The 45,905-nt window shown below is 61.9% G+C and carries 47 protein-coding genes; 32 read left to right on the forward strand and 15 right to left on the reverse strand.

Going from position 1 to position 45,905, the window contains the following annotated elements; all coding sequences use genetic code 11:
- Positions 1 to 488 (reverse strand): TasA family protein (locus A477_RS0118345; protein WP_017200352.1); only part of this gene is annotated, 488 nt, incomplete at its 3' end.
- A 181-nt stretch (positions 489 to 669) separates the two neighbouring features.
- On the opposite strand from A477_RS0118345, the gene arr reads away from it, so the two are divergent.
- From arr to A477_RS0118380, 7 genes are all read left to right on the forward strand, one after another.
- Positions 670 to 1,080, forward strand: a complete 411-nt coding sequence (gene arr / locus A477_RS0118350) for an NAD(+)--rifampin ADP-ribosyltransferase (protein WP_017200353.1) — start codon at positions 670 to 672, stop codon at positions 1,078 to 1,080.
- A gap of 308 nt (positions 1,081 to 1,388) precedes the next feature.
- Positions 1,389 to 1,925 (forward strand): PadR family transcriptional regulator, encoded by a 537-nt coding sequence (locus A477_RS0118355; RefSeq protein WP_026005748.1) that lies wholly within the window; start codon positions 1,389 to 1,391, stop codon positions 1,923 to 1,925.
- Positions 1,926 to 1,929: 4 nt separating this feature from the next.
- Positions 1,930 to 3,633 (forward strand): ABC1 kinase family protein, encoded by a 1,704-nt coding sequence (locus A477_RS0118360; protein WP_017200355.1) that lies wholly within the window; start codon positions 1,930 to 1,932, stop codon positions 3,631 to 3,633.
- 29 nt (positions 3,634 to 3,662) lie between these two features.
- On the forward strand, positions 3,663 to 4,184 hold the full coding sequence (locus tag A477_RS0118365) for a universal stress protein (RefSeq protein ID WP_017200356.1): 522 nt from the start codon (positions 3,663 to 3,665) through the stop codon (positions 4,182 to 4,184).
- Positions 4,171 to 4,614, forward strand: a complete 444-nt coding sequence (locus A477_RS0118370) for a fluoride efflux transporter FluC (RefSeq protein ID WP_083848069.1) — start codon at positions 4,171 to 4,173, stop codon at positions 4,612 to 4,614. Before A477_RS0118365 ends, A477_RS0118370 begins: the two co-directional genes overlap by 14 nt.
- Positions 4,611 to 4,982, forward strand: coding sequence for a fluoride efflux transporter CrcB (gene crcB, locus A477_RS0118375; protein WP_017200358.1), 372 nt, complete (start codon positions 4,611 to 4,613; stop codon positions 4,980 to 4,982). Before A477_RS0118370 ends, crcB begins: the two co-directional genes overlap by 4 nt.
- A 71-nt stretch (positions 4,983 to 5,053) precedes the next feature.
- Complete coding sequence (locus tag A477_RS0118380; RefSeq protein ID WP_017200359.1) at positions 5,054 to 5,584, forward strand: ferritin; 531 nt, start codon at positions 5,054 to 5,056, stop codon at positions 5,582 to 5,584.
- A 41-nt stretch (positions 5,585 to 5,625) separates the two neighbouring features.
- Here the strand turns inward: A477_RS0118380 and zapE are convergent, their stop codons facing one another.
- From zapE to A477_RS0118400, 4 genes are read right to left on the reverse strand one after another with little or no spacing between them, the layout of a single operon-like run.
- Positions 5,626 to 6,729, reverse strand: coding sequence for a cell division protein ZapE (zapE, locus tag A477_RS0118385; protein ID WP_017200360.1), 1,104 nt, complete (start codon positions 6,727 to 6,729; stop codon positions 5,626 to 5,628).
- Positions 6,730 to 6,770: 41 nt separating this feature from the next.
- Positions 6,771 to 7,766, reverse strand: a complete 996-nt coding sequence (corA, locus tag A477_RS0118390; protein ID WP_017200361.1) for a magnesium/cobalt transporter CorA — start codon at positions 7,764 to 7,766, stop codon at positions 6,771 to 6,773.
- Between the two features lie 10 nt (positions 7,767 to 7,776).
- Complete coding sequence (locus A477_RS0118395) at positions 7,777 to 8,202, reverse strand: DUF1761 domain-containing protein (RefSeq protein WP_017200362.1); 426 nt, start codon at positions 8,200 to 8,202, stop codon at positions 7,777 to 7,779.
- Between the two features lie 19 nt (positions 8,203 to 8,221).
- Entirely contained in the window at positions 8,222 to 8,737 is a 516-nt protein-coding gene (locus A477_RS0118400; protein WP_017200363.1) for an Lrp/AsnC family transcriptional regulator, read from the reverse strand.
- A gap of 174 nt (positions 8,738 to 8,911) precedes the next feature.
- On the opposite strand from A477_RS0118400, the gene A477_RS0118405 reads away from it, so the two are divergent.
- Positions 8,912 to 10,147, forward strand: coding sequence for an MFS transporter (locus tag A477_RS0118405; RefSeq protein WP_026005751.1), 1,236 nt, complete (start codon positions 8,912 to 8,914; stop codon positions 10,145 to 10,147).
- 48 nt (positions 10,148 to 10,195) lie between these two features.
- Here the strand turns inward: A477_RS0118405 and A477_RS0118410 are convergent, their stop codons facing one another.
- From A477_RS0118410 to A477_RS0118420, 3 genes are read right to left on the reverse strand one after another with little or no spacing between them, the layout of a single operon-like run.
- Entirely contained in the window at positions 10,196 to 10,702 is a 507-nt protein-coding gene (locus A477_RS0118410; protein WP_011775479.1) for an Lrp/AsnC family transcriptional regulator, read from the reverse strand.
- 54 nt (positions 10,703 to 10,756) lie between these two features.
- Positions 10,757 to 11,398 (reverse strand): TMEM175 family protein, encoded by a 642-nt coding sequence (locus A477_RS0118415; RefSeq protein ID WP_017200365.1) that lies wholly within the window; start codon positions 11,396 to 11,398, stop codon positions 10,757 to 10,759.
- A gap of 31 nt (positions 11,399 to 11,429) precedes the next feature.
- Positions 11,430 to 12,659 carry an MFS transporter gene (locus A477_RS0118420; protein WP_017200366.1) on the reverse strand — a complete coding sequence of 410 codons (1,230 nt, stop codon included), beginning with the start codon at positions 12,657 to 12,659 and terminating at the stop codon, positions 11,430 to 11,432.
- A gap of 100 nt (positions 12,660 to 12,759) precedes the next feature.
- Here A477_RS0118420 and A477_RS0118425 point away from each other — a divergent pair, with 100 nt between their 5' ends.
- Positions 12,760 to 13,734: a LysR family transcriptional regulator gene (locus tag A477_RS0118425; RefSeq protein ID WP_026005752.1), complete on the forward strand. Its 975-nt coding sequence runs from the start codon at positions 12,760 to 12,762 to the stop codon at positions 13,732 to 13,734.
- Here the strand turns inward: A477_RS0118425 and A477_RS0118430 are convergent.
- Positions 13,709 to 14,740, reverse strand: a complete 1,032-nt coding sequence (locus A477_RS0118430; RefSeq protein ID WP_192812025.1) for a nitronate monooxygenase — start codon at positions 14,738 to 14,740, stop codon at positions 13,709 to 13,711. The genes A477_RS0118425 and A477_RS0118430 overlap by 26 nt on opposite strands.
- A 41-nt stretch (positions 14,741 to 14,781) precedes the next feature.
- On the opposite strand from A477_RS0118430, the gene A477_RS0118435 reads away from it, so the two are divergent.
- Complete coding sequence (locus A477_RS0118435) at positions 14,782 to 15,717, forward strand: N-acetylglucosamine kinase (protein ID WP_017200368.1); 936 nt, start codon at positions 14,782 to 14,784, stop codon at positions 15,715 to 15,717.
- A gap of 13 nt (positions 15,718 to 15,730) precedes the next feature.
- Here A477_RS0118435 and A477_RS0118440 read toward each other — a convergent pair whose 3' ends face one another.
- Positions 15,731 to 16,762 (reverse strand): pirin family protein, encoded by a 1,032-nt coding sequence (locus tag A477_RS0118440; RefSeq protein WP_017200369.1) that lies wholly within the window; start codon positions 16,760 to 16,762, stop codon positions 15,731 to 15,733.
- 50 nt (positions 16,763 to 16,812) lie between these two features.
- Here A477_RS0118440 and A477_RS0118445 point away from each other — a divergent pair, with 50 nt between their 5' ends.
- The 10 genes from A477_RS0118445 (at position 16,813) to A477_RS0118490 (ending at position 26,456) form a co-directional block, all read left to right on the forward strand.
- On the forward strand, positions 16,813 to 18,609 hold the full coding sequence (locus tag A477_RS0118445) for a glycoside hydrolase family 35 protein (RefSeq protein ID WP_017200370.1): 1,797 nt from the start codon (positions 16,813 to 16,815) through the stop codon (positions 18,607 to 18,609).
- A 29-nt stretch (positions 18,610 to 18,638) separates the two neighbouring features.
- A complete protein-coding gene (locus tag A477_RS0118450; RefSeq protein WP_017200371.1) occupies positions 18,639 to 19,091 on the forward strand; it encodes an NUDIX hydrolase in 453 nt (150 codons plus the stop codon).
- A 43-nt stretch (positions 19,092 to 19,134) separates the two neighbouring features.
- Positions 19,135 to 19,296, forward strand: a complete 162-nt coding sequence (locus tag A477_RS23545; protein ID WP_017200372.1) for a hypothetical protein — start codon at positions 19,135 to 19,137, stop codon at positions 19,294 to 19,296.
- Between the two features lie 28 nt (positions 19,297 to 19,324).
- A complete protein-coding gene (rsgA, locus tag A477_RS0118460) occupies positions 19,325 to 20,527 on the forward strand; it encodes a ribosome small subunit-dependent GTPase A (RefSeq protein ID WP_017200373.1) in 1,203 nt (400 codons plus the stop codon).
- A 154-nt stretch (positions 20,528 to 20,681) separates the two neighbouring features.
- Complete coding sequence (locus tag A477_RS0118465; RefSeq protein ID WP_017200374.1) at positions 20,682 to 21,776, forward strand: ABC transporter ATP-binding protein; 1,095 nt, start codon at positions 20,682 to 20,684, stop codon at positions 21,774 to 21,776.
- Positions 21,776 to 22,516 (forward strand): ABC transporter permease, encoded by a 741-nt coding sequence (locus tag A477_RS0118470; RefSeq protein WP_017200375.1) that lies wholly within the window; start codon positions 21,776 to 21,778, stop codon positions 22,514 to 22,516. Before A477_RS0118465 ends, A477_RS0118470 begins: the two co-directional genes overlap by 1 nt.
- On the forward strand, positions 22,513 to 23,256 hold the full coding sequence (locus tag A477_RS0118475) for an ABC transporter permease (RefSeq protein WP_017200376.1): 744 nt from the start codon (positions 22,513 to 22,515) through the stop codon (positions 23,254 to 23,256). The genes A477_RS0118470 and A477_RS0118475 overlap by 4 nt, the downstream gene beginning before the upstream one ends.
- Entirely contained in the window at positions 23,253 to 24,209 is a 957-nt protein-coding gene (locus A477_RS0118480; RefSeq protein WP_017200377.1) for an ABC transporter substrate-binding protein, read from the forward strand. The genes A477_RS0118475 and A477_RS0118480 overlap by 4 nt, the downstream gene beginning before the upstream one ends.
- A 118-nt stretch (positions 24,210 to 24,327) precedes the next feature.
- Positions 24,328 to 25,548, forward strand: a complete 1,221-nt coding sequence (locus A477_RS0118485) for a pyridoxal phosphate-dependent aminotransferase (RefSeq protein ID WP_017200378.1) — start codon at positions 24,328 to 24,330, stop codon at positions 25,546 to 25,548.
- A 53-nt stretch (positions 25,549 to 25,601) separates the two neighbouring features.
- Entirely contained in the window at positions 25,602 to 26,456 is an 855-nt protein-coding gene (locus tag A477_RS0118490; protein ID WP_017200379.1) for a polyphosphate kinase 2 family protein, read from the forward strand.
- Here the strand turns inward: A477_RS0118490 and A477_RS0118495 are convergent.
- On the reverse strand, positions 26,453 to 26,713 hold the full coding sequence (locus tag A477_RS0118495; RefSeq protein WP_017200380.1) for an exodeoxyribonuclease VII small subunit: 261 nt from the start codon (positions 26,711 to 26,713) through the stop codon (positions 26,453 to 26,455). The genes A477_RS0118490 and A477_RS0118495 overlap by 4 nt on opposite strands.
- Before the next feature lie 40 nt (positions 26,714 to 26,753).
- The gene (gene xseA / locus A477_RS0118500; protein ID WP_017200381.1) at positions 26,754 to 28,031 is read right to left on the reverse strand and encodes an exodeoxyribonuclease VII large subunit; all 1,278 of its coding nucleotides are present in this window, start codon (positions 28,029 to 28,031) and stop codon (positions 26,754 to 26,756) included.
- 183 nt (positions 28,032 to 28,214) lie between these two features.
- Between xseA and A477_RS0118505 the strand changes: the two genes are divergently transcribed.
- Positions 28,215 to 29,078: a hypothetical protein gene (locus A477_RS0118505; RefSeq protein WP_017200382.1), complete on the forward strand. Its 864-nt coding sequence runs from the start codon at positions 28,215 to 28,217 to the stop codon at positions 29,076 to 29,078.
- 50 nt (positions 29,079 to 29,128) lie between these two features.
- Positions 29,129 to 30,214: a 4-hydroxy-3-methylbut-2-enyl diphosphate reductase gene (locus A477_RS0118510; RefSeq protein ID WP_017200383.1), complete on the forward strand. Its 1,086-nt coding sequence runs from the start codon at positions 29,129 to 29,131 to the stop codon at positions 30,212 to 30,214.
- Positions 30,215 to 30,305: 91 nt separating this feature from the next.
- On the opposite strand, the gene A477_RS0118515 is transcribed toward A477_RS0118510, so the two are convergent.
- Entirely contained in the window at positions 30,306 to 31,580 is a 1,275-nt protein-coding gene (locus A477_RS0118515) for a DNA recombination protein RmuC (RefSeq protein WP_017200384.1), read from the reverse strand.
- 111 nt (positions 31,581 to 31,691) lie between these two features.
- On the opposite strand from A477_RS0118515, the gene ychF reads away from it, so the two are divergent.
- The 5 genes from ychF (at position 31,692) to A477_RS0118540 (ending at position 38,473) form a co-directional block, all read left to right on the forward strand.
- The gene (gene ychF / locus A477_RS0118520; RefSeq protein ID WP_026005753.1) at positions 31,692 to 32,777 is read left to right on the forward strand and encodes a redox-regulated ATPase YchF; all 1,086 of its coding nucleotides are present in this window, start codon (positions 31,692 to 31,694) and stop codon (positions 32,775 to 32,777) included.
- A gap of 305 nt (positions 32,778 to 33,082) precedes the next feature.
- Positions 33,083 to 34,765: a peptide ABC transporter substrate-binding protein gene (locus tag A477_RS0118525; RefSeq protein ID WP_017200385.1), complete on the forward strand. Its 1,683-nt coding sequence runs from the start codon at positions 33,083 to 33,085 to the stop codon at positions 34,763 to 34,765.
- Between the two features lie 124 nt (positions 34,766 to 34,889).
- Positions 34,890 to 35,819, forward strand: coding sequence for an ABC transporter permease (locus tag A477_RS0118530; protein WP_017200386.1), 930 nt, complete (start codon positions 34,890 to 34,892; stop codon positions 35,817 to 35,819).
- Positions 35,809 to 36,753 (forward strand): ABC transporter permease, encoded by a 945-nt coding sequence (locus tag A477_RS0118535; RefSeq protein ID WP_017200387.1) that lies wholly within the window; start codon positions 35,809 to 35,811, stop codon positions 36,751 to 36,753. The genes A477_RS0118530 and A477_RS0118535 overlap by 11 nt, the downstream gene beginning before the upstream one ends.
- Before the next feature lie 10 nt (positions 36,754 to 36,763).
- A complete protein-coding gene (locus A477_RS0118540; RefSeq protein WP_017200388.1) occupies positions 36,764 to 38,473 on the forward strand; it encodes a dipeptide ABC transporter ATP-binding protein in 1,710 nt (569 codons plus the stop codon).
- A gap of 519 nt (positions 38,474 to 38,992) precedes the next feature.
- Here the strand turns inward: A477_RS0118540 and A477_RS0118545 are convergent.
- Positions 38,993 to 39,853, reverse strand: a complete 861-nt coding sequence (locus A477_RS0118545; RefSeq protein WP_502685506.1) for an SGNH/GDSL hydrolase family protein — start codon at positions 39,851 to 39,853, stop codon at positions 38,993 to 38,995.
- A gap of 283 nt (positions 39,854 to 40,136) precedes the next feature.
- Here A477_RS0118545 and typA point away from each other — a divergent pair, with 283 nt between their 5' ends.
- Together typA and A477_RS0118555 are read left to right on the forward strand one after the other, a co-directional pair.
- On the forward strand, positions 40,137 to 42,053 hold the full coding sequence (typA, locus tag A477_RS0118550) for a translational GTPase TypA (protein WP_017200390.1): 1,917 nt from the start codon (positions 40,137 to 40,139) through the stop codon (positions 42,051 to 42,053).
- A 40-nt stretch (positions 42,054 to 42,093) separates the two neighbouring features.
- Positions 42,094 to 42,525, forward strand: a complete 432-nt coding sequence (locus A477_RS0118555; RefSeq protein ID WP_017200391.1) for a hypothetical protein — start codon at positions 42,094 to 42,096, stop codon at positions 42,523 to 42,525.
- On the opposite strand, the gene A477_RS24085 is transcribed toward A477_RS0118555, so the two are convergent.
- Entirely contained in the window at positions 42,458 to 42,709 is a 252-nt protein-coding gene (locus A477_RS24085) for a putative acetyltransferase (protein WP_502685507.1), read from the reverse strand. The two genes, A477_RS0118555 and A477_RS24085, sit on opposite strands and share 68 nt — an antisense overlap.
- A gap of 135 nt (positions 42,710 to 42,844) precedes the next feature.
- Here A477_RS24085 and fdxA point away from each other — a divergent pair, with 135 nt between their 5' ends.
- The 3 genes from fdxA to A477_RS0118570 all read left to right on the forward strand — a co-directional run bounded on the left by fdxA (position 42,845) and on the right by A477_RS0118570 (position 45,848).
- Positions 42,845 to 43,171, forward strand: coding sequence for a ferredoxin (fdxA, locus tag A477_RS0118560; protein WP_017200392.1), 327 nt, complete (start codon positions 42,845 to 42,847; stop codon positions 43,169 to 43,171).
- A gap of 12 nt (positions 43,172 to 43,183) precedes the next feature.
- Positions 43,184 to 44,332, forward strand: a complete 1,149-nt coding sequence (gene dapC / locus A477_RS0118565) for a succinyldiaminopimelate transaminase (RefSeq protein WP_017200393.1) — start codon at positions 43,184 to 43,186, stop codon at positions 44,330 to 44,332.
- Between the two features lie 232 nt (positions 44,333 to 44,564).
- Entirely contained in the window at positions 44,565 to 45,848 is a 1,284-nt protein-coding gene (locus A477_RS0118570; RefSeq protein WP_026005754.1) for a citrate synthase, read from the forward strand.
- Positions 45,849 to 45,905 lie beyond the last annotated feature (57 nt).

Raw genomic sequence — 45,905 nt, forward strand, 5'->3', positions numbered from 1 at the left:
TTGGCCGAGGTCAGGGAGGTGAGGTTGGTCAGGACTTTGTTCGCTGCGATCACCGGTGAGGACGCGACCACGGTGGTTTTGGTGCCCGTGCAGCTGTAGGGGGCTGCGGCGCCGGTCCAGGCTACGGAGCAGTTTTCGATGGTCAGTTGCAGGCCGTTGGTGGCATCGGTGGTGAGCAGCGATGCGGTGGCGCCGGCGGAGGTGGTGAGGGTGACGTTGTTCAGGTCCGAGTTGCCGGTGTTGGCCAGGGTGACGAGTTTTTCGACCTTGTCGCCGGGGAGCAGGCCTGCGACGGGGACGTTGAGGGTGTTGGCCGGGCCGGGTGCGCCGAGTGCGATGGTGACGGTCCCGGCGGTGACTGCCTGGGAGGCGGAGGTGGAGGAGGTGAACGCGCCGTAGGTGCCCATGCCGGCCACTGCGGCTGCGGTGCCGACCAGTGCGACGGACGCGAGGATTTTGCCGGAGGTGGTCTTGAGGCTGATGGCCATCTGAGTATGGTCCTTTCGGGAGGCCGCCGTGGGTCTGGCCGGCTGTTCATTTCAGCCTCTCTGGCTGACAAGAACTACTGTGCCGGGCCCGGATCAAGAACAAATCCTGTGTTCGGTCAACAGTTCCTCAAGAAAGCCTCAATACTCCTGCGGGCTCGGTGTCTGGACGTAGGCTGTACCTGTGAGTCAACCGCTGGACGAGGGTCCGTTCTTTCACGGCACCAAAGCCCATCTTCGGGAAGGTGATCTCCTGAGGCCAGGTTTCAGGTCGAACTACCGACCTGAAGTTGTCATGAACCATATCTACTTCACGGCTCTTCGGGACGGTGCGGGGCTGGCTGCCGAGCTGGCGGCCGGCGACGGGGAGCCGCGCGTCTATGCCGTTGAACCCACAGGAGCGTTCGAGGACGACCCGAACGTGACCGACAAGAAATTCCCGGGAAACCCCACCCGATCGTTCCGCAGCAGCGCCCCTCTTAAGGTCATTGGTGAAGTGACCGACTGGACTCGCCTGACTCCCCAAGCACTGCAAGACTGGCGGGAACGGCTGATGGCAATCGTCGCGGACGAACGCTGCCAAATCATCAACTAGCAGGCTTTGCGCGAATCCAGCGCTCAGGCTAGGTAGTGGACCCTCCGGAAACAGCAAAAAGACGAGTACCAACTACTCGTGTGCTGGCTTGGCGGCTCGTCTTTACTGGACCCAGCGGATCCCCGCAACGGCCAGTGACCCCCCTCGTTGGCCGGGGCTGCCCAAGGGTCCGCGGCAGGGGCCGGACGGCATCACCCAGAAGTGCTGTCCGGCCCTGCGCACAGTGCCCTGCCATTGTTTTCAGGGGCCCAGCATGTATATCGTTAACTATCGTTCAGTATCGTTCGCGACATACCGAGGTGAGCCTGATGCACAATTCATTCCCTGCAAACGGATTTATGGGAAACAATCTGGACGGCATGTGGCAGGCCGTGGAGGAGTTCCGCTCGCGCTTTGAGAAGCGCTCAGGTACCAGGGCCGGGCGTGGCGAGTTGAGGACAGCCATTCTGGCCCTCCTCGCTGAGCGTCCAATGCACGGTTATCAGATCATCCGTGAAATCGAAGAGCGGAGCGGTGGAAGCTGGAAGCCGAGCGCCGGCTCCGTTTATCCGACCCTTCAGTTGCTGGCAGATGAGGGTTTCGTCAGCACTGAGGAATCAAATGGCCGCAAAATCTACTCCCTCACTGAAGCCGGACGCGAGGACGTTGCAAATGCCGAAACAGCAGCGCCTTGGGAGTCCGCTGGCAACACTCCTGGTTTCGGCGCGCTGCCCAAGGCAGGCGTTGAGCTTGCTCAGGCGGCGGCCCAGGTGGGTCGCACGGGTACGCCTAAGCAGGTGCAGGAAGCTGTGACGGTGTTGGAAGACGCACGCCGTCGGCTGTACTCGATCCTCGCCCGGGACTGAAGGGGTGACGTCGGTTCGACGCGACTGGACGGACCCCTTGGCCGGTGAAGCCCGGACCCGTTACCGTCGAATCCTGCGGTTTGCCGCATGGCATTTGCTGGTCACTTGGTGGTTCGAGCTGTTCCTGCCTCGAGTCGGGCTGCGCCGACTTACTGAACGCAGCCGGGCGCGAAGGATGCGGCGCTTCGCGCAGCGCTTCCATGGTCTTGCGGTGGAGCTTGGCGGTTTGATGATCAAAGTGGGCCAGTTCATGTCTTCCAGGCTCGATGTGCTCCCGCCGGAGATCACTGCCGAGCTGGAGGGACTTCAGGACGAAGTTCCGCCGGTCCCCTTCCCGGCCATTCGCGCGCTTGCTGAGGCCGAACTGGGTGCGCCCTTGGAAGCAGTGTTCGCTTCGATCGACGAAACACCGATCGCAGCCGCGTCACTCGGGCAGGCCCACCGGGCGAAATTGCTCCCCGGCAACGCTGAAGACACTGGCCTCAGCAGCGTGGTTTTCAAAGTGCAGAGACCGGGCATCGATAAGATCGTGGACGTCGATCTCGCTGCCCTGAGGAGAGTGGGTGGCTGGCTTAGCCGCATTCGTATCGTCTCAAACCGCGCCGATGTGCCCGCCCTCATCAAAGAGTTCGCCCAGACCAGCCTCGAGGAAATCGATTACCTGAATGAGGCAGCAAATTCAGAGCGCTTTGCTGCTGACTTCGTCGACGACGCCCGGGTGACGGTGCCGGGGGTGGTCTGGGAACGGACCACACGCCGCGTGCTCACCTTGGAAGATGTCACAGCCATCAAGATCACGGATGCGGAGTCGCTGCGCATGGCGGGGATCGACCCTGCCTCCGTTGCCCCTGTTTTCGCTTCAGTGATGTTTGATCAGTTGTTCACCAACGGTTTCTTCCACGCCGATCCGCACCCCGGCAATATCTTTGTTACACCCAATGCCGGATCAGCGGCGCATCCATGGAAACTGACGTTTATCGATTTCGGGATGATGGGCGAGGTTCCCGCGAAGACCAGGAGCGGACTGCGTAAACTCCTGATCGCGGCTGCCTCGCGGGATGGAAAGGGTCTCGTCGCCGCCATCAGCGACGTCGGCGTCTTGATGCCCTCGGCTGATACTGCCGAGTTGGAGCGGGCCATGACGCAGCTGTTCGCACGTTTTGGCGGGATGGGTTTCGCTGAACTTCGCGATGTGGATCCGCGGGAATTCCGTGATTTTGGCGCGGAGTTCGGCAATGTGATCAGGTCGCTTCCGTTTCAGTTGCCGGAGAATTTCCTGCTCATCATCCGTGCAATGTCGCTTACATCGGGGGTGTGCAGTTCGCTGGACGTCCGTTTCAATCTGTGGGATTCGGTGGAACCGTATGCGGCACAGTTGCTGCGCGATGAGCGCGGCAATCTCGTCAACGACGTCGCTGCACAGGCGTTCGACGCCGCCGCGCTGGCCTTGCGCCTGCCGAAGCGACTCGACGGGTTGGTCACCAAACTGGAAGACGGTGCGCTGCAGGTATCCAACCGGCGCCTGGAACGACAAATTGCCCGCATTATCGCCTTGCTCAAGCGAGCAGTGGGTGCGCTGGTCTTCGGAGCGATCCTGGTGGCTGGATCCGTGATCCGGGCGGAGGACTTAGTGCTCGGCAACGTGCTGATGTTCGGGTCGGTGGTTCCGCTGCTCTACGGTTTGTGGTCCGGCCGGGGTCATCTGTAAGCAAACCTTCGTCGTCGTAGAATTGCCCTGTGACTCAGACCCCCGCCCCACGTCCCGAGGCCTCCGGCAACATGTCCGGCCCCATCCTGGTGGGGGTGATGCCGGGGCAACATGCCATCGTCGTGGAGCAGGCAGCGCAGGTGGCCGCCCGCGCGGGCCTGCCACTGGTCTGCGCCTATGCGGATGTCACGGTGTATCCCGTGGACGGAACAACCGGCGGGCCGGCCGCCCCGATTGATCCGGATGGCCTCGATGAAACCCAAAGAATTCCCGAATCGTTGATGGCGAACATCGCCGAACAACTGGCCGGCCGGAACGTCGAGTGGTCCATCGTTCCGCTGGCGGGCGAGCCTGCACGAGCCTTGGCTCGCGAGGCCGGGGACATCGGTGCCTCCATGATCGTGGTGGGTACGCGGGAGCACAACCTAACGGCTGCACTCAAAGAGCTGACGGCGGGTTCCGTAGCCCGGCATCTGGTCCATCGCCAAGACTTGCCTGTGCTCGTTGTCCCCGTGAACCCGCGAGTCCCGGACGACGATGACGACGACTGAGGCAAAAAGACCAATTCATCTTCATTGGGGTTTCATCGGCATAGTAGCGGCAGGAGGGGTGTTCGGAGCGCTCGCTCGATACGGACTGGGGCCCATCATCCCCGTGCCGGGTGCCTGGCCACTCCCCACCTTGGTCATTAATCTCTCCGGTGCGCTGGCACTGGGCGCCCTACTGGAAGGGCTCTCCCGCAGAGGGCCCGACGTCGGCAGTCGCCGTGTCTTGCGGCTTGCCTTGGGTACGGGCTTCCTAGGCGCTTTCACGACGTACAGCACCCTCGCTTTGGATGCAGTCCATCTGTTGACGGCGGATGAAATAGCGGGAGTTGCCGGGTATCTTGCTACCAGCCTGCTCGGCGGAGCGGCGGCCACTACCGCAGGCATCTGGTTGGGAGCTTGGCATCACAGGCGTTCCATGGGACAGCACTCGTGACAGTCCTCTTCCTCGCCTTGGCTGGAGGCATCGGCGCAGCTACCAGGTTCATGGTGGACGGTTTGATCAGGCATCGGCTGAAGACGGCCCTCCCGTGGGGAACCATCCTGATCAACGTCTCAGGTTCCTTGGCGCTCGGGTTCCTTGCCGGACTGCTGATGCGGGGCCAAACACCTGAGTCCCTGTTCTTAATCGTGGGAACAGGCTTCCTGGGTGGATACACCACGTTCAGTACGGCAAGCCTGGAGACCATCCGGCTGATCCAAAGTGGCAGGACGGGTTTGGCGCTCATTAACGGCCTGGGATCCATGGCGGCAAGCGTTCTTGCTGCAGCGGCAGGAGTGGGGATTGGCCTGTTGCCCGCTTGAGCAGGTTGATGGCTTCAGCAGTGGCGAACCTCACCCACAAAAGTGTCATGGCCCGGCTGTAGGATCGAGCCATGGCTAAGAAGACTTTCAATGAGCTGTTGTCCGCCCAGGTCGCCAATGAGTTTGCGGCCTCCCAGCAATACATCGCAGTAGCTGTGTATTTTGATGGCGAAGACTTGCCGCAGCTGGCCCGTCACTTCTATCGCCAGGCCCTCGAAGAGCGCAACCACGCCATGATGATGGTCCAATACATGCTGGACCGTAACGTGCACGTGGAGATCCCGGGTATCGCCCCGGTGCGCAACAACTTCAGCAACGCCAAGGAGCCCATCGCCCTCGCCTTGGAGCAGGAAAAGGAAGTCACCAGGAGCATTGAGGAGATGTTCCGCGTTGCCCGTGCAGAGGGCGACGCTTTGGGTGAGCAGTTCATGCTGTGGTTCCTCAAGGAACAGGTCGAGGAAGTTGCCTCAATGACCACATTGCTGAACATCACGGAACGTGCAGAGAACCTCTTCGACATCGAGAACTACGTCGCGCGCGAAACCGTAGGCGACGGCGGACACGACACCAGCGCGCCATCGGCCGCCGGCGGGGTCATCTAGTTACCCGCCTCGGGTAGGTACCTCAAGGGGCCGCTGGATGCTTAGCTTCCGGCGGCCTCTTCGCTGTCCATGTTCTTGTCCGGATGGGACCGGCTCAACAAGGACAAACGGCTGGCGATGCGCGCAAAGTCCACCGGCAGGGTGTTGCCGCTGGGCTCAACGTCCCAGTCGAGAGGTCCATCGCCCACCAGGAACAGCGTGATGTCCTGGTCGTAAAGGACATCCACCACGTTGCCGAACCGCTGCCAGGCTGAAGCGGACGCAGCATCATCCGCCGGCGAGGGAACGTCGTCGATGACCCATGTCCTGAATGTTTCAGCCAAGGCGAGAAAGTCCGACGTCGAGGTCAACCCTCCGCACAGTTCCTCAAATCCAACCCACAGGAGATCCGGATCGGAGTTCTTGACCACGATCGGTTGGGTGGTGGGGGTCAACACGCGGCTTTGCGGGGGCGTTGGCCGGAAGAGGCCCAGGCGCCCCAGTTGTAGGGGTGTGCCGGGGGAAATAATGCGGCCTGAGCGAAACGCACCAATACCGGTAGCAGGGTCGGTTCCAACAACCGGATGGCGACGAAAATCCGAGGCGCCACTGATTTCCACGGTATCCATCATCTCCTTGATCGCCTCGATGGTGGGCAGGAAATGGTCGTGCCATAGGGGATTGGGCAGCAAGTCGTCCGGGGCGTAATTGGATGTCACCACAAGGGGAACCCGACGCTGCGCCGCCGCCCGGAGCAAGCGGGAAATGAACATGCCGTCGCCGATGTCGTGGACGTGGAACTCGTCAAAGAACAGAACCTCAACGTTGTCCAGCAGCGCGTCCACTGACTGCTGGATTGCTGGTCCATTACCGGACTCCAAGCCAAGCATGCCGCTATGGAGCTTACGAAAAAAATCGTGGAAGTGGACACGCCGCTTCCGCGCCTCGAGCCGTCCATAGAAGCTATCCATCAGCCACGTCTTACCGCGGCCAACAGGTCCGTGGAGGTAAAGGCTTCGGGGCGGTTTCCCGGGAAGCGCCCGACGGCGGCGAGTTACCTGGGCGCCGAAGGCTGCCAATCGCTCGGCTGCTTGCCGCTGGCTGGATTCGAGCTCAAAACCCGACCGCGCGGCGTCGTGCGCCATGCCCTCAACCAAACTCCCCATGACGTCGCGCCGAGTGCGCGGATCAGGCCTCAACGGCGGCGTCACAACCAGCCTTTGCGTTTGAAGATGACATACATGAGCAATGCGGCGCCGAACATGAGCCCAACTGCCAGAGGGTAGCCGAAGTCCCAATGCAGCTCGGGCATATGGTCGAAGTTCATTCCGTAGACGCCCGCCACGAAGGATGGAGCAAAGAGGATAGCTGCCCAGGAGGAGATCTTCTTGACCTGCTCGTTTTGGGCTGCGCTGGCCTCGTTTTGGCGGTTGGCGGTCAGCGTTCCGTCAAGGGTGAGCGCGTTCTGAAGGAGATCCCGGAATGAGTTGGCCCTGGAGATCACGCGTTGGACGTGGTCCTCGACGTCCCGGAGCGAGCGCTGCAGCTCGATGTCCACGCCGTACTTCTCGAAGCCCTTCTCCAGCAGCACCATCATGTTCGGAAGGGGATGAATGGCACGCTGGAACTGGATCACTTCGCGGGCGAGCTCATAGATGCGGCGTGAAACGGCGCTATCACCGCTGAAGAGCTGATCTTCAATCTCGTCGATGTCATTTTCCAGGCCCGCAACCACCGGGGCGTAATCATCCACCACTTGGTCCAGGAGGGCGTACAGGACCGCCTCGGGGCCGTGGCGGAGGAGGTCCGGGCGCTCCTCAAGCCGCTTACGCACACGGGCCACGCCACCGGTTTCGGCATGCCGGATGGTCACCACAAAGTTCGGTCCCGTGAAGACGTGGAGCTCGCCGAACTCCACAGTTTCGGTTTCGTCCAGGTAGCGGGCCGGCCGCAGTACCGTAAACAGGTTGTGGTCGTAGCGCTCAAGCTTTGGCCGCTGGTGCGCCGAGACGGCGTCTTCCACTGCGAGCTCGTGAAGCCCGAACTCTTGGGCGACGGCGGCCATCTCCTCTTGCGTGGGACGGTACAGGCCAATCCAAGCCATGCCGCCATGTTCCGCCAACGTCTCAAAGGTCTGTTCGAGGGTGCGGGGGGTGGCTGTGCGGACGCCGTCCACGTATACGGCGTTGTCGATAATGGTCACTGGTTGAACGCTACTGCATGGCTCCGATGATGGCGCCCGCGATGGTCATCGCCACGATGTCGTGACCGGAGTCGATGACGGTTACTGCCGTTGGGCGCCCGGCGAAGCCGTTATGAATGACATGGCCGCCGGCACGGAACACCAAGGCAAGGATCAGCGCGAAGAAACCGCCGGCAAGGAAGGTGTTGAGCTCCAGGGCACTGATGAGGATGGCAAGGAGAATGCTGGTCACGGCCGCTGCCACCATCATGGGAACCCAAATGCCTGCGCCGCCTTCAATGTTCTTGAGGTCGTCCTCGGTCTTGCCGATTGCCTGCATCCACTTCCGGCCAAGTACAGCCGGCATGTACCAGACGAAGCCGATCACCATGCTTGAAACGAAGGCCAGCAGTACGGCGAGCCAGTTGATCTGGGAGATGTGTGAGAGCCAATCCATGCCTAAGAGCCTAGTGCGTTCAGGCCTCTGAGCTTGCGCTCCGGCCTTCTTGCCTGGACCGTGTTGGTGTTGCAGCCATTCGCCCGATGAGTGGCTCTGTGCGGTACGGGATATGGGTGTGCAGGGCAAGTACTGTTTCGGTCCTGATGACTCCCTTGGTGCGAAGCACTGACCGCAAAGCTGACTGCAGGTTGTGTGTATCCGTTGCCACCACGCGGCACCACAGATCGCCGCGGCCGGAGATTTCATGGACCTCCAACACTTGGGGGATCAGGCGCAAGGCGCCGATGACGCCGTCGAGTTCCCGGTGGGTCACTTCAATCGTGACGAAGGCGACGACGTCGTACCCCACCTTTTCAAGGTCCACCTCCCGCCCAGCGGCCTGCAGCACGCCGGAACGAAGAAGGCGCTTTACCCTGCTGTGGGCAGTGTTGCGCGCTATGCCCAGTTCATCGCTTAACTCGGCGATCTGGATGCGGGGGTCCTTGATCAGTTCCAAGAGGATCTTCAGATCCAGGGGGTCAAGGGTGTTCAAATGTTCACTCCAGCTCACTTGGCTACTACTACTTTGAGTGTTTTGCTCAATTCTTGCCTTCTGATGGTTCTCCAAGATCAGTGCTACTGCATTCTATTGCCATCACTACATAGCAGGGCTGCGACTCTCACAAGGAAGCGAACAGCCCCGCCACCGAGTCCGAAGGCATGGAAAATGACTGTCTTGAGCGAACTCCGCATGCGTCCGGCTACCGCCGAACGCTGGGGATGGGATGCCTCCACAACTGCCAGGTTGGTCCTGGCCGGGGTTGTGATTTTTACGCTGCTGGTTGGCGCTAACCTGGCCACGCCTTTGTACCCTTTGCTGCAAGCCAGGCTCGGCATGTCTTCGTTCGGCGTGACGGTTGCGTTCTCCAGCTACGTCCTCGCACTCGTAGCAGTTCTCATGGTGGCGGGCCATTGGTCGGACCACATCGGGCGGAGGGCAGCGCTGGTGCTCGCTGTCCTCGTCGGTTTGGCCGGAGGCATGATCTTTGCGAATGCGGACACTCTCATCACGTTGTCCCTGGGGCGGGCGCTTCAAGGCGTGGCAGTTGGTCTCGCTACGGGAGCTAGTTCGGCTGCCCTGCGCGATCTGCTGCCCACACGGCCCGACTGGGCGTCCCGCTTTACGCTGCTTTCCTCCGCCGGAGGCGTGGCCGCAGGTCCTGCAATCGGTGGTCTCTTGTCGCTCCTGCCGGACCCCACACGCACTCCGTACTACGTGCACTCCGCGGTATTGGTAGCTGCCCTTATTCCCCTGTGGCTGCTGAAGGCCAGGCCAGCCATCGCGCCGGCGGATGGGCCGAAGCCACTCAAGGTACTGGCCCCACGGAGGCCGTCCATTTCCCATGATGCCCGCGGAGCATTCTGGATGGCTGCGGCTACCGGGTTCCTGAGTTTCGCAGTTTTCGGCTTCTGCCTTTCCTTGGCGCCTGGATATTTCGCAAGCGTTGTCCACGCCGATTCCAGGCCGCTGATCGGACTGCTTGCCGGCGTCACTTTGGGCGCTTCAGCCCTGAGCCAACTGCTGGGTGCGCGCGGAGCCTTCGTTGTCCCCGTGGCGCTTGCCGTGCTGGGGGTCTCGGTTGTTTTGGTGGGAGCCGCCGCAGCATGGTCCAGCCCTTGGCTGCTGGTGGCTGCCAGCATCACCGCCGGAGTGGGACAAGGGATTGCTTTTCGGCAGGTATTCAACGAGGTGGCCGGGAAAGTGGAAGCCGCCCGCCACGCCCAGGTCATCAGCACCGTCTACGTCATCACGTATCTGGGGAGTGCTGTTCCGGTGATTGGGCTGGGATTGGCTGTCTCGGCGCTCGGCCTGCAACCCGCCGTCGTGGGTTTCACTGCTGTGTGCGGCCTGGCTGCCTTGTCGCTTGCGGCCGTGTCCCTTCGAAGCGCGTGGCGTTCCTGACCAGTTGCGTTGTTCCTGACCAGTTGCGTTGTTCCTGAATTGCTCGGTTTATTCGGGCAGCGGTCCCCGGTTGCCGGGAATGTGCTGGAACACCATGGTGGTTTCCGTGTGACCCACCACGGGATCTGTGGCGAGGTTGTCCAGGAGCCAGTTGCGGAGGTCGTCCGTATTGGCGACGGCAATGTGAAGCAGGTAGTCCACTGAACCGGTGGTGTGGAAAGTGGAAATGACGGCCGGGAGTTTGGGGACCCGCGCCGTAAAGCGGTCGATTTGGTCACGGTCATGGGCGCGGAGGCGAACAGCTATGAGGGCCTGGACAGAGCGGCCGATGGCCGGCAGGCTCAAGACCGCTTCAAATCCCTCAATGATTCCGCGTTCGGAAAGCGCCCTGGTGCGCATCAGGGCAGTGGAGGGGGCGATTCCTACAAGTTCAGCCAACTGCTTGTTGGAGATCCGGGCGTCGTCCACCAATGCGGCGAGGATTCGTTCATCGATCGCGTCGAGCGGCTCTGCGCTGCCCGTGCTTGACCGAACATTCTTCGTGGGGTTGCTCACGGATCCTCCTGAAATTGCCTTTTGTCCATCCTAATCCGTGAAATCTTCAGGTGACTATCGTTTTGCGGGGCGACGGCGCGCCCGTCGCCGATCCAACCGTTGGAGTGGCTCACTAAGCAGCATCACCAGCAGCGGCCAGTTTCCTGCGCCCGGAATGGTAAGGGCCAGAACAAGCGCCAACAGGAAAAGCCCGGAAACGATGCCACTGGCTCGAATTCCTGACACTGCATCAGCGTCATCCATGGTGTGGAGGTCCGGGTGGGCCCGCAAATAGGCGCGGGCCAGAAGGAGCATGAGACTGGTGGCGAACAGGGTTCCAATGTAAACGAGGGGCTGCGTCCAGTCAGACTGCATCTGGGTGGACAGTGATGTAGCCACGGGCATCACCACGATGGTGAACATCCATGCGACCGTCAGCCACAACAGTCCCGGGTCCACGCGCTTGACGCTGTGGAACAGCTTGTGGTGGTGCACCCAAAACACTGCAATCAGGATGAAGCTCAGGACAAAGCCGAGCAGGGCGTACTGTTCTTCCGCCAGCCACTCACCCGTGGTGCCGTCATGGTCTGCCAGCTCACCCACACTCTCCATGAGGGGCAGGATCAACAACGTCAAAGCAATCGCCACCACGGCATCCGTAAACGCCTGCAAACGCTCCGGCGACGACAGCTCCCGGCTTTTCGTGACCTGTGTCATGCCTCCGATTGTAGGGGCAGCCCGGCCGAAATCAGCGGGAGTCCAGCCGTGGGCGGTGCACTATGAAGGTGACTGCCGCCGTCGTACATGACAACGCGATGACGCTCAACGCCAAAGCCGGCCACCCAAACGCCTGAAAGGCAAGACCGCCGGCCCAACCGATGACGCTGGAACCAAGGTAGTAGGACAGGTTGTACAGGGACGCTGCTTGCGCCCGGCCAGTGGTGGCGATAGCTCCCGTCCATCCGGACCCAACGCTATGGGCGGCGAAGAAGCCGCCAGTGAAGATCACCAGCCCGGCAAGGGTGGCTGCGAGGTTTTCCACCAACGTCGTCGCCAAACCGGCCGACATGATGGCAATACCTGCCACCAGGACATTGCGCCGGCCGAACCTGGTGGTCAGTCCCGCGGCCCATCGTGAGCTGACGGTCCCGGATAAGTACGCCAGGAAAATAAGGCTCACGACTGTGGCAGGAAGCCCAAAAGGTTCGGCATGCAGTCGGAATCCGAGGTAGTTGTAAACGGCAACAAAACCACCCATGAGCAGGAAAGCCTGCAAGTACAGCGAGAGCAGCTTGGGATTACTCGAGTGCCGGCCGAGGGTTCGGAGGGCTCCGCGAAATCCTATGGGCGGGGCGGGACTGAACCGGCGTTGCTTCGGAACAAGGACAAGGAACAAGACTGCTGAAACGGTGGCCAGCAGGGAAACGGCCAGCGCCGCGGCGCGCCACCCCCAAAGTTCTCCAACAGGTCCGGCGACCAAACGCCCGGCCAAACCACCCAAGGTAGTTCCGGCAACGTAGGATCCAGCGGCAAGGGCCGTATGGACTTTGGTAACTTCCTCATTGAGGTAGGCGATGGCGATGGCCGGGATTCCGCCCAGGGCCATGCCTTCCAGAGTTCGGAGCCCCAACAGCCAGGGCACGGTTGGTGCCAGGGGCACCAGCAAACCCAACAGCGTGGCGACGGCGATGCCGATGGCCATGGCGCGGACCCGGCCAATCCTGTCGGCCACAAAGGACCATGGCAACACAGTGGCTGCCAAGCCCACAGTGGCGAGGGAAATGCTCAAGGCCGCTTCGGCCGCGGTGATCCGGAGGTCCGCGGCCATGAGTGGAAGTACGGCCTGCGTGGAATACAACTGCGCGAATGTCGCAACGCCGGCAAGCGCCAAAGCGGCCAGGACGCGGCTATAGCCGCGGGAACCTTTGACGTGCCCGTCCCAGGACCCGGTGCTGGGCTTGAAAGTTGCTTTGCTCACCGAGCCAGATTAGGGCTGAGTGAACTTCACGTTCCAATGCATAGGTCCCTTAGGATTGATGCACCAGTGCATGAATTGATCCTGCCAAAAATGGAGCCTCATGGAGCCCGATCACCAGCAACTCGTTCAACTGCTCCCTCTGCTGCCTGTCTTGGCGGAGCTCGGCCGCACGGAACACATGACTGAAACCGCCGAGATCCTCGGCGTTCCACAGTCGACAGTGAGCAGGGCCGTGGCACGTGCAAGCGCCATAGTGGGGATGGACCTGCTGATCCGCGAGGGTCGAGGCATTCGCCTGACGCCGGCCGCTCGGACGCTGCTGCCCTACATCGAAGCTGCCCTGGAGGATTTCCAAGCCGGGCTGGACAGGGTGCGGCACGAATCGGACGTTGTGAGGGGCAGGATTGGGGTCTCGTTCCAACACACCTTTGGTGAAGCCACCCTTCCCTTGCTCATCAGCGCCTTCCGCGCCCACCACCCGCACGCAGTGTTCGAACTTTGGCAGGGTCCCCGCGACGATTGCTTGAAGCAGTTGGCTAACGGGGACATGGATTTCGCGTTGACGGCACCCATCGCGCCGGAGGGGCGGGGCATTCATGCTCTGCCGTTGTACCGCGAGCCATTGCGTGCGGTGCTGCACTACCGGCACCCTCTGGCTGGAAGGGCCAGCCTTAGCCTCTCCGAACTCCGGTACGAACCGTACGTCACCCTCCCTGAGGGTGTGGGCCTTCGGGCGTTGGGCGAAGCGCTCCTGCGCGAAGCCGGATTCCGGCCGAGGATCGCTTTTGAAGTCCAGGAGTCCACCTCTGCCCGTGGATTGGTCTCGGCCGGGCTCGGCTTTAGCATCCTGCCGCCAGCCGGACCCGGTTCAGGAACCGGCCAGTTCCTTCCCGAGGCCGAACTTGGGCTCGTTGAAGTGGCTATCGAATCCGATCTGGCGTTCCGGCAGATCGGTATCGCCTGGAGGGAGCGGAGTTTCGAACCGGACGCCATCAGGCTGTTCCGGGAACTGGTGGTGACCGAGGGCGGGGACTTGCTGGCCGAACTTGTCAGAGCCCGTTCAGGAACTCCCTGACCACATCCTTCGCGGATCCTTCCCTTGCCTGCTGCCAGCCGGTCCCTGCCCACAGGTTGATGCGGTGGGGATCACCTGCCGCCGATGATGCAGCCCGGACGGGGCTGGTGAGGTGGTGGATGGCCGGATATCCCTCCGGCGCGTCCTGATGGTCGCGGACGAATTCATTGACCAGCGAACGTGCCCAGCGCCCCGTGAATGCCCGGGTCATAGCTGTCTCCGTGAAGGCAGGGTCACCAAAAGCGTCCTTGTGCGGCTTCCGTGCGCCGCTCTCATCAGTGCGGACCAAGGCGGTACCCACCTGTGCGGCAACCGCGCCCGCTGCCAGCACTTCGCGCAGCGTGGCGTTATCCATGACGGCTCCGGCAGCGATGAGCGGAAGCCCGACGGCGGCACGCACCTGGGCCACCAGCTCCGCCGTCGTACGGCCTGCTTGTCCCCGCCGGCCAGGCAGGAAAGCTGCTGTGTGTCCGCCCGCGGAGCTGTGCTGCACTGCGATGGCGTCGGGGCCCTCCTCTGCAGCCGCAAGCGCTTCGTCCACACTGGTAACACTGGAGATGACCCGGCTGCCTGCTTTTTGCAGGGCGTGGACCACCGGCTTTCCCGGGAGGCCGAAAGCGAAGCTCACAAACTCCACGGGCTCGGCCAGCAGGGCATCGATCTTGTCCTGCCAGGCGTCGTCGTCATCGAGTCGGAGGGGAGGTAGCGTCACGCCGTAACGGGCCGCCTCGGGTTCGAGTGCCGCCCGGTACGCCTCAATGTCAGCCCGTGCTTCAGGACCGGGCGGGAGCTGGCCTGGGTCCGGTACGAACACGTTCATGCCAAACGGAACATTGAGTTCCCGCGTGGCAGCGATTTCAGCCGTCATGGCTTCGGGGCTTTTGTAGCCGGCAGCAATGAAACCCAGCCCACCGCCCTCATGAACCGCTTTTACCAGCGCCGGCGTGGACGTTCCCCCGGCCATGGGAGCTGCAACAAACGGTGTACCAAAAAGGGATTCAGGCATGTGCGGTTTCTCCTCCGGACGCTCCAAGCTAGTCTTTCACGGTGAACAATCCTGACTCTGCCCAGCATTCCCACGCCGCCCCGGAAGCCGTGAGCGGCACCGTCATCGGGCTCGACATCGGCGGCACGAAAACCCGCGGCGTTCGGTTCCTCAATGGATCGCCGATCCGGGATGAGAGCGCAGGCAGCTCCAATGTCCAAAACGTTAGCCGAGAAGTAGCCGCAGCGAACCTCGCTGAGTTGTTCGGGAAAATCGGTGGTGGCCACATTGACCAGGTTTATGCCGGTGCAGGGGGAATCGATACGGACGAAGACGCCCAGGCGCTCGCCGACCTCATCGCACCGCACGCTCCAGGTGCGCGCATCACTGTGGTTCACGATTCACGGCTGTTGCTGGCTGCCGGGGGAGCGAGTACGGGCGTCGCGGTAATCGCCGGCACCGGCTCAGCGGCATGGGGAAAGAACGACGCCGGCCACGAAGCCCGGGCGGGTGGCTGGGGCTATCTCCTGGGCGACGAAGGAAGCGGCTACTGGCTGGGGCGGGAGGCAGTCCGACACAGCCTGCGCCGGATGAACCAAGGCCTGGAGCCTGATCGGCTCAGCAGTGCACTGCTGGACTCCGTCGGCGTTGAGGAACCCGGCAAGCTGATCGCGCTGTTCCACTCCCCGGACACCGGCCGCCGCTACTGGGCGCAGCAGGCCCGGTTGGTAGTGGAAGCAGCCGACGCCGGTGACGAAACGAGTCAGGAACTAGTGGAGCAAGCAGGCCGGGATCTGGCTGAACTCGCCGAACAGGCCGTCCGCCAACTGGGCCTGGACGGTCCAGTGATCCTCGGCAGCGGACTCGGCATGAACGTCCCGCGGCTCCAGGAAGCTTTTAAGGCCAGGCTGGCCCAAAGCGGCATTACTGATGTGCGCATTCTTCAACAGGATCCCGTGTTCGGCGTCCCGCGGCTTGTAGCGGAGCAACGGGACTAACCGAACAAGATACTTAGCCGCGGGTTCGTGGCCGAAGCTTGACGCCGGGCAGTGGAGGGGCGGGAATGCGGCCAGCTTCCGGTCCTGCATCAGGACCATGTCCGGGGACGAAGCCGAAGCGTGAGCTGGCGGCTGCGTGGTCGTCGAGCAATCCTTCGGCTTCCCACTCCTCACGGGCCTTTTCCACTTCCTCGTGCGTCCTCCCCACGAAGTTCCACCACATCAGCAGGTCTTCGCCGAACGGTTCGCCGCCGAGGAGCATGAAGCGGGTGTCCGGTTGCGCATGGACGGTGAGGCTGGGCCTGCCGGCCCCCAAGTAGGCCAGAGGACCAGCCTCGATGTCGTGGCCATCGATCACGACGTGGCCATCCAGGACCAGTACGGCGTGCTCAAAATCGGGCCGCAACGGCAATTCAAGGGACCCCGTGCCCGTGATGTCGGCTCCAACAATCGGGCTGAACATCGTGGCGGGGGAGCGCTGTCCAGCGAATTCGCCCACCATCACGGTGGCCGTAAACCCTTCGCCCACGGCCACCGGCAAGTCCCTCACCTGTTCAAATGACGGCGCACGGTGCCGGTGCTCATCCGGGAGGGCAACCCACAGCTGGAGTCCCCGGGACATCGGAATTTCTTCCACCAGCGGACTGGACCCCGTTTCGGTAGTGGCCGGAAGGACGGAGAACTCTGAATGGGAGATGCCATGGCCGGCCGTCATGATGTTCAATTCGCCTGGCCGGACCACTACATCGCTGCCCACACTGTCGCGGTGCCGCACGGCCCCTTCCAAGGGCCACGTGACCGTTTGAAGTCCGCAATGGGGGTGGGGGAGTACGCTCATGGCCACCCGGTCGGGACCGAAACTGTCCAGGAAACACCAGGCGCCCACAGTAGGCAGTCCCCGCTGTGGCAAAGTCCTCATGACGTTCATGGCGCGCACGCCTCCCAAAGGAACCTCGCGCTCGGGCCACAGCTGAACGCAAGGACCTTGACCTTCCGGCGCCGCGGGGCAGACTTCCTGTGCGGGGGAAGTATCAAGATTGGTCATGTGATCATCACCTGTGAATAAATGTTGGAAATTGAGCTAATCTGTTCCACGTGAACAACGCCCTCCTGAGCTACCACGACGCCGTCCTTTACCGTTCGGGTGAACCGTATCGCATCCTCGCCGGAGCCATCCACTACTTCCGTGTACACCCGGACCTGTGGCAGGACCGGCTGCGTCGACTTAAGGCGATGGGCGCCAACACGGTGGACACATATGTTGCCTGGAACTTCCACCAGCCTAAGCGCGATGAGGCGCCGGACTTCAGTGGCTGGCGGGACGTGGGCCGCTTCATTGACCTCGCGGCCGAGGAGGGGCTGGACGTCATCGTTCGCCCTGGACCGTATATCTGCGCCGAGTGGGACAACGGCGGCTTCCCAGCCTGGCTGACCGGCACTCCCGGCATCGGCCTGCGCTGCATGGACCCGATGTTCACCCGTGCCATCGAGGAGTGGTTCGATCAGCTCCTTCCGACCATCGCCTCACGGCAGGCGTCCGCGGGTGGTCCGGTGGTGGCCGTGCAGATTGAAAACGAATACGGCAGCTACGGCGATGATCACGAGTACATCCGCTGGAATCGACGCGTCCTGGAAGAGCGCGGCATCACGGAGCTCCTGTTCACCGCCGACGGCGGCACGGACTATTTCCTCGATGGCGGTTCCATCGAGGGGACCTGGGCGACGGCAACGCTGGGAAGCCGGGGCGACGAAGCGGTGGCCACCTGGCAGCGACGGCGGCCCGGCGAGCCGTTCTTCAACGTTGAGTTCTGGGGTGGCTGGTTCGATCACTGGGGCGAACACCATCACCGCCGCGACGCCGAGGAAGCGGCACTGGAAGCACGAAAAGTGCTCGATCCCGGTGGCTCACTCTGCGCCTACATGGCCCACGGCGGGACTAACTTCGGCCTCACTTCCGGCAGCAATCACGATGGCACCATGCTGCAGCCGACGGTTACCAGCTACGACTCCGACGCGCCCATCGCAGAGAACGGCGCCCTGACGCCCAAGTTCCATGCCTTCCGCAAGGAGTTCTTCCGGGCAAAGGGAATTGAGGACCTACCCGAACTCCCTGTGGAGTTGTTAGCTGAGGCCCCGGTACTTCAGGCGCGGTCCTTGCCTCTGACCGTAGGGCAGCCCCTTCTCGAGCTTGTGCGGGATGCCGGCAAGCCCGTCAGCAGCGTTAGGCCACTCAGCTTCGAGCAGCTGGGACTGGACGCAGGCATGGTCCTCTATGCCGCCGAAGCGATCCTTCCAGGCCGTCCGGATGTTCCCTCGGAGAGCCGGCTTAAGATCACCGGCCTGAATGACCGCGCTTACGTGTGGGTGGATGGCACCTTTGTTGGTGTCCTGGACGACGTCAACGGTTCCGAGGGTTTGCCCGTAAGCGGCACAGGCACACCCGCCAAGCTTGAGATTCTGGTTGAGAACCTCGGCCGCATCAACTACGGACCCCTGACGGGACAGGGGAAGGGAATTCTGGGCGGGGTCCTCGTCAATCAGCGCTACACCTTCCACTGGACGCAAACACCCGTTGCCCTCGCAGACTGGACGCAGGAAGACCTTGAGGGGTTGGCAGGCGTCGACTTCGAGGCCGGGCAACCGGCCGACACTTACATCGCTTTGCCCGACTCGGGGAAGGGCTTCGTCTGGCTCAATGGCTTCCTCCTGGGACGGTACTGGGAGAAGGGGCCACAGGTGACGCTCTACGCACCCGCGCCTTTGCTCAAAACCGGCCGAAACAGTATCAAGGTGCTGGAACTGGGTAACCCGGGGACCGTCGTCGAACTTCGCGACGCGCCCGACCTCGGTCCCGTAGAAGCGGGTCCGATCGCGGCGGCCGGCCTTCCGTAGAGTCCCGCCCCACCATTTATGCTGACTCCATGACGCTGCAGTTCGATACCCGCCCAGCCGCTTACGCCGTAATCGTCCAGGAGGACAAGATCCTGCTGGCCTATTGGAAGCAGGACGGCAAGGAAGGGTGGACGCTTCCGGGGGGAGGCCTGGACCTGGCGGAACATCCGGTGGACGGCTGCAGGCGTGAAGTCTTCGAGGAAACCGGATATGAAGCGCGCGTTGACCGCATGCTGGGTATCGACGTCGGCCACTGGCCTGCTGATATCCGCCCGGACGGTTCGGTCAAGGATTTTCAGGCCCTCCGACTGGTCTACGAGGCAACGGTGGTGGGCGGAGAACTAACCCATGAGGTGGATGGGAGCACCACGCACGCCGCATGGATCTCACTCAAGGACATCGGGAAACTCAACCGAGTGTCCCTGGTGGACACGGCACTCCGATTGCACCGGGAACGCCCGGCCAACGGGAAGTTGAGCTGAGCCAACCGGAAGCTGAGCCATAGGGCCTAGCCAAATGTGCCCCATGGTGACTACGCTAAACATCGTTGCCGACTCACTCATAGTCGGACTGGATGCCGAGGAGGTGGATTTGATGATTGCCACGATCTTGCGCGCCCCGCGCTCAGTTGCGGCGCGCCGTCGTCAGCCCACCATTCCTGCCCCGGCATCAGCCTGCCAAGACTAGGCGGCCGGGCCTCCTCAGAGGCATTTCATTGAATACTTACGCATCTTCAAGCGACCCTTCTTTTAGTTCCACCGAGCAGCTGCCCGCTCATCAAATTCATGCCGCTCATCAATTTCACGGACCAGTGGAGTACGGCTTCACCGACAAAACCGCGGAGCTCTTCCGCGCCCACGGCGCCCCCGAGAACCAGGAAGCAGCCACACCCGGCCGCGTAGTGCGCCTGGACAGGAACCGGGTGCTCGTCGCATCAGCCCAAGACCTCCTGCATTTGCCCTATCCGATGCATGGGCTTGTTCCGGCCACCGGGGACTGGGTATGGCTCGGCCACAACAACGCTGGCGAGCCTGCCGTCGTCGAGGTCCTTCCGCGCCATTCCGCGCTGAGCCGCAAACGAGCCTTTGAAGCCTCGTCAGAGGAGCAGATCCTGGGCAGCAACATCGACATTGTTGCGGTGGTGGTCCCTGTGGACCGTCCGCTGACCCATAACCGACTTGAACGCACGTTGGTGGCTGCGTGGGATTCCGGTGCCACACCGCTTGTGGTTATCACCAAGGCTGACCTCGCCCACCTCGCGGACGACGTGGTGGGGGAAGTCATCCTTCAGGCCGCGGGCGTTGACGTCGTCACCACCTCCGCGGAGCAGGGCGATGGCCTCGACGAATTGATGCAGCGGATTCCCCAAGGCGCCACCTTGGTTCTGCTGGGTCCTTCCGGTGCAGGGAAATCGACGCTTATCAACGCCTTGGCGGGGCGTGAGCTCCAGCAGACAGGCGAGGTCAGGGCCGGCGACGGCAAGGGCAAACACACCACCACCTCGCGGGAGTTGGTGCCCCTGGCCGGTGGTGCAGTGCTGATGGATACGCCGGGAGTCCGCGGCTTCGGGCTCTTCGATGCGGACGAGGGAATGGATGAAATGTTCGGCGATCTGGAGGAACTCTTCTCCCGGTGCCGCTTCACGGACTGCGCTCACCAAGCTGAACCGGGATGCGCTGTCCAGGAGGCGCTCGCGGAGGAAGCCCTTGATCCCAGGCGCTGGGCAAGCTACCTGAAGCTGCAACGGGAACTGGCAGCCCTGGCCAGGAAACATGACGCGGCTGCGCGTCGCGCCTACCAGCGCGAATGGCACCAGAAGGTGATGTCAGCGGACCGAGGCCAGCGTGCAGCGGAACGATACAAGCACGACCAGGCTGAGGAACGGGCCGGGAAGGGCGGCAAACGACGTAAACGCTGAACATTGCCGATTCATTACGGAACTCGTGGCGACGCTGACATCGTCGGTGGCGCTGGCTACGCTGGGTGAAGATTGCTTTGCAGCCAAGTAATAAGAGTGCATATGATCATCTGGCTCTACCGATGTTCTCTTCCACAGATAGGTAAGCCCGGGTATGGCCGAAGCCATGATTGAGTTCAAGAGCGTCACTAAGAAATACCAGGGCGGGCAACCGGCGGTGGATGCCCTCACCATGTCCATCGACAAGGGCGCCATCACCGTGTTTGTTGGCCCTTCGGGCTGCGGTAAAACCACTTCCCTGCGCATGATCAACCGGATGGTGGAGCCCACCAGCGGAACCATCACTGTTGCAGGGGAAGATGTCTCTCAGGTTCCGGCGGCCAAGCTCCGCCGTTCCATGGGCTACGTCATGCAGTCATCGGGCCTTCTCCCGCACCGTTCTGTCCTGGACAACATCGCCACTGTTCCGCGGCTCAACGGCGTACCCAAGGCAGCGGCGCGGAAGCGCGCTGCGGAACTGCTCGACGTCGTCGGGCTGGCTTCCGTCCTCGGCAAGCGGTACCCGTCACAACTCTCGGGCGGTCAGCAGCAGCGCGTCGGAGTTGCCCGGGCGCTCGCCGCTGACCCGCCGGTCCTGCTGATGGACGAACCCTTCAGCGCGGTGGATCCGGTGGTCCGCGACGAACTGCAGCAGGAACTTTTGCGTCTGCAGCGGGAACTGGCCAAGACCATTGTCTTTGTCACGCACGACATCGATGAAGCCACTGTTCTTGGCGACAAAGTGGCTGTCTTCGCCGTGGGGGGCAAACTGGCCCAGTACGCGGCTCCGGAAGAAATTCTTCGGGCGCCTGCGAATGACTTCGTGGCCTCCTTCGTGGGACGGGACCGTGGCTTCCGGCACCTTGCCTTCAACGCCGCAGACGCCGTGACCTTGCACCCTGTCACCATGGTGAGTCCTTCCGACGGCCACCACGCGGGCCGCCAATCAGGGGAGTGGGCGCTGGTTGTCGACGACGATGCGCGGCCGCTCGGGTGGTCTTCACCGCGGGATGGTGCCGGGTTGATCCCGGGAGGTTCGCTGTTCCGCAAGGGAGATACGCTGCGCCGCGCGCTGGATGCGGCGTTGTCGTCGCCTTCGGGCCTTGGCGTTGCGGTGGACGACGACGGCCGGGTGGCCGGGGTCCTGAAAGCGCCGGAAATCCTCGCACTTATCGAAGAAGTCCGCCACCACAGGGAGGACGCCACCTGATGGAGTGGTTCCTTGCCAACAGTGGCATGGTCCTGGGGTTGGCCGGTCAGCACATGGTGCTCGCCATCATTCCCATGATCCTTGGACTGCTGATTTCGGTCCCCTTGGCCCAGCTGGCCAGGCGCAACAGCACGCTCAGGTCAGTGGTGGCAACGGCTACCTCATTGCTGTACACCATTCCCTCACTGGCCCTGTTCATCATTCTTCCCACCATCCTTGGCACGCGGATCCTGGATCCACTGAACGTGGTGGTGGCACTGACCATCTATGCGGTGGCACTGCTGGTCCGTGCCGCGATGGACGCCTTCGACTCCGTGGATGACGACCTCCGAAATGCTGCCGTTGCCATGGGTTTCAAACCCCTGGCCCGCTTCTTCCAAGTGGACCTTCCGTTGTCTTTGCCTGTGCTGTTCGCAGGACTTCGAGTGGTCTCAGTCAGCAATATCTCCCTGGTGAGCGTTGCCGCCCTCCTCGGAGTAGGCAACCTTGGCGTCCTGTTTACTGACGGCCTGCAGCGCACGTTCATTACTGAAGTTGTGGTGGGCATCATCGCGATTCTGGTGCTGGCCCTGCTCATGGACGCAGTTCTGGTGGTCTTGGAGCGGCTCTTGACGCCATGGACCCGCGCGGCAGGTGGAAGTTCGTCGCGTCCCGACGCCAACGCCCTGCTTACCGAGCCCAAAGCCGGACCGGCGAAGCCGCGCGCGACCCTCCGCCCCGACCCGGGGGCGTCCGCATGAACATCTTTGCCGAAACCATTGCCTGGCTGACAAACCCCAAGAACTGGACCGGAAGCGGTGGAATCCCCACCCGCTTGCTGGAGCACCTGCAGTACAGCGGGCTGGTGCTCCTCATCGCCGCCGCCATTGCAGTGCCAATCGGCCTCTACATCGGGCACACCGGGCGCGGCCGCGTTGTCGCAGTGGCTGTCGCCGGAGCATTGCGTGCCCTTCCGACACTCGGCTTGCTGGTCCTCTTCGCGTTGCTGGCCGGTAGTGGCTTGATGCCTCCCGTGTGGGCGCTGGTCATCCTTACGGTGCCGCCGCTGCTGGCCGGGACCTACGCCGGTATTTCCAGCGTTGATGCCACCGTGGTGGACGCTGCCCGGGCCATGGGCATGAGCGAACTTCAGATTCTCTTCCGGGTGGAAGTGCCCAACGGACTGCAGGTGATGTTCGGTGGTGTCCGCACCGCGGTTCTGCAGGTCATCGCAACAGTCTCCGTGGTTGCCTATCTTCCGTTGGGTGGGCTTGGCCGGTATTTGTTCGACGGCCTCGTCCTGCAGGACTTCCCCAGGATGCTCGGAGGCTCCCTGCTCATAGCTGGGTTGGCCATCGCAGTGGACCTGATACTTGCCGGCGTGCAGAGGCTTGTCATCTCGCCCGGCCTGACCCTCGACTCAAGCGGCCGCCAGAAGGCAGCCGACGATCTCACAGCCGCGGTTCCTGCCGGGGCTGCCGTTCAAGGAGGTACACCATGAAAAACCCCGTCCCCATGACCCTTACGCGCCGTGGTCTCGGCGGCCTCGCCGCTGGAGTGGGTGTGGCCCTCGCGTTGAGCGCCTGCGGCGGCAGTCCCTTGGCCACGCCTTCCACCGCGGCACCCAGCGGTTCCGCCGCGGGAGGTTCACTGGTGGTTGGTTCGGCAGACTTCCCGGAGAGCCAGGTCATCGCAGAGATTTATGTTGGCGCCCTCAACGCAGCTGGTCTCACTGCCACCTCCAAGCCGAACATCGGCTCGCGCGAGATCTACTTCAAGGCCGTCCAGGACGGTTCCGTGGACCTCGTCCCGGATTACTCCGGCAACCTTCTCTCCTACGTGGACACCGAGGCAACTGAGGTTTCTGCCGAGGACGTCTACAAGGCGCTCCCGGGCAAGCTTCCGGAAGGCCTCGCGGTGCTGGAGCCGGCCAAGGCCGAGTCCAAGGACGCCATGGTGGTCACCAAGGCAACGGCGGAGAAGTACCAGTTGAAGTCCATCGAGGACCTGGCCAAGGTCTGCAAGGACTTCACCATGGCTGCACCAGCCACATTTGAGACCCGCGCCTACGGCTTCCCGGGGCTGAAGGCCAACTATGGTTGCGAGCTCAAGGGCCTGCAGCCCTTCAACGACGGCGGTGGCAACCTGACCCTCCAGGCCCTCTTGGAGGACAAGGTCCAAGTGGCGGACATCTACACCACCACTCCGTCCATCGCGGACAACGACCTCGTCGTCCTGGAAGACCCGAAGAACAACTTCAAGGCTCAGCAGGTCCTGCCGTTGGTCAAGGAAGCCAAGATGACTGATCAAGCCAAGGAAGCACTCAACAACGTCTCCAAGATCCTCACCACGGATGACCTGATCAACCTGAACCGCGCAGTCAGCGGCGACCAGAAGCAGTCACCCAAGGATGCTGCAGCCGCATGGCTGAAGGACAAAGGCATCGTCAAGTAGTACCTGAAAAACCGCGTACGACGGCGGTGACGGACCCGCGCGGGACCGTCACCGCCGTCGTCGTATGTGTGAGTCAAGTCTCAGCTGAACCCCATCACCCGTGTGGCATATTTGAGGGATGGCGAATTTCAAGCAGTCCACTAAGCTTCATAATGTCCTCTACGACATCCGTGGACCGATTCTTCAGGCCGCCCAGCAAATGGAAGCGGAGGGTCACCGGATCCTCAAACTGAACATCGGAAACCCGGCCCCTTTCGGTTTTGAAGCGCCTGACGCCATCTTGGTGGACATGATCCGCCACCTGCCCAACGCTCAGGGCTATAGCGATTCCCGTGGCATTTTCTCGGCCAGGACCGCCGTCTCGCAGTATTACCAGACGCGCGGCATCCAGAACATCCACGTTGACGACATCTACCTCGGCAACGGTGTCAGCGAGCTCATCACCATGTCCCTGATGGCACTTCTGGACGACGGTGACGAAGTGCTGATCCCCACGCCGGACTACCCGCTGTGGACGGCATCCGTGGCCCTCGCCGGCGGCCGACCCGTGCACTACCTCTGTGATGAAGAGTCCGGATGGCAGCCCGATCTTGAAGACATGGAGTCCAAGATCACGCCGCGGACCAAGGGCATTGTGGTGATCAACCCCAACAACCCCACCGGCGCCGTCTACCCGGAGGAGACCCTCAAGAAGATTGTCGCGTTGGCAGAGAAGCACGGACTGGTTCTCTTCGCTGACGAAATCTACGAGAAAATCCTCTACGAAGATGCCGTTCACGTTAACCTCGCCGGGCTAACCGGTGATGACGTCCTGTGCTTGACGTTCAGCGGCCTGTCCAAGGCCTACCGCGTCTGCGGCTACCGCGCAGGCTGGATGGCGATTTCCGGGCCTAAGAAGGATGCCGCCGATTACCTTGAGGGCATCAACCTGCTGGCCAACATGCGTTTGTGTGCCAACGTGCCTGCGCAGCACGCCATCCAAACCGCTCTCGGCGGCTACCAGAGCATCAACGATCTCATCCTTCCCGGTGGCAGGCTCCTGGAGCAGCGCAACAAGGCCTACGACCTCCTGAACGCCATCCCCGGTGTCAGCACGCAGCAGGCCAGGGGTGCCCTTTATCTGTTCCCGAAGTTGGACCCAGAGGTTTATCACATCAGGGACGACGAGAAGTTTGTCCTGGACCTGTTGAAAGAACAGAAAATCCTGGTCTCCCATGGGCGCGCTTTCAACTGGGTTCGTCCGGATCACTTCCGAATGGTCACCCTGCCCAACGTCAAGGACATAGAAGAAGCCATTGGTCGCATGGCGGACTTCCTGTCGAGGTACCCGGGCAACTAGCCTGAGGTCCATAGCCGCGCCACGGGGGCGCGGCCGGGCAGAAAGGCATGCCAATGGCTGCTGCAGTTGAGTTCGCCAAGAGTCCGGCCGAAGTACTGAGGGTGGGGTCGGGGTTTTCGCTGGCTGGCGTGGATCCTGACTCCACCCCGGGCTACACCGGTGTGAAAGCGGACGGCAAGGCGCTGCTGGCCGCCCAGGACGATCGACTTGCGGAACTGCAGGAAAAGCTCTTTGCCGAAGGAAAATTCGGTAGCCGCAAGCGGCTCCTGCTCATTCTTCAGGCCATGGATACTGCGGGCAAGGGCGGCATTGTCAGCCACGTTGTGGGAGCCATGGACCCGCAAGGTGTGCAGCTAACCGCTTTCAAGGCGCCGACGGACGAAGAAAAATCACACGACTTCCTCTGGCGGATCGAAAAACAAACCCCTGCCGCAGGAATGGTGGGTGTTTTTGATCGTTCGCAGTATGAGGACGTCCTGATCCACCGCGTTCATGGGTGGGCTGACGCTGCCGAACTGGAGCGCCGCTACGCAGCGATCAACGACTTCGAGTCACGTCTGCACGAGCAGGGAACCACCATTGTCAAGGTCATGCTCAATATCAGCAAGGACGAGCAGAAGAAGCGTCTTATCGCTCGCTTGGACGATCCCAGCAAGCACTGGAAATACAGTCGCGGTGACCTCGCGGAACGTGCGTACTGGGATGACTACATGGACGCGTACAGCATTGCGTTCGAGAAAACCTCAACCGACATCGCACCTTGGCACGTGGTGCCTGCCAACAAGAAGTGGTACGCGCGCATCGCCGTCCAGCAACTACTGTTGGATGCCCTGGGTAGCTTGCAACTGGATTGGCCCAAGGCTGACTTCGATGTCGCCGCTGAGCGTGCCCTCGTGGTGGAGTCCTAGGCCGTAGGACTGCCGCCAGCCGGGGCTCCGCCGTCGCTGCTTGCATCACGGGCCGTGGCCAGACGCTTGCGCGCGCCCTCAAGCCAGTCCTCGCAGCGTTTAGCCAGTGCCTCGCCACGCTCCCAAAGGGCAAGCGATTCTTCCAAGCTTGCTCCGCCTGCCTCCAAGCGACCTACGACGGACACGAGTTGTTCGCGGGCTTCCTCATAGCTCAAGTTGTCCAGGGATTCCGGTGCCGTTGGATTGTTCTCAGTCATGGTGTCCTTTGATGTGGTGGTGACGGTGGTTGTGGCAGATTCAACGTTCGACGAGTTGTCCTTGGCCGGCGGAGACAGCCCTGAAACGGCCCTCAGCTACGCGGATGCTTAGCGGCGTCCCGTCCGGCGCTTCCTCGGGGCTGCTCACAACGTGGTGCCCCGCCTGGTCCTCGCCGAGGAGCTGGACAACGGCATATCCGCGATCCAGTGTTTTTTGGGGTGAGAGGGCACGGACCTGCGCACGCAAGTGGTGGACTTGGTCCAATGCCCTGAGTACCGCGGTGCTGACCGCAGAATGGGCCCTGCGCTGCAGGCGGTGGATATCTTCGGAGCGGGCGTCCACCATTGAAGCAGGAGTGGCCAATACGGGCCGCGATCTCAGTGCATGGAGTCGATCAGTCTCCCGGTCAACCATGCGGCTGATGCTTCGGCGGAGATGGTCCCGGGCCTGGCGAACCATGGCCAGTTCTTCGGCCACATCCGGAACTATGCGCTTGGCCGCGTCAGTGGGCGTTGACGCACGTAGGTCCGCCACGTCGTCCAAGATCGGGCGGTCAGCTTCATGGCCGATGGCACTAACAATCGGTGTGGTCGCGGCCGAGACGGCTCGAATGAGGTCTTCATTGCTGAACGGCAGGAGATCCTCCAGTGCGCCGCCACCTCGGGCGAGGACAATGACATCCACGTGCGGGTCGGCATCCAGTTTCTTGAGGGCCGCGATGATCTGCGAAACAGCAGTATTGCCTTGAACGGCCACCTCGCGAACGTCAAACTCAACTGCTGGCCAACGCAAGGCGGCATTGCGCATGACGTCCTTCTTGGCGTCGGAATCCCGACCGGTGATGAGGCCGATGCGGTGGGGCAGCAACGGGAGTTTGCGCTTCCGCGAATCCGCGAACAGTCCCTCGGTTGCCAAAGCTTGACGAAGCCGTTCGATCCTTGCCAGGAGATCGCCCAGGCCTACCGGACGAATGTCCTTAACGGACATATTCAAGCGCCCTGTCTTGACCCAGAAGTCCGCCTTGACCAAGGCAACCACCCGGGAACCCCGTTCCAGGGGTATCTTCTGGCGGTCAAGCACCGTTGACCAGACCGATGCCGGAAGTGAAATTTCTGCGTCAACATCACGCAGGGTCAGGAAAGCGTTACCACCCCGGCGGTTCAGTTCGATGACCTGACCCTCGATCCATGCGGCCGGAGCCCGCTCAATGTGTGCCTTGAGCTTGCGGGACAGCAATTGCAGGGGCCAGGGATTGTCCGGGCTGGTTTCGGCGGCAGTCCCCGGCAGTGTGGATTCCGGTGTCGCTTCAGCGGACATGGTGGGTCCATGGCTGGTTCAGTCGCCGTGTTTCTTCCTGCATTGTCATAGTCCTCGCTCAGGGGTGCGGCTGTGGTTGCCAACCGGCCTTCCAACTCTATCCATAGCTTGGGCGAGGCCTCCGACATTTTTTTCTGCCATGTGGACAGACCTAGGATGGTGCCATAGCCACCGAGCCTGAGGATGACCTTGCGTACTTTTGTTTCAGCATTGGGAGTGATCCTCGCCTTACTCCTTACAGCTGTGGCCGTTCCAACGGCGTGGGTCGACCAGAACATCGTCAAAGAAGAGGGCTTTGTACGCATAGCAGGTGACTTGGGCAACGATCCGGAATTCCAAAACCGCTTGGCTACGGCCGCGGTTGGAACCTTCGAGTCCTCCGTGGATCTACCAGGACCTATTCAGTCCTTGGCAGCCGATGCACTCCGCAGCGCTGCATCGGGTATGCAATCGTGGAGCGACTACCCTCAAGCGTGGGAAGAGACAGTACGCAACAGCCACAGGTTGAACTTCGGCGCAGCGAACCAACCTGAGGAGGCCGCCACTACCACAGCCCTGGCCCTTGATATCAGCCCTCTGGTTCGGCTCATTCGTGATCATTTCGCCGAGGCCACCCGGATCCGGATTGATGTTCCCGCGGAAAGTTTGGTGTCCCTGGGGGAGCCCTCCCACCGCCAGCTGGTGGAGCGGGTGGCGGCATTCGCACCCCTGTGGTGGGTAGCCGCACTCGGTGCCCTGATATCCGTGCTCCTGGGGCTTGTCGCCGCGCGCCGGCGGTCCCTGGTATTGGTCTTCCTCGGACTGGGCGGCTTGGCGCTTGCTGCTCTCTGGACGGCCGGGGCGGATCTTGCCGGGGGAGTGGTTGGCAGTCTGTCCAGCGCAAACGGCGTGGCCGAGCTCTTCAAGCAGGAGTTCCTCACGGCAGCCAAGACAGGCTTCGGGGAATGGATCCTGATCGCAGCGGTGGCGTCCGGTGGAGTCTTTGTGGCCGGCGTCATAGCTTCCGTTGTGTCAGGGCGACGAGGGTCACGTTCGGCCAGCAGCTAAAGTCCTGGCCGATAGCAAGGAGGCAAAGTCCGGCCCGGTAGCATGGAGGAATGACCAGCACAGCAGTTTCCATTCCTATGCCCGCGGTGCCCCGTAGACGCCGTTCTCCGGAAGAGGTTCAGGCAGCGGCGCCCGTCACGGGTCCCAAGAAGGTTCTGTTGGCGGCTCCTCGGGGCTATTGCGCCGGCGTGGACCGGGCTGTCATCGCCGTGGAGAAGGCCCTGGAGCACTACGGCCCTCCCGTTTATGTGCGCAAGCAGATCGTCCACAATGTGCATGTGGTCAGCTCCCTGGAGGAACAAGGAGCAATCTTCGTCGAGGAGACCGACGAGGTTCCCGAAGGTGCCCTGGTGATCTTCTCCGCGCACGGTGTCTCGCCCGCAGTGGTCCAATCTGCCGAGGACCGCGGACTGCGCACCATCGACGCAACGTGCCCTCTGGTGACTAAGGTCCACAAGGAAGCTGTGCGTTTCGCCAAGGAGGACTACGACATCCTGCTGATCGGCCACGAAGGCCATGAGGAAGTCGAAGGAACCGCCGGTGAAGCCCCGGAGCACATTCAGATCATCAACGGACCGCACGAGGTAGACAAAGTCACTGTCCGTGATCCGGAGAAGACCATCTGGCTTTCGCAGACCACGCTCAGCGTGGACGAAACGATGGAGACGGTTCGCCTTCTCAAGGACCGGTTCCCCACGCTGCAGGATCCCCCCAGCGATGACATTTGCTATGCCACCACCAACCGTCAGGTGGCCATCAAGAAGATCGCACCGCAGGCTGACCTGGTCATCGTTGTGGGGTCGGCCAACTCATCCAACTCGGTGCGCTTGGTCGAGGTAGCACTGGAATATGGTGCCAAGAGCTCCTACCGCGTGGACTTCGCCAACGAAGTGGACGAGTCCTGGTTTGAGGGCGTCGCCACCGTGGGTGTGACATCGGGAGCCTCTGTTCCAGAAGTGCTGGTCAAGGATGTTCTGCGGCTTCTGGCCGACTACGGTTACGGCGAGGTCCAGGAAGTGGTGACGGCAGAGGAAGACCTGCTTTTCTCGCTTCCAAAGGAACTGCGGGCCACCTTGAAGAAAGCCGGCGACGTGACACGTGCCCTTGGCGGCCGCGGAAACCGCCCGACCTCATAGCTCCGATTTCTTCTGACAACGCCGGCCCGCCGTGGTCGCCTGCCAACTGGGAGGCTTCCACGGCGGGCCAGCTCGTTAAGAGCGCTTACGTCTAAGCAGCCGACTCTTGATCGTCGCTGTCCTCGTGGTCTCTGGTGGAGTCCTGGTGCCCGAAGGTGTCTACGGCCAGCAGCTCAGGGGCTGCCAAGGCTCGGGGGACAGCCTCCACGGACATGGGAGCGGCGAGACCCGCATCGTCCATGGTGTTGAGCTTGCGCGCGGTCGGGAGTACCCGAGCCTCCAGCGTGCCCACCATGGCGTTGTAGCGATCCACGGATGTCTTCAGTGAGCTTCCCAACTTACCGACGTTCTCTCCCAGCGTGCCCATCCGCTCGTACAGTTGCTTGGCGAGCTCGAACAGCTCGTGGGCACTGTCCGTGAGGACGTCCTGTCGCCAGGTGAAGGCAACCGATTTGAGGACCGCCAGCAACGTCCCGGGCGACGCCAGAACCACGTTCCTGGACAAGGCGTGTTCGAGCAGGGCCGGGTCGGCTTCAAGTGCCGACGCCAGAATGGACTCCGCCGGAAGGAAACAGATCACCAGCTCGGGGGAGTTCCCCGGAATGTCCCAATATTTCTTGGCCGCCAAGGCATCGATGTGGGCCTTGAGCGCCTTTGCGTGCTGTGCTAGCAGTGTCTTGGAGTCATGGTTGATGGCGGGTCCCACCGACTCGCCAAACGAGCCGTCTCCGTGGAGTTGTTCCTGCGCGGCCAGATAGGAAGCAAGCGGTACCTTGGCATCCACCACCAGTTGCTTGCCACCGGGAAGCTGGACCACCAGGTCCGGCCGCAGGGTGTTGTCGCTACGTCCGGAGTGAACCTGCTCGTGGAAGTCCACGTGCCGGAGCATCCCCGAGGCCTCTACGACCCTGCGGAGCTGAACCTCGCCCCACTGGCCGCGGGCACTATTCGAACGGAGCGCTGAGGCCAGCGCATGGGTTGACCGCAAGAGCTGCTCGTCCGATGAACGCGCGTCCTGTAGTTGCTGGGCGAGTTGCCCGTACTGCTCCACCCTGTCCCTTTCGAGAAGCGAAACCTGTTGCTGGACCGCCGTCAGCTTCTCCGCCACGGGAGCGAGCGCACGCAGGACGCTGCCATCAGAGTTCCTTGCTGCGTTCAGCTCCCGGTTCTGCGTAAACAAAAGCCGGCGTTCGGCGTCGGCCGCTGCGAGCTGTGCCGTCACCTCCGAAAGCCGTGACGAAACGGCGTCGAAGTCTTCTTCCAAGCCGGCGCTCCGGCGTCGGAAGAGAACATAGCCAGCCGCGAGGCCAATCGCAGCACCAATCAGCAGCATGAGCAGGGCCAATACCAATCCAAATCCATCCATGTGGCAACCCTGTCACAGGGGTACGACAGTTTTAGCGAGGCTGCAGCCGCGGGCGTCGGTTGGGGGAGGGAACAACCGCGGACACGGTTCCAACGGGTAGAATCAATGCTCGTGGCTCTTACTATTGGCATCGTCGGACTGCCCAACGTCGGCAAATCAACTCTTTTCAACGCACTGACCCGCAATCAGGTGCTCGCTGCGAACTATCCGTTCGCTACCATCGAGCCCAACGTCGGAGTGGTCAACCTTCCTGATCCCCGTCTTGCGAAGCTGGCGGAGATCTTCGGTTCGCAGAAGTTGCTTCCCGCGCCCGTGTCCTTCGTGGACATCGCCGGCATCGTGAAGGGTGCATCCGAGGGCGAAGGCCTGGGCAACAAGTTCCTGGCCAACATCCGCGAAGCAGAGGCCATCGCACAGGTGGTCCGCGTATTTGACGATCCCGACGTCATCCACGTCGACGGCAAGGTTGACCCGCGCTCCGACATGGAGACCATCAACACCGAGCTGATCCTCGCCGACCTTCAGACCATCGAAAACGCGATCCCGCGTATCGAAAAAGAGGTCAAGATCAAGAAGCGTGAAGCAGCCGAGCTGGCCGCCATCAAGGCAGCCCAGGCAGTTCTGGAACGCGGCGACACCATCTTCTCTTCGATCAAGAGCGACAAGTTGGAGATGGGGCACCTCAAGGAGCTCGGACTTCTCACTGCCAAGCCCTTCATCTACGTCTTCAACGCCGATGAAGGCATCCTCGGCGACCAGGAAAAGCAGGACGAGTTGCGCGCCCTGGTTGCTCCCGCAGATGCCGTATTCCTCGACGCCAAGCTCGAAGCCGACCTCGTTGAACTGGATGAGGAAGAAGCCCGCGAGATGCTGGAAATGAACGGCCAGAGCGAATCCGGCCTGGATCAGTTGGCACGTGTAGGTTTCCACACTCTTGGCCTGCAGACCTACCTCACGGCCGGTCCCAAGGAAACCCGTGCCTGGACCATTCGCCAGGGCGACACCGCACCCCAGGCCGCCGGCGTGATCCACTCCGACTTCCAGCGTGGCTTCATCAAGGCCGAGGTTGTCTCCTTTGACGACCTCATCGATGCCGGTTCCATGGCCGAGGCAAAGTCCCGTGGCAAGGTCCGCATCGAAGGCAAAGAGTACGTGATGGCCGACGGCGACGTGGTGGAGTTCCGCTTCAACGTGTAATGCACACAAATTTCGAAGGGCCCTGGTTCAACTGAACCGGGGCCTTTTTTGCGCCCAAATAGCTCCTGTCCTGCTGTCAGACAGCGAATGCTACCACTGAGTAACGTTTGACTTGAAATCCGCGGCAATTTAGGCATCTGGAGGTTGCGGAACGGTTACAGTTTGGCCAGCATGTCCCAACATCTGGACGCAATGTGGGTAGGCTTACACACACATGTAGGCAACGTCACAGTAGGAAACTGTGCCTGTGCCTGGGGGAAATCACGAATTTCCCCTGCTCAACTCCACGACTCATAGGAGGCGGAATGCGTTTCTCGCGCACTTCCAAAGCTCTAGGCGTAGCGGCGATCATCGCCCTCGCAGCGACCGGTTGCGGCGGCGGTGGCGGCAGCAATACGAACAGCTCAGCCGCAACTGACCCGAACAAGGTCATTTCCGCATACAGCAACGAACCGCAGAACCCGCTGCTCCCCGCTAACACCAATGAGGTGTACGGTGGCCGCGTCGTCGAGCTGCTGTTTGAAGGCCTTCGTGCCTACGACTCGGACGGTAAGCCCGTCAACGCGCTGGCGGAGTCGATCGAAACCACCGATTCACAGAACTGGACCATCAAGGTCAAGCCCGGCGCCAAGTTCACCAACGGTGAGGCCATCACGGCCAAGACGTTCGTTGATTCCTGGAACTTCGCCGCACTGAGCACCAACCTCCAGAACAACGGCTTCTTCTTCGAGTCCATCGAAGGCTACGCCGACGTCAGCGCCGTCACTGAGACCACCAGCGCTGACGGCAAGAAGACCTCGACGCCGGCTCCTACGGCCCAGACCATGTCCGGCCTTGCCGCGACTGACGACCAGACCATCACGGTTAAGCTCGCTCAGCCCGAAGCCGACTGGTCACTGCGCCTTGGATACTCCGCCTTCTACCCGCTGCCTTCCGAGGCTCTGAAGGACCCGAAGAAGTTCGGCGAGAACCCGATCGGCAACGGCCCGTACAAGTTCGAGAAGGAAGGGGCCTGGGTACACGACCAGTCCATCTCCCTGGTCAAGAACGCTGACTACACTGGCCCGCGTGCTGCCAAGAACGGTGGCGTGACCTTTAAGTTCTACACGGATCCGGGCCCCGCATACACGGATCTCCAGGCCGACAACCTCGACATCACTGACGTTGTTCCCTCGAACGCTCTGAAGACCTACACCACGGACTTCCCGGACCGTAACTCCACGCGCCCGAACGCCAACAACGCAACGTTGAACATCCCGGGCTACAACCCGAACTTCCAGGGTGAAGCCGGTCTGCTGCGTCGCCAGGCTCTGTCCCACGCCATCAACCGCGAAGAGATCACCAAGGTCATCTTCAACGGCACGCGTACCCCGGCCACCGAGTTCACGGCTCCCGTCCTCGACGGCTACAACGACGCCATCCCGGGTAGCGACGTTCTGAAGTTCGACGCCCAGAAGGCCAAGGATCTCTGGGCCCAGGCTGAGAAGATCAAGCCTTACGACGGTTCCAAGCCGCTCCTCATCGCCTCCAACACCGATGGCGGCAACAAGGAATGGATCGACGCCGTAGCCAATGGTTTCAAGAACAACCTCGGCATCCAGGCTGAAATCCAGCCGTTCGCGAAGTTCGCTGAAGTTCTGGACCTGCGCAAGTCGCAGTCCCTCCCTGGTCTGACCCGCGCCGGCTGGCAGGGTGACTACCCGTCGCTTTACAACTTCCTCGGACCTGTCTGGGCAACCAACGCATCGTCCAACTACGAGAAGTACTCGAACCCCGAGTTCGACAAGCTCCTCAAGGAAGGCCTTGCAGCCAAGACTCCGGAAGACGCCAACAAGAAGTTCAACGAGGCACAGGAGATCCTGTTCAAGGACCTCCCCGGCTTGCCCTTGTGGTACCGGGCAACCCCGATCGTTTGGAGCAACAACGTTGTCTCAGCTGAAACCGGCTGGAACGGCGGCATCCGTTACTTCGACATCGAGGCCAAGTAGTCCTCAGGATCTGAACTTGCCTTAGGGCAGCGGGGGTCCGGCCAAAGCGCCGGGCCCCCCTTGCTTGCTTGGCAGGAAGGCACACATGACACACCAATGCCCGACCACCGGAGAGGGGTGACCCGTGGTTCGCTTTATTTTCCGTAGGCTCCTGCAGGTCATCCCGGTATTCCTGGGGACCACGCTCCTCGTCTATTACATGGTCTTCGCACTACCCGGCGACCCGATTGCAGCCCTCTTCGGAGATCGCCAGCCGCCGCAAAGCGTCATCGACGCCTTGCGGGCCCAGTACAACCTGGACCAGCCCTTCTGGGTCCAATACGGGCTCTTCATCAAGAACTTGTTCACCTTTAACCTCGGCGTTGACTTCACCCAGCAGCCCATTGCGGACTCCCTGGCCAGGGCCTTCCCCGTTACGGCAATGCTTGCCATTGAAGCCCTCATCATTCAGGCCGTCTTCGGTATTGCCTTCGGTGTCTTCGCCGGTCTGAAGAAGGGCAAGCTTTTCGACTCCACCGTCCTGGTCGTTTCCCTCCTGGTGATCGCAGTTCCCACCTTCGTTTTGGGCTTCGTGTTCCAGCTTGTGTTCGGAGTCCAACTTGGCTGGGCCAAACCTACAGTGGGCGCCAACGCCGACTGGGGCAACCTGATCCTCCCGGCCGTCGTGCTGGGACTAGTGTCCTTCGCCTACGTACTCCGCCTGACTCGTGCCTCCGTCAGCGAGAACATGAACGCGGACTATGTACGCACTGCTACGGCAAAGGGACTGTCCCGGCCCCGCGTCGTAGTGGCCCACATCTTGCGGAACTCGTTGATCCCGGTGGTGACCTACCTTGGCGCCAACCTTGGCGGGCTCATGGGCGGCGCCATCGTCACCGAGGGTATCTTCAACGTCCCAGGAGTGGGTAACAAACTATTCCAGGCAATCGCACGCAGCGAGGGGCCCACCATCGTCGCCATTGTGAGCGTCCTGGTTCTGGTTTTTGTTATCACCAACCTCCTGGTTGACCTCCTGTACGCCTGGCTTGACCCGAGGATCCGCTATGACCAGTAATAATGAACACTTTGTGGCTCCCGTCGAGGAGACACCGCTTCTGGCCACTGACGCTGTCAAAACAGATCAGGCGCCCCTGAGCCTCTGGGCTGATGCCTGGCGCAAGCTTCGTCGCCGCCCCCTGTTCATCGTCTCCTCGCTGCTGATCCTGCTCTTGGTTATTGTTGCGGTGTTCCCGGGGCTGTTCACCAGTGTCGAACCCAACAACGACTGCCAGTTGGCCAACTCCGAAGGTGCGCCCACAGCCGGCCACCCGCTGGGATTCACCCTGCAGGGGTGCGACGTCTACTCCCGCGTAATCCACGGTACGCAGGCTTCCCTGTCCGTCGGTGTCCTGTCCGTGCTTGCCGTCGTCATCATTGGTGTCACCTTGGGTGCACTGGCCGGTTACTACGGCGGCTGGTTGGACTCCGTCTTGGCCCGCTTGGGCGACATCTTCTTCGCGCTGCCGATCATCCTCGGCGCCCTGGTTATCACCCAGCTCCCGTTGTTCCGCGAGAACAGGAGCGTCTGGACCGTGGTACTGACAATATCCCTGCTTGCGTGGCCCCAAATGGCACGCATCACCAGAGGAGCTGTTATCGAAGTGCGCAACGCGGACTTCGTCACGGCGGCCCGATCACTGGGTGTTTCCAAGTTTGGCGCCTTGGTCAAGCATGCGCTGCCGAACGCCTTGGCACCTGTGATCGTCCTTGCCACCTTGGAATTGGGCGTCTTCATCGTCCTCGAAGCCACCCTGTCCTTCCTGGGCGTCGGTTTGCCTGGCAGCGTCATGTCGTGGGGTAACGACATCTCCGCGGCAAATGCATCCATCCGTACCAACCCGGGAATCCTGCTTTACCCGGCAGCCGCCCTGTCCATCACCGTCCTGAGCTTCATCATGCTTGGCGACGCCGTCCGCGATGCTCTTGATCCCAAGAGCCGTCAGCGCTAAGGAGGCGAACATGACTTCTGCCAACATCAGAATTGATGAAGCCACAGCACCGGTACGGCCCATCTTGGAAATCAAGGATCTGGCCATCACCTTCAAGACCGGTTCCGGGGAGGTCAAGGCGGTAAAGAACGCGCACTTGTCCATCATGCCGGGCGAAACGGTCGCCATTGTGGGGGAGTCGGGTTCAGGAAAGTCGACGACGGCGCTGGCCGCCATCGGCTTGCTACCCAACAACGGACGCGTCTCGGCCGGGCAGATACTGCTCGACGGCGAAGACATTGCCCACGCTTCGGAGAAGCGCATGATCGAACTCCGTGGCAGCCATATCGGCATGGTTCCGCAGGACCCCATGTCAAACCTGAACCCGGTGTGGAAGATCGGATACCAGGTTCGGGAAACGCTCAAAGCCAACGGCCGGCCGGATGGCCCGGACGATGTGGCCAGGGTGCTTGCTGAGGCCGGCCTCCCGGACGCTGCTCGGCGTGCCAAGCAGTATCCGCATGAGTTCTCCGGCGGTATGCGTCAGCGCGCCCTGATCGCCATCGGCCTGAGCTGCCAGCCCAAGCTCCTGATCGCCGATGAACCCACGTCGGCGCTGGACGTCACGGTGCAGCGCAGGATCCTGGACCACTTGGACAAGATGACTACAGAGCTTGGCACTTCCGTGCTGCTCATCACGCACGACCTGGGCTTGGCTGCCGAGCGGGCTGACAAAGTCATTGTCATGTACCAAGGCAACGTTGTTGAGGCCGGTCCTTCTCTGGAGCTCCTCCGCAACCCGCAGCACCCGTACACTCGCCGTTTGGTGGAGTCTGCACCGTCCCTCGCTTCGCGCCGCATTCAAGTGGCCAAGGAGCAGGGTGTTGATGCCGGTGACCTGCTGGCACCTGTGGCAGCAGCGCAAAGCCGCGTCCAGGACGAGGTCCTCCAGATCAAGAACCTGCGCAAGATTTACAAATTGCGTCAGGGGCTGGGTCAGACCTCCGATTTCGCTGCTGTTGACGATGTCAGCTTCTCCGTAAAGCGCGGGACCACCACGGCTATCGTGGGGGAGTCCGGATCGGGCAAGTCCACTGTGGCCAAAATGGTTCTCCAGCTGGAAAAGCCTAGTGAGGGCCAGATCATCTTTGATGGCGTGGATACCGCGGGGCTCAAGGGCAAGGAGCTCTTCAAGTTCCGTCGCCGGGTCCAGCCAATCTTCCAGGACCCTTACGGTTCCTTGGATCCGATGTACAACATCTTCAGGACCATTGAAGAGCCGCTGCGCGTGCACAAGATCGGCAACGCGGCCAGCCGTGAAAAGAAGGTCCGGGAACTGCTGGACCAGGTAGCCCTGCCACAGTCCATGATGCAGCGGTACCCGAACGAGCTTTCGGGTGGCCAGCGGCAGCGCATTGCTATTGCCCGAGCTCTGGCCTTGGACCCGGAAGTCATCATCTGCGATGAAGCGGTTTCAGCTTTGGACGTCCTTGTCCAAGCCCAGGTGCTGAACCTGCTGGCTGATCTTCAGGACAACCTCGGCTTGACGTACCTGTTCATCACGCACGACCTCGCGGTGGTCCGTCAGATCGCGGATCACGTCTGCGTCATGGAGAAGGGCAAGCTGGTGGAGACGGGCAGCACGGATGACGTCTTCGACAACCCGCGCGAGGCCTACACGCAAGCACTCCTGGATGCCATTCCGGGCGGTTCGCTTCTTTTGCCACCTGCGGTGGCCTGACCGGCGTCGAGCGTTTGACGGTTGGTTAGCAGAAGAGCCGGTGGTCCCCCGAGATGGGAACCACCGGCTCTTGCCGTTAACTACGTGTTGTGAGGCCTCCTCTGCGCGCAAAAGGGCTCACGAAGCGTGCAGAGCGGGCCGGGCAACGCGAGGCTACGTGTTGTGAGGCCTGCTGTGCGCGGAATAGGGCTCACGAAGCGTGCAGAGCGGGCCGGGCAACGCGAGGCTACGTGTTGTGAGGCCTCCTCTGCGCGCAAAAGGGCTCACGAAGTGTGCAGAGCGGGCCGGGCAACGCGAGGCTACGTGTTGTGAGGCCTGCTGTGCGCGGAATAGGGCTCACGAAGTGTGCAGAGCGGGCCGGGCAACGCGAGGCTACGTGTTGTGAGGCCTGCTCTGCGCGGAATAGTGCTCACGAAGTGTGCAGAGCGGGCCGGGCAACGCGAGGCTACGTGTTGTGAGGCCTGCTGTGCGCGGAATAGGGCTCACGAAGTGTGCAGAGCGGGCCCCGCAACGCGCGCTCTACTGCGCAGGTGAAGATTCCGATGCGGAGGCGGAGCTGTCCGGGCGGGCCGTAAGGCCAAGCGCAGTGAATTCGCGAGCCAGGGCGGCGCCCAGCTTTGCATGCCCGGCCGGCTTCAAGTGCACGCCATCCTGGAGATCCACAATCGCGTTGTAGCGGGTGAGCCAATCGCCCGCGCTGACGAACGGTATGGCGTGCTTGGCGGCGATGCGGCCCAGGAGGGCATCGATTTCAGTGCGGCGGCCGCCTCCGTTGCTCACGCCCCTGGCCAGGGTTCCAATCATGGCCAGGGTGGCGCCCGGGTAGCGCTTCTTCAGGGCGGCGAGAAGCCGCTCGGCGTTGCTGGTGATCTGGGCGTCGGTGGCACGTTGGGTGGCATCGTTGCCGCCGCCCTGGATCACGATCAGCGGTGGATCACCGAAAGGCAGTACCCAGTCGCCGCGCTGCAACGCGTCAATGTAGTTCCCCGTCTTGCCGTTGGTGGCCACATACCCGGTACCGCCCATTCCCACGACGTGCAATTTGTAGCCCATGGCTGCGATGCCCTGCTGCGGCCAGGAATCCTTCGGCATTGACTGGGAATCGCCAATAAGAACCGCGGTGTGGCGCACGTCGGCGAGAACCACTTCGCTGCGGTTGTTTGCGGGGTTCTTGTATAGCGAGCCCACGGGCAAGTTGAGCGAGCTGGGGGCAGGCGCAATCCTGAGTGGTTTGTCTGCGGCGGCCGTCTGGGCAGGCCCGGGCGCAATGGATCCAGAGGGGGCGGTCATTGGTGCTGGGCTTGGTCCGCAGCCCACCGATAGAACGCCTATGGCGATCAATGGTGCGAGCATACGGAACACGGCCGGAGCTTGTCGCATCGTTGTTCTCCACGTGGCACTGGTTCTGCAGCCCATCATGGTGCACAGCGGAGTGAAAATCCAGCATCTGGACTTGCGTTTAGGTAACAACACGGACGTGTGAGCAAGGACACATTGCAGCCCCGAATGGCTTGCTTTTTAGGCTCATAAATGCAACTGCGTTTAGACTGGATGCAGGTGCCCTGTGTCCCGGGGTCTTTTCGCTGTGTGTTCCGATCAAGTCGATCAGGTATGCGCGCGGATGCAAACAGCTGACTTCACCACTGAAACGAGTCATTAACGCATGTCTGAAACCATCACCAACACTGCGTCGCGGAGCGATCTGCGCAACGTCGCGATCGTCGCACACGTTGACCACGGTAAGACCACCCTGGTCGACGCCATGCTCAAGCAGACCAACTCCTTCGCTTCCCATGGTGAGGTTGAGGACCGTGTCATGGACTCCGGTGACCTGGAGCGCGAAAAGGGCATCACCATCCTCGCGAAGAACACAACGGTTGCCTACAACGGCCCGTCGTCCAACGGCGAGACCATCACCATCAACGTCATCGACACCCCCGGCCACGCCGACTTCGGTGGCGAGGTAGAGCGCGGCCTGTCCATGGTTGACGGCGTCGTCCTGCTGGTCGACTCCTCCGAGGGCCCCCTGCCCCAGACCCGCTTCGTGCTCCGCAAGGCCCTTGCGGCCCACCTCCCGGTCATCCTCCTGGTCAACAAGACCGACCGTCCCGACGCCCGCATCGACGAAGTTGTCCACGAGTCCATGGACCTGCTCCTGGGCCTCGCTTCAGACCTCGCTGACGAAGTTCCGGACCTGGACCTGGACAAGGTCCTCGAAGTTCCCGTCGTTTACGCAGCCGCCAAGGTTGGCCGCGCTTCCCTGGACCAGCCGGACAACGGTTCCGCCCCGGAAAACGAGGACCTCGAGCCCCTCTTCAAGACCATCATCGAGCACATCCCCGCTCCCACGTACAACCCGGACGGCGTGCTGCAGGCACACGTGACCAACCTGGACGCATCGCCGTTCCTTGGCCGCCTCGCGCTGCTCCGCATCTACAACGGCACGCTTCGCAAGGGTCAGACCGTTGCCTGGGCACGCGCAAACGGTGAGCTCAAGAACGTCAAGATCACCGAACTGCTCGCTACCAAGGCGCTCACCCGTGTTCCTGCCGAGTCCGCAGGTCCCGGCGAGATCGTCGCCGTCGCCGGCATCGAGGACATCACGATTGGTGAGACCCTCACTGACGCAGAGAACCCGCAGCCGCTGCCGCTGATCACCGTGGACGATCCCGCGATCTCCATGACCATCGGTATCAACACCTCGCCGCTGGCCGGCAAGGTCAAGGGTGCCAAGGTCACGGCCCGCCAGGTGAAGGATCGCCTGGACAAGGAACTGATCGGTAACGTCTCCATCAAGGTGCTCCCCACCGAGCGTCCCGACGCCTGGGAAGTCCAGGGCCGTGGCGAGCTCGCGCTGGCCATCCTCGTTGAGCAGATGCGCCGCGAAGGCTTCGAGCTGACCGTGGGCAAGCCTCAGGTTGTCACCAAGACCATCGACGGCAAGCTGCACGAGCCGATGGAACACATGACCATCGATGTGCCCGAGGAATACCTCGGCGCCGTCACGCAGCTCATGGCTGCCCGCAAGGGCCGCATGACCAACATGGCCAACCACGGCACGGGCTGGTGCCGCATGGAATTCATCGTCCCTGCGCGTGGCCTGATTGGCTTCCGTACCCGGTTCCTGACGGACACCCGCGGCGCCGGTATCGCTGCTTCCATCTCGGAAGGTTACGAGCCGTGGGCCGGACCGATCGAATACCGTACCAACGGTTCGATGATTGCCGACCGCGCAGGCGTTGTTACGCCATTCGCCATGATTAACCTGCAGGAGCGCGGTTCCTTCTTCGTGAAGCCCACCTCCGAGGTTTACGAAGGCATGATTGTCGGCGAGAACTCCCGCGCTGATGACATGGACGTCAACATCACCAAGGAAAAGAAGCTCACCAACATGCGTGCCGCTTCCTCCGACACCTTCGAAAACCTGACGCCGCCGCGCGATCTTACCCTCGAAGAGTCCCTCGAATTCGCTCGCGAAGACGAGTGCGTCGAGGTAACCCCGGATGCCATCCGTATCCGTAAGGTCATCCTGGACTCCAACGAGCGCGCCAAGGCCAACCGCGCCCGCGCCAAGTCCTAGTCCTAGTCCTAACTGGCCTGAACCAGTTCGGAACAGCTGAATGAAGAGGGGAGCCGCCGGTTCGGTTCGTGGCATTGCCACGGCCGTGCTGGCGGCTCTTTTCGTTGCCCTGGCGGGTACGGTACTGCACCGACAGAACATACTTTGGGCCGGCGTCGAGCTCCCATGGGGCGCGGCCGCGGCCTTGCTGCTGCTTGCGTCCGTGCAGTTGTGGCTCGCTGCATGGTCCCGCTCGGTGATACCGGCGGCGGTGGCGGGCGTGGTGAGTTATGCCGTCGTCGGCGTCCTGTCTTCAGCCGGCTCCGCTAAGCAGTTGATACTAGCCGACGCCGTAGGCAACGTGTGGGTCTTCGGAATCGGCGTAGTGACGTTAATCATGCTTGTGGTTGTTAATCGGCAGGTTGTCAGTCGGTCGCGACGCGGACGGACTGCCGACGCGGCGGTGGCGGTGGAACCTCTTTCGCCGCGATGACCATTGCCAACGGAATTTCGACGTCGGCTGTACGGGTCCTGACAGTACAGGAGCCTTCCGTGGCCCCCACCAGATAGCCCAAGGCGTCCGTCAACCCGTCCTCGATCCTGTACCTGACCACCACCCGGATGCCGGGTTCTGCGGCGAGGAGGAATTGTCGGGGCGGCAAGTTCGGGGGAGTCACCGTTTCATACTAAGACGCGGGCTAGGTTGGCGTCAGCGCACTGTTGGATAATAGGCTCGGAAGTTGAGTGCCCGGCATGATGCCGGCCGTATTACCCCGGCCATCGCCGGGACAAACCGTGGAGAGGTCTGGGACGTGACGTACGTAATCGCGCAGCCGTGTGTAGATGTCAAGGACAAAGCATGTATTGAAGAATGCCCTGTCGACTGCATTTACGAAGGTGAGCGTTCCCTCTACATCCACCCCGATGAATGCGTCGACTGTGGAGCCTGCGAACCCGTGTGCCCGGTTGAGGCCATTTACTACGAGGATGACACCCCGGAAGAATGGGCCGACTACTACAAGGCCAACGTGGAGTTCTTTGATGACCTCGGTTCCCCGGGCGGTGCCGCCAAGATCGGCAACACGGGTAAGGACCACCCGTACATCGCTGCACTGCCCCCGCAGAACCAAGACCACTAGGCGGTAGTTTCTTTGATTTCAGCGGCGCCGGCTTTCGGCCTTAACCTGCCTGACTACCCGTGGGAGGCCATGGCGCCGTATGTTGCCACGGCCGCCAAGCACCCTGGCGGTGCAGTGAATCTCTCCATCGGTACGCCGGTGGATCCCACTCCCGGGCTGATCCGCGAGGCCCTGGCCAACGCCGCCGACGCCCACGGCTATCCCACGGTTCACGGTACGGAGGCCTTGCGGCAAGCAATTGCGGACTGGTTCGCCCGCCGTCGCGGCGTCCCGGGGCTGGACCCCAGGGACGTCATGCCTACCGTGGGTTCCAAGGAACTGGTGGCGTGGTTGCCGTTCCTGCTGGGTTTGAGTGCGGGCGACGTCGTTGTGCGTCCCACCGTTGCGTACCCGACCTACGACATCGGCGCTTCATTGGCAGGTGCCACGGCCGTTGCCGCTGACGACCTGGATGAACTTGATCCGGCAACGCGTTCGAAGGTCCGCTTGGTCTGGATCAACTCGCCGGGCAACCCCACGGGCAGCGTCCGTGACATCGAGTCGCTCCAACGGATCGTCGGCCAGGCCCGTGAGCTCGGAGCTGTGGTGGCCTCTGATGAGTGCTACGCCGAGCTGGGCTGGGGCGAATGGGACGCCCAGCGCGGCGGCGAAGCTGTCCCGAGCATTTTGGATCCCAGGGTTACCGGCGGTTCCACTGATGGCCTGCTCTGCGTCTACTCGCTCAGCAAGCAGTCCAACCTTGCCGGGTACCGTGCCGCGTTCGTAGCCGGAGATTCGGCCATCATGGCCAATCTGGTGAACAGCCGCAAACATGCCGGCATGATCGTTCCCTACCCCGTGCAGGAAGCCATGCGCGTCGCTTTGGGCGATGCCGGCCATGTCCTGGCCCAGAAGGACCTGTACCGCGGACGCCGCGAGAGGATCGTGCCGGCGCTGGAGAAGTTCGGACTGAAGATCCACGAATCCAAGGCCGGCCTGTACCTGTGGTCCACAGCCGGCGAAGCCACGTGGGACACTGTTGCCCGCTTCGCGGAACTTGGCATCGTGGTAGGCCCGGGCGTTTTCTATGGCGACGCCGGCAATGGCTTCATCCGCGTGGCGCTTACCGGCAGCGACGAGCGAATTGACGCCGCTGTTGAACGGCTTGGCGCAGCCTCATAACAATGGTGTGACTTGCACCACTATTAGCGTCATTCCGCCAGTAACCGGACGGTACGGATTAGTTCCGTAGGGTTACTGGCGGTAGCTTTTTAACTGACTATCAATGGTGGCCTTCTCTAAGAAAGCACTTCGGCCGTTGGAGCCCTGCAACAGTAGGGCCGAAGGCGGCGACACCAGAAGGTTGTTGGACAAGCGTTCGATAGAGGCCCTGAGGCCTCATGAAGGGGACTCCATGACTGAGACCACCAGCGCGACACTGCGCCATGCCGGCGGCGAACTCGAACTGCCGCGCATCAAGGTTGTAGAAGGAAACGAAGGTTATGACGTTTCCAAGCTGCTGAAGCAGACGGGCGCCGTCGCCTATGACCCCGGCTTCATGAACACAGCGGCCACCACCTCGGCCATTACCTACATCGACGGCGACGCAGGCGTACTGCGTTACCGCGGTTACCCCATTGAGCAGCTCGCGCAGCACTCGAGCTTCCTCGAAGTTTCCTACCTGCTGATCTACGGCAACCTTCCCACTCCCACAGAGCTGGAAGAGTTCGATCAGCGCATCCGGCGCCACACGCTCCTGCACGAAGAGCTCAAGGGCTTCTTCGGCGGGTTCCCGCGTGACGCCCACCCCATGCCTGTGCTTTCCTCGGCTGTTTCGGCGCTGTCCACGTTCTACCAGGACTCGCTGGATCCCTTCAACGCGGAGCACGTTGAAGTTTCCACCATCCGCCTCATGGCCAAGCTGCCGGTCATCGCTGCCTACGCGCACAAGAAGTCCATCGGCCAGCCGATGCTGTACCCGGATAACTCCATGAACCTGGTGGAGAACTTCCTGCGCCTTAGCTTCGGCCTCCCCGCCGAGCAGTACGAAATGGATCCCGTGGTCGTGAAGGCCCTGGATCTCCTGCTCATCCTGCACGCGGACCACGAGCAGAACTGTTCCACGTCCACCGTGCGACTTGTGGGCTCGTCCAACGCGAACCTCTTCGCGTCGGTCTCAGCCGGCATCAATGCCCTCTTCGGCCCCGCCCACGGTGGCGCCAACGAGGCCGTGCTGAAGATGCTCCGCCAGATCCAGGCCGACGGCATCAAGCCCGAGGACTACATGGAGAAGGTCAAGAACAAGGAAGACGGCGTCCGCCTGATGGGCTTCGGACACCGCGTCTACAAGAACTACGATCCCCGCGCCAAGATCATCAAGGCAACGGCACACGAAGTCCTGGGCAAGCTCGGCGGCAACGACGAACTGCTGGACATCGCCATGCGCCTCGAAGAGAAGGCACTGGCTGACGACTACTTCATCCAGCGCAAGCTGTACCCGAACGTCGACTTCTACACCGGCCTTATCTACAAGGCCATGGGCTTCCCCGAGAAGATGTTCACTGTCTTGTTCGCCATTGGACGCCTCCCGGGCTGGATTGCCCAGTGGCGCGAAATGATCAACGATCCCCAGACCAAGATCGGCCGCCCGCGGCAGCTCTACACGGGGGAGCCGGAGCGCAACTACCCGGCCAACTGATACGGCAACAGCCTTAATAACGACGGCGGCCGCACACCTCGCGCGAGGTGTGCGGCC

The organism is Arthrobacter sp. M2012083, assembly GCF_000281065.1.
Taxonomy (GTDB): domain Bacteria; phylum Actinomycetota; class Actinomycetes; order Actinomycetales; family Micrococcaceae; genus Arthrobacter.

Coding starts and splice junctions, on each gene's coding strand:
- A477_RS0118515 (WP_017200384.1), bottom strand. CDS start 31,580: ATGGATGGATTTGGATTGGTATTGGCCCTGCTCATGCTGCTGATTGGT.
- A477_RS0118395 (WP_017200362.1), bottom strand. CDS start 8,202: ATGGATTGGCTCTCACACATCTCCCAGATCAACTGGCTCGCCGTACTG.
- A477_RS0118425 (WP_026005752.1), top strand. CDS start 12,760: ATGGAGCCCGATCACCAGCAACTCGTTCAACTGCTCCCTCTGCTGCCT.
- A477_RS23545 (WP_017200372.1), top strand. CDS start 19,135: ATGGTGACTACGCTAAACATCGTTGCCGACTCACTCATAGTCGGACTG.
- A477_RS0118545 (WP_502685506.1), bottom strand. CDS start 39,853: ATGCGACAAGCTCCGGCCGTGTTCCGTATGCTCGCACCATTGATCGCC.
- A477_RS0118510 (WP_017200383.1), top strand. CDS start 29,129: ATGACCAGCACAGCAGTTTCCATTCCTATGCCCGCGGTGCCCCGTAGA.
- A477_RS0118540 (WP_017200388.1), top strand. CDS start 36,764: ATGACTTCTGCCAACATCAGAATTGATGAAGCCACAGCACCGGTACGG.
- A477_RS0118570 (WP_026005754.1), top strand. CDS start 44,565: ATGACTGAGACCACCAGCGCGACACTGCGCCATGCCGGCGGCGAACTC.
- A477_RS0118415 (WP_017200365.1), bottom strand. CDS start 11,398: ATGACACAGGTCACGAAAAGCCGGGAGCTGTCGTCGCCGGAGCGTTTG.
- A477_RS0118485 (WP_017200378.1), top strand. CDS start 24,328: ATGGCGAATTTCAAGCAGTCCACTAAGCTTCATAATGTCCTCTACGAC.
- typA (WP_017200390.1), top strand. CDS start 40,137: ATGTCTGAAACCATCACCAACACTGCGTCGCGGAGCGATCTGCGCAAC.
- A477_RS0118470 (WP_017200375.1), top strand. CDS start 21,776: ATGGAGTGGTTCCTTGCCAACAGTGGCATGGTCCTGGGGTTGGCCGGT.
- A477_RS0118450 (WP_017200371.1), top strand. CDS start 18,639: ATGACGCTGCAGTTCGATACCCGCCCAGCCGCTTACGCCGTAATCGTC.
- zapE (WP_017200360.1), bottom strand. CDS start 6,729: ATGGGGAGTTTGGTTGAGGGCATGGCGCACGACGCCGCGCGGTCGGGT.
- A477_RS0118480 (WP_017200377.1), top strand. CDS start 23,253: ATGAAAAACCCCGTCCCCATGACCCTTACGCGCCGTGGTCTCGGCGGC.
- A477_RS0118495 (WP_017200380.1), bottom strand. CDS start 26,713: ATGACTGAGAACAATCCAACGGCACCGGAATCCCTGGACAACTTGAGC.
- A477_RS0118430 (WP_192812025.1), bottom strand. CDS start 14,740: ATGCCTGAATCCCTTTTTGGTACACCGTTTGTTGCAGCTCCCATGGCC.
- A477_RS0118355 (WP_026005748.1), top strand. CDS start 1,389: ATGCACAATTCATTCCCTGCAAACGGATTTATGGGAAACAATCTGGAC.
- A477_RS0118380 (WP_017200359.1), top strand. CDS start 5,054: ATGGCTAAGAAGACTTTCAATGAGCTGTTGTCCGCCCAGGTCGCCAAT.
- A477_RS0118370 (WP_083848069.1), top strand. CDS start 4,171: ATGACGACGACTGAGGCAAAAAGACCAATTCATCTTCATTGGGGTTTC.
- A477_RS0118490 (WP_017200379.1), top strand. CDS start 25,602: ATGGCTGCTGCAGTTGAGTTCGCCAAGAGTCCGGCCGAAGTACTGAGG.
- A477_RS0118475 (WP_017200376.1), top strand. CDS start 22,513: ATGAACATCTTTGCCGAAACCATTGCCTGGCTGACAAACCCCAAGAAC.
- A477_RS0118465 (WP_017200374.1), top strand. CDS start 20,682: ATGGCCGAAGCCATGATTGAGTTCAAGAGCGTCACTAAGAAATACCAG.
- A477_RS0118505 (WP_017200382.1), top strand. CDS start 28,215: ATGACCTTGCGTACTTTTGTTTCAGCATTGGGAGTGATCCTCGCCTTA.
- A477_RS0118405 (WP_026005751.1), top strand. CDS start 8,912: ATGACTGTCTTGAGCGAACTCCGCATGCGTCCGGCTACCGCCGAACGC.
- A477_RS0118535 (WP_017200387.1), top strand. CDS start 35,809: ATGACCAGTAATAATGAACACTTTGTGGCTCCCGTCGAGGAGACACCG.
- A477_RS0118525 (WP_017200385.1), top strand. CDS start 33,083: ATGCGTTTCTCGCGCACTTCCAAAGCTCTAGGCGTAGCGGCGATCATC.
- A477_RS0118440 (WP_017200369.1), bottom strand. CDS start 16,762: ATGACCAATCTTGATACTTCCCCCGCACAGGAAGTCTGCCCCGCGGCG.
- A477_RS0118555 (WP_017200391.1), top strand. CDS start 42,094: ATGAAGAGGGGAGCCGCCGGTTCGGTTCGTGGCATTGCCACGGCCGTG.
- xseA (WP_017200381.1), bottom strand. CDS start 28,031: ATGTCCGCTGAAGCGACACCGGAATCCACACTGCCGGGGACTGCCGCC.